Source organism: Kitasatospora purpeofusca, assembly GCF_042691725.1.
Lineage (GTDB): Bacteria > Actinomycetota > Actinomycetes > Streptomycetales > Streptomycetaceae > Kitasatospora > Kitasatospora purpeofusca_B.
Map to the genome: position 1 here is coordinate 5,102,918 of NZ_CP170483.1, position 55,281 is coordinate 5,158,198.

At 74.3% G+C, this 55,281-nt stretch carries 53 protein-coding genes and 1 pseudogene (2 of these 54 only partly in view); 39 read left to right on the plus strand and 15 right to left on the minus strand.

Translation table 11 applies throughout. The features are described 5' to 3' along the window. Positions 1-1,090: the 3' portion of an NADH-quinone oxidoreductase subunit D gene (locus ACFCLZ_RS21765; protein WP_380278432.1), read on the plus strand. Its footprint begins 80 nt before the window's first position; the window shows 1,090 of its 1,170 coding nt (coding positions 81-1,170); its start codon lies beyond the left edge, outside the window; its stop codon occupies positions 1,088-1,090. 112 nt (positions 1,091-1,202) lie between these two features. Here ACFCLZ_RS21765 and ACFCLZ_RS21770 read toward each other — a convergent pair whose 3' ends face one another. Continuing rightward, positions 1,203-2,054, minus strand: coding sequence for a hypothetical protein (locus ACFCLZ_RS21770; RefSeq protein WP_380286234.1), 852 nt, complete (start codon positions 2,052-2,054; stop codon positions 1,203-1,205). 377 nt (positions 2,055-2,431) lie between these two features. Here ACFCLZ_RS21770 and ACFCLZ_RS21775 point away from each other — a divergent pair, with 377 nt between their 5' ends. The 4 genes from ACFCLZ_RS21775 to ACFCLZ_RS21790 all read left to right on the plus strand — a co-directional run bounded on the left by ACFCLZ_RS21775 (position 2,432) and on the right by ACFCLZ_RS21790 (position 7,896). Further along, positions 2,432-2,791: a hypothetical protein gene (locus tag ACFCLZ_RS21775; RefSeq protein WP_380278434.1), complete on the plus strand. Its 360-nt coding sequence runs from the start codon at positions 2,432-2,434 to the stop codon at positions 2,789-2,791. A 136-nt stretch (positions 2,792-2,927) separates the two neighbouring features. Further along, positions 2,928-5,915, plus strand: a complete 2,988-nt coding sequence (locus ACFCLZ_RS21780) for a toxin glutamine deamidase domain-containing protein (RefSeq protein ID WP_380278436.1) — start codon at positions 2,928-2,930, stop codon at positions 5,913-5,915. After that, positions 5,912-6,199: a phosphoribosyltransferase family protein gene (locus ACFCLZ_RS21785; RefSeq protein WP_380278438.1), complete on the plus strand. Its 288-nt coding sequence runs from the start codon at positions 5,912-5,914 to the stop codon at positions 6,197-6,199. The genes ACFCLZ_RS21780 and ACFCLZ_RS21785 overlap by 4 nt, the downstream gene beginning before the upstream one ends. Before the next feature lie 338 nt (positions 6,200-6,537). Beyond that, a complete protein-coding gene (locus tag ACFCLZ_RS21790) occupies positions 6,538-7,896 on the plus strand; it encodes an alanine--tRNA ligase-related protein (protein WP_380278440.1) in 1,359 nt (452 codons plus the stop codon). A 187-nt stretch (positions 7,897-8,083) separates the two neighbouring features. Here the strand turns inward: ACFCLZ_RS21790 and ACFCLZ_RS21795 are convergent, their stop codons facing one another. After that, positions 8,084-8,575 carry a GNAT family N-acetyltransferase gene (locus ACFCLZ_RS21795; protein WP_380278442.1) on the minus strand — a complete coding sequence of 164 codons (492 nt, stop codon included), beginning with the start codon at positions 8,573-8,575 and terminating at the stop codon, positions 8,084-8,086. Between the two features lie 332 nt (positions 8,576-8,907). Here ACFCLZ_RS21795 and ACFCLZ_RS21800 point away from each other — a divergent pair, with 332 nt between their 5' ends. The 6 genes and pseudogenes from ACFCLZ_RS21800 to ACFCLZ_RS21825 all read left to right on the plus strand — a co-directional run bounded on the left by ACFCLZ_RS21800 (position 8,908) and on the right by ACFCLZ_RS21825 (position 16,361). After that, the gene (locus ACFCLZ_RS21800; RefSeq protein ID WP_380278444.1) at positions 8,908-10,215 is read left to right on the plus strand and encodes an SUKH-4 family immunity protein; all 1,308 of its coding nucleotides are present in this window, start codon (positions 8,908-8,910) and stop codon (positions 10,213-10,215) included. A gap of 187 nt (positions 10,216-10,402) precedes the next feature. Continuing rightward, the gene (locus ACFCLZ_RS21805; protein WP_380278446.1) at positions 10,403-11,365 is read left to right on the plus strand and encodes a Ppx/GppA family phosphatase; all 963 of its coding nucleotides are present in this window, start codon (positions 10,403-10,405) and stop codon (positions 11,363-11,365) included. Between the two features lie 679 nt (positions 11,366-12,044). Next, entirely contained in the window at positions 12,045-12,872 is an 828-nt protein-coding gene (locus ACFCLZ_RS21810) for a sugar phosphate isomerase/epimerase family protein (protein ID WP_380286235.1), read from the plus strand. A gap of 32 nt (positions 12,873-12,904) precedes the next feature. Continuing rightward, positions 12,905-13,291: pseudogene (locus ACFCLZ_RS21815) on the plus strand (class I SAM-dependent methyltransferase); the annotation flags it as partial. Positions 13,292-13,859: 568 nt separating this feature from the next. Next, positions 13,860-15,704: a dihydroxy-acid dehydratase gene (gene ilvD, locus ACFCLZ_RS21820; RefSeq protein ID WP_380278448.1), complete on the plus strand. Its 1,845-nt coding sequence runs from the start codon at positions 13,860-13,862 to the stop codon at positions 15,702-15,704. A 126-nt stretch (positions 15,705-15,830) separates the two neighbouring features. Continuing rightward, complete coding sequence (locus ACFCLZ_RS21825) at positions 15,831-16,361, plus strand: hypothetical protein (RefSeq protein ID WP_380278450.1); 531 nt, start codon at positions 15,831-15,833, stop codon at positions 16,359-16,361. A gap of 21 nt (positions 16,362-16,382) precedes the next feature. On the opposite strand, the gene ACFCLZ_RS21830 is transcribed toward ACFCLZ_RS21825, so the two are convergent. Together ACFCLZ_RS21830 and ACFCLZ_RS21835 are read right to left on the minus strand one after the other, a co-directional pair. Continuing rightward, positions 16,383-17,753, minus strand: a complete 1,371-nt coding sequence (locus tag ACFCLZ_RS21830) for a hypothetical protein (RefSeq protein WP_380278452.1) — start codon at positions 17,751-17,753, stop codon at positions 16,383-16,385. Positions 17,754-17,879: 126 nt separating this feature from the next. Beyond that, positions 17,880-18,314: a hypothetical protein gene (locus ACFCLZ_RS21835; protein ID WP_380278454.1), complete on the minus strand. Its 435-nt coding sequence runs from the start codon at positions 18,312-18,314 to the stop codon at positions 17,880-17,882. Positions 18,315-18,524: 210 nt separating this feature from the next. On the opposite strand from ACFCLZ_RS21835, the gene proC reads away from it, so the two are divergent. The 8 genes from proC (at position 18,525) to ACFCLZ_RS21875 (ending at position 25,704) form a co-directional block, all read left to right on the plus strand. Next, a complete protein-coding gene (gene proC / locus ACFCLZ_RS21840; protein ID WP_380278456.1) occupies positions 18,525-19,352 on the plus strand; it encodes a pyrroline-5-carboxylate reductase in 828 nt (275 codons plus the stop codon). Between the two features lie 31 nt (positions 19,353-19,383). After that, a complete protein-coding gene (locus ACFCLZ_RS21845; protein ID WP_380278458.1) occupies positions 19,384-20,040 on the plus strand; it encodes an HAD family hydrolase in 657 nt (218 codons plus the stop codon). Between the two features lie 100 nt (positions 20,041-20,140). Beyond that, positions 20,141-21,412, plus strand: coding sequence for an MFS transporter (locus ACFCLZ_RS21850; RefSeq protein ID WP_380278460.1), 1,272 nt, complete (start codon positions 20,141-20,143; stop codon positions 21,410-21,412). A 71-nt stretch (positions 21,413-21,483) separates the two neighbouring features. Beyond that, positions 21,484-22,680, plus strand: a complete 1,197-nt coding sequence (locus tag ACFCLZ_RS21855) for an acetoin utilization protein AcuC (protein ID WP_380278461.1) — start codon at positions 21,484-21,486, stop codon at positions 22,678-22,680. A gap of 251 nt (positions 22,681-22,931) precedes the next feature. Next, complete coding sequence (locus ACFCLZ_RS21860; RefSeq protein ID WP_045937940.1) at positions 22,932-23,141, plus strand: helix-turn-helix domain-containing protein; 210 nt, start codon at positions 22,932-22,934, stop codon at positions 23,139-23,141. A 189-nt stretch (positions 23,142-23,330) separates the two neighbouring features. After that, positions 23,331-23,429: a 30S ribosomal protein bS22 gene (locus tag ACFCLZ_RS21865; protein ID WP_003948845.1), complete on the plus strand. Its 99-nt coding sequence runs from the start codon at positions 23,331-23,333 to the stop codon at positions 23,427-23,429. Between the two features lie 151 nt (positions 23,430-23,580). After that, positions 23,581-24,684, plus strand: a complete 1,104-nt coding sequence (locus tag ACFCLZ_RS21870; RefSeq protein ID WP_380278463.1) for an NAD-dependent epimerase/dehydratase family protein — start codon at positions 23,581-23,583, stop codon at positions 24,682-24,684. 6 nt (positions 24,685-24,690) lie between these two features. Beyond that, entirely contained in the window at positions 24,691-25,704 is a 1,014-nt protein-coding gene (locus tag ACFCLZ_RS21875; RefSeq protein WP_380278465.1) for a lysophospholipid acyltransferase family protein, read from the plus strand. Positions 25,705-25,795: 91 nt separating this feature from the next. On the opposite strand, the gene ACFCLZ_RS21880 is transcribed toward ACFCLZ_RS21875, so the two are convergent. The 3 genes from ACFCLZ_RS21880 to ACFCLZ_RS21890 form a co-directional block, all read right to left on the minus strand. Beyond that, positions 25,796-27,145: a DUF5667 domain-containing protein gene (locus ACFCLZ_RS21880; RefSeq protein ID WP_380278467.1), complete on the minus strand. Its 1,350-nt coding sequence runs from the start codon at positions 27,143-27,145 to the stop codon at positions 25,796-25,798. A 278-nt stretch (positions 27,146-27,423) separates the two neighbouring features. After that, positions 27,424-28,197, minus strand: coding sequence for an ECF subfamily RNA polymerase sigma factor, BldN family (locus tag ACFCLZ_RS21885; RefSeq protein WP_380286236.1), 774 nt, complete (start codon positions 28,195-28,197; stop codon positions 27,424-27,426). 622 nt (positions 28,198-28,819) lie between these two features. Continuing rightward, on the minus strand, positions 28,820-29,815 hold the full coding sequence (locus ACFCLZ_RS21890; RefSeq protein WP_380278469.1) for an HAD family hydrolase: 996 nt from the start codon (positions 29,813-29,815) through the stop codon (positions 28,820-28,822). Positions 29,816-29,933: 118 nt separating this feature from the next. Here ACFCLZ_RS21890 and ACFCLZ_RS21895 point away from each other — a divergent pair, with 118 nt between their 5' ends. From ACFCLZ_RS21895 to hemB, 7 genes are all read left to right on the plus strand, one after another. Continuing rightward, positions 29,934-30,218, plus strand: a complete 285-nt coding sequence (locus tag ACFCLZ_RS21895) for a glutaredoxin family protein (RefSeq protein ID WP_380278471.1) — start codon at positions 29,934-29,936, stop codon at positions 30,216-30,218. A gap of 184 nt (positions 30,219-30,402) precedes the next feature. Beyond that, on the plus strand, positions 30,403-31,200 hold the full coding sequence (locus ACFCLZ_RS21900; RefSeq protein ID WP_380278473.1) for an exonuclease domain-containing protein: 798 nt from the start codon (positions 30,403-30,405) through the stop codon (positions 31,198-31,200). Positions 31,201-31,301: 101 nt separating this feature from the next. Continuing rightward, a complete protein-coding gene (locus ACFCLZ_RS21905) occupies positions 31,302-32,189 on the plus strand; it encodes a redox-sensing transcriptional repressor Rex (protein ID WP_376086308.1) in 888 nt (295 codons plus the stop codon). Positions 32,190-32,220: 31 nt separating this feature from the next. Further along, positions 32,221-33,558 (plus strand): glutamyl-tRNA reductase, encoded by a 1,338-nt coding sequence (locus ACFCLZ_RS21910; protein ID WP_380278475.1) that lies wholly within the window; start codon positions 32,221-32,223, stop codon positions 33,556-33,558. 41 nt (positions 33,559-33,599) lie between these two features. Next, the gene (gene hemC / locus ACFCLZ_RS21915; RefSeq protein ID WP_380278477.1) at positions 33,600-34,613 is read left to right on the plus strand and encodes a hydroxymethylbilane synthase; all 1,014 of its coding nucleotides are present in this window, start codon (positions 33,600-33,602) and stop codon (positions 34,611-34,613) included. After that, entirely contained in the window at positions 34,610-36,280 is a 1,671-nt protein-coding gene (locus tag ACFCLZ_RS21920) for a uroporphyrinogen-III synthase (RefSeq protein WP_380278479.1), read from the plus strand. The genes hemC and ACFCLZ_RS21920 overlap by 4 nt, the downstream gene beginning before the upstream one ends. A gap of 64 nt (positions 36,281-36,344) precedes the next feature. Beyond that, positions 36,345-37,325, plus strand: coding sequence for a porphobilinogen synthase (gene hemB / locus ACFCLZ_RS21925; RefSeq protein ID WP_380278481.1), 981 nt, complete (start codon positions 36,345-36,347; stop codon positions 37,323-37,325). Positions 37,326-37,399: 74 nt separating this feature from the next. Here hemB and ACFCLZ_RS21930 read toward each other — a convergent pair whose 3' ends face one another. From ACFCLZ_RS21930 to ACFCLZ_RS21940, 3 genes are all read right to left on the minus strand, one after another. Beyond that, entirely contained in the window at positions 37,400-37,666 is a 267-nt protein-coding gene (locus ACFCLZ_RS21930) for a hypothetical protein (RefSeq protein ID WP_380278482.1), read from the minus strand. A 121-nt stretch (positions 37,667-37,787) separates the two neighbouring features. After that, complete coding sequence (locus ACFCLZ_RS21935) at positions 37,788-38,132, minus strand: rodlet layer protein (protein ID WP_380278484.1); 345 nt, start codon at positions 38,130-38,132, stop codon at positions 37,788-37,790. Between the two features lie 83 nt (positions 38,133-38,215). Continuing rightward, positions 38,216-38,560: a rodlet layer protein gene (locus ACFCLZ_RS21940; protein WP_380278486.1), complete on the minus strand. Its 345-nt coding sequence runs from the start codon at positions 38,558-38,560 to the stop codon at positions 38,216-38,218. A 307-nt stretch (positions 38,561-38,867) separates the two neighbouring features. Between ACFCLZ_RS21940 and ACFCLZ_RS21945 the strand changes: the two genes are divergently transcribed. Further along, the gene (locus ACFCLZ_RS21945; RefSeq protein ID WP_380278488.1) at positions 38,868-39,524 is read left to right on the plus strand and encodes a hypothetical protein; all 657 of its coding nucleotides are present in this window, start codon (positions 38,868-38,870) and stop codon (positions 39,522-39,524) included. A gap of 71 nt (positions 39,525-39,595) precedes the next feature. Here ACFCLZ_RS21945 and ACFCLZ_RS21950 read toward each other — a convergent pair whose 3' ends face one another. The 3 genes from ACFCLZ_RS21950 to ACFCLZ_RS21960 form a co-directional block, all read right to left on the minus strand. Beyond that, the gene (locus tag ACFCLZ_RS21950; protein WP_380278489.1) at positions 39,596-39,967 is read right to left on the minus strand and encodes a hypothetical protein; all 372 of its coding nucleotides are present in this window, start codon (positions 39,965-39,967) and stop codon (positions 39,596-39,598) included. 119 nt (positions 39,968-40,086) lie between these two features. Beyond that, positions 40,087-40,398, minus strand: coding sequence for a chaplin (locus ACFCLZ_RS21955; RefSeq protein WP_380278490.1), 312 nt, complete (start codon positions 40,396-40,398; stop codon positions 40,087-40,089). Positions 40,399-40,509: 111 nt separating this feature from the next. After that, positions 40,510-40,752: a chaplin gene (locus ACFCLZ_RS21960; RefSeq protein ID WP_380278492.1), complete on the minus strand. Its 243-nt coding sequence runs from the start codon at positions 40,750-40,752 to the stop codon at positions 40,510-40,512. 477 nt (positions 40,753-41,229) lie between these two features. Here ACFCLZ_RS21960 and ACFCLZ_RS21965 point away from each other — a divergent pair, with 477 nt between their 5' ends. The 4 genes from ACFCLZ_RS21965 (at position 41,230) to ACFCLZ_RS21980 (ending at position 45,461) form a co-directional block, all read left to right on the plus strand. Then, positions 41,230-41,469 carry a chaplin gene (locus ACFCLZ_RS21965; RefSeq protein WP_380278494.1) on the plus strand — a complete coding sequence of 80 codons (240 nt, stop codon included), beginning with the start codon at positions 41,230-41,232 and terminating at the stop codon, positions 41,467-41,469. Positions 41,470-41,698: 229 nt separating this feature from the next. Continuing rightward, the gene (locus ACFCLZ_RS21970; RefSeq protein ID WP_380278495.1) at positions 41,699-43,003 is read left to right on the plus strand and encodes a hypothetical protein; all 1,305 of its coding nucleotides are present in this window, start codon (positions 41,699-41,701) and stop codon (positions 43,001-43,003) included. Positions 43,004-43,039: 36 nt separating this feature from the next. Continuing rightward, positions 43,040-43,552 carry a MarR family winged helix-turn-helix transcriptional regulator gene (locus ACFCLZ_RS21975; protein WP_380278497.1) on the plus strand — a complete coding sequence of 171 codons (513 nt, stop codon included), beginning with the start codon at positions 43,040-43,042 and terminating at the stop codon, positions 43,550-43,552. A 157-nt stretch (positions 43,553-43,709) separates the two neighbouring features. Then, positions 43,710-45,461 (plus strand): LCP family protein, encoded by a 1,752-nt coding sequence (locus tag ACFCLZ_RS21980; RefSeq protein ID WP_380278498.1) that lies wholly within the window; start codon positions 43,710-43,712, stop codon positions 45,459-45,461. 79 nt (positions 45,462-45,540) lie between these two features. Here ACFCLZ_RS21980 and ACFCLZ_RS21985 read toward each other — a convergent pair whose 3' ends face one another. Continuing rightward, the gene (locus ACFCLZ_RS21985) at positions 45,541-46,170 is read right to left on the minus strand and encodes a hypothetical protein (RefSeq protein WP_380278500.1); all 630 of its coding nucleotides are present in this window, start codon (positions 46,168-46,170) and stop codon (positions 45,541-45,543) included. Positions 46,171-46,492: 322 nt separating this feature from the next. Between ACFCLZ_RS21985 and hemL the strand changes: the two genes are divergently transcribed. The 7 genes from hemL to ACFCLZ_RS22020 all read left to right on the plus strand — a co-directional run bounded on the left by hemL (position 46,493) and on the right by ACFCLZ_RS22020 (position 53,629). Further along, a complete protein-coding gene (hemL, locus tag ACFCLZ_RS21990; RefSeq protein WP_380278502.1) occupies positions 46,493-47,821 on the plus strand; it encodes a glutamate-1-semialdehyde 2,1-aminomutase in 1,329 nt (442 codons plus the stop codon). Between the two features lie 69 nt (positions 47,822-47,890). Continuing rightward, positions 47,891-48,538, plus strand: coding sequence for a histidine phosphatase family protein (locus tag ACFCLZ_RS21995; protein WP_380286237.1), 648 nt, complete (start codon positions 47,891-47,893; stop codon positions 48,536-48,538). 230 nt (positions 48,539-48,768) lie between these two features. After that, positions 48,769-49,374: a TlpA family protein disulfide reductase gene (locus ACFCLZ_RS22000; protein ID WP_380278504.1), complete on the plus strand. Its 606-nt coding sequence runs from the start codon at positions 48,769-48,771 to the stop codon at positions 49,372-49,374. Further along, positions 49,371-50,144, plus strand: a complete 774-nt coding sequence (locus ACFCLZ_RS22005) for a cytochrome c biogenesis CcdA family protein (protein ID WP_380278506.1) — start codon at positions 49,371-49,373, stop codon at positions 50,142-50,144. Before ACFCLZ_RS22000 ends, ACFCLZ_RS22005 begins: the two co-directional genes overlap by 4 nt. A gap of 3 nt (positions 50,145-50,147) precedes the next feature. Beyond that, positions 50,148-51,959 carry a cytochrome c biogenesis protein ResB gene (locus tag ACFCLZ_RS22010; RefSeq protein ID WP_380278507.1) on the plus strand — a complete coding sequence of 604 codons (1,812 nt, stop codon included), beginning with the start codon at positions 50,148-50,150 and terminating at the stop codon, positions 51,957-51,959. A gap of 3 nt (positions 51,960-51,962) precedes the next feature. Then, positions 51,963-53,090, plus strand: a complete 1,128-nt coding sequence (gene ccsB, locus ACFCLZ_RS22015) for a c-type cytochrome biogenesis protein CcsB (RefSeq protein ID WP_380278509.1) — start codon at positions 51,963-51,965, stop codon at positions 53,088-53,090. A 143-nt stretch (positions 53,091-53,233) separates the two neighbouring features. Then, positions 53,234-53,629 carry a hypothetical protein gene (locus tag ACFCLZ_RS22020; protein WP_380278511.1) on the plus strand — a complete coding sequence of 132 codons (396 nt, stop codon included), beginning with the start codon at positions 53,234-53,236 and terminating at the stop codon, positions 53,627-53,629. A 25-nt stretch (positions 53,630-53,654) separates the two neighbouring features. Here the strand turns inward: ACFCLZ_RS22020 and ACFCLZ_RS22025 are convergent, their stop codons facing one another. Continuing rightward, positions 53,655-54,713: a ScbA/BarX family gamma-butyrolactone biosynthesis protein gene (locus tag ACFCLZ_RS22025; protein WP_380278513.1), complete on the minus strand. Its 1,059-nt coding sequence runs from the start codon at positions 54,711-54,713 to the stop codon at positions 53,655-53,657. Positions 54,714-55,078: 365 nt separating this feature from the next. Here ACFCLZ_RS22025 and ACFCLZ_RS22030 point away from each other — a divergent pair, with 365 nt between their 5' ends. Beyond that, positions 55,079-55,281, plus strand: partial view of a ScbR family autoregulator-binding transcription factor gene (locus ACFCLZ_RS22030; RefSeq protein WP_380278515.1) — the 5' end (the start) only. The gene runs 448 nt beyond the window's last position; the window shows 203 of its 651 coding nt (coding positions 1-203); it begins with the start codon at positions 55,079-55,081; the stop codon falls past the right edge of the window.

A 55,281-nucleotide genomic window follows, 5' to 3' on the forward strand; every position in this document is an offset into this window, starting at 1 on the left:
CATCGGCCCGCAGCACCCGGCCACCCACGGCGTGCTGCGACTGCGGCTGGTGCTGGACGGCGAGCGCATCGTCAGCGCCGAGCCGGTGATCGGCTACATGCACCGGGGCGCCGAGAAGCTCTTCGAGGCCCGGGACTACCGGCAGATCATCATGCTGGCCAACCGGCACGACTGGCTCTCGGCCTTCTCCAACGAGCTCGGCGTGGTGCTCGGCGTCGAGCGGATGCTGGGCATGGAGGTGCCCGAGCGGGCGGTGTGGATCCGCACCCTGCTCGCCGAGCTGAACCGCGTCCTCAACCACCTGATGTTCCTCGGCTCCTACCCGCTGGAGCTGGGCGGGATCACCCCGATCTTCCATGCCTTCTCCGGCCGCGAGGACCTCCAGCACGTGCTGGAGGAGGCCTCCGGCGGCCGCATGCACTACATGTTCAACCGGGTCGGCGGCCTGAAGGAGGACCTGCCGGCCGGCTGGCTCGGCCGGGTCCGCGCCGCCGTCGGCGTCGTCCGCTCCCAGCTGCCGGTCTTCGAGGACCTGGTGCTGGGCAACGAGATCTTCCGCGCCCGCACCGCCGGGGTCGGCGTCCTCACCAGGGCGCAGGCCGAGGCGTACGGCGTCAGCGGCCCGATCGCGCGGGCCAGCGGCCTGGACTTCGACCTGCGCCGCGACGAGCCCTACCTCGCGTACGGCTCCGAGGAACTGCGGCAGGTGCTGACCGTGGTCACCCGCGAGGAGGGCGACTGCCTGGCCCGCTTCGAGTGCCTGCTGGAGCAGACGGTCAACGCGCTGGACCTCGCCGACGCCTGCCTGGACAAGATCGCCGGGCTCGCCCCCGGGCCGGTCAACCTGCGGCTGCCCAAGGTGCTCAAGGCCCCCGAGGGCAGCACCTACGCCTGGACGGAGAACCCGCTCGGCGTCAACGGCTACTACCTGGTCTCGCGCGGCGACAAGACGCCGTGGCGGCTCAAGCTGCGCTCGGCGTCGTTCAACAACATCCAGGCGCTCACCGAGCTGCTGCCGGGGACTCTGGTCGCCGACATGGTGGCGATCCTCGGCTCGATGTTCTTCGTCGTCGGCGACATCGACAAGTGAGCCGGGCCCGCCGGTGAGGGCGGGCGAGGGGGTGGGGCGGACCCGCCCCCTCGCCGGTAGCTGTCCTTCGCCGCCTGGCTTTCGCTGCCCGGCTTTCGTTGCCGGTCCTTCGTTACCGGTCCTTCGCCTTGTCCTTCTCCGCCTTCGGCTTCTTCGCCGGGTCGGCCGGGTGCGGGGCCACCTTCCGGTCGCCCTTGGTGGCGATCCGCTCCTCGCACAGCCCGGCCAGCACCTGGTACGCGGCCCGGCCCATGAGCTCGGTCAGCTCCGGGCGGTAGCTGACGTAGACCGGGTCGGCGCCCTGGTGGGCGTCCGGGCTGCCGGTGCACCACCAGTGCAGGTCGTGCCCGCCCGGGCCCCAGCCGCGCCGGTCGTACTCGCCGATGGTGACCTGGAGGTAGCGGGTGTCGTCCGGGCGGTCGATCCAGTCGTAGGTGCGGCGCACCGGCAGCTGCCAGCAGACGTCCGGCTTGGTCTCCAGCGGCTCGAGGCCCTCCTTGAGGGCGAGCGCGTGCAGGGCGCAGCCCGCTCCGCCGGCGAAACCGGGGCTGTTCACGAAGATGCAGGCGCCGTTGACCCGGCGGGTCTGGCGGTCGCCGTCCTCGTCGAACATCGTGATGCCGCCGTCGGTCCTGATCCGGCCCTTGGCGTCGGTGCCGTGCGGGTGGTTCTCCCACAGCTCCGGGGTCAGCCGGGCCGCGTGGCCGGTGACGCGCTTCTCGTCGTCCTCGTCCGAGTAGTGCGCGCCCAGCGTGCAGCAGCCGTCGGACTCGCCCCGGCCCTCGCGGATGCCCTGGCAGCCCTGGCCGAAGATGCACGACCAGCGGGAGGTCAGCCAGGTCAGGTCGCAGCGGAAGACCTGCTCCGCGTCGTCCGGGTCGGTGAACTCGACCCAGGCGCGCGGGAAGTCGAGCGGGACCTCGGGGCGGACTTCGGGGCGGAGTTCGGAGCGGAGCACCGGCATCGCGAGGTCGACGGCGGTCGGGCCGCCGGCCTTCGGCTTGGCCTTCCTGCCCTTGGAGGTGTTGCTGTGCTTGGACGTGTCTGCTGCTGCCACTCGGCAAGGGTAGAGCCTTCGCGGGGTGGCGAACCGTCCGTGGCCACGGGGTTTACGGTGAGTTCACCGCGCGGCGGTCGGGCGGCGGGCCGTTCCGGGCTGTTCCGCCCTGTTCCGCCCTGTTCCGGCCCGGGCGGGGGCGGGGGCGCGGTGGGTGCGGGGCGGACGCCCGGTGGGTGCGCGGCCGCCGTGAAGGCCGGGTGAAGGGGCCGTCGGCGGACACCGGGGAGGGGTGGGGCCGGCTCTAGGATGGCGGCCGGTCCAGGACACGGGGAGGTGCCGGGATGGCCGGCGGCGGAAGCGAGTTCGTCATCAAGCCGTGGGAACTGCAGGGCGAGGGGCGGGAGTTCGAGAGGATCTCGGCGGATTTCGGGAAGGCCGCCGGCGCCCTGGAGCAGGGGCTCGCCGCGCTCGGCAGCCCGTGGGGCGCGGACGGGCCGGGCAGCGGGTTCGCCGCCGTCTACCGGGAGGCGCACGGCGGGCTGGTGGGCGGGCTGCGCGGGCTGGCCGGGCGGCTCGGGACGGTCGGCGCGGGCCTGCACGGCATGGCCGAGCGGACCGCCGACACCGACACCTCGGCGGCGAGCGGCTTCGCCGGGGGCGCGGCGGTCGGCCGGGGCACCGCCAAGGACCGGTCGGCCTGACGCCGCCGCGCGCACCGTTCGGGGCCCGGCGGGCGTCCCTCTTGGTGCGGGCCCTTGCGGAGGCCGGGGGAGCGCGGCCCGATCCGAGAACATCCGAGTGACAGGCCCCGCGCCCGTCCGTCGAAGGGGGAAGCGCGTGTCCCGGAAACTGCCCGAGGAACTCGTCCCGGTCCTGGCCCGGACCGGCCACCGGTGGCCGCTGGCCGACGAGGAGGGGCTGCGCAAGGCGGCCGGGCTCTGGCGCGAGTTCGGCAACGAGGCGGACCGGCTGGCCAAGCGCGGCGGTGACGCCGCGCGGCGCGTCACCGGGGACAACTCCGGCCGCGCCGTCGAGGCCTTCGCCGCGTACTGGCAGGGCTTCCGGGGCGGGGGCAAGGGGCACCTGGACGACGCGCACTCCGCGGCCGGGCTGGTCGCCGGCGCCTTCGACGCGGCCGCCCGCGCCGTCGACTCCTGCAAGGCGGACATCGTCGCCGCCCTCAACGAGCTGGCCGCCGAACTGAAGAAGGCGGAGGAGCAGGCCGCCCGGGCCGCCGCCGCGGCCGCTGCGGACGCCTCGGCGCCGGGCGCGAGCGCGGGCGCGGGGACGGGGACGGGGACGGGCGTCGGCGGGGTCTTCGACGCGGTGCGGCAGAGCGTCGACGCCGCCGCCGGGCAGGTCGCCCGGGCGGTGGCGGCCGCCGCCGTCGAGGCCGCCGGGCTGAAGATCGGCGGACTGCTGGAGGAACTCGGCCGGGCGATGAAGGACGGCCTGGGCACCGCGCTGCGGGAGCCGGCCGTGGTCGCGCTGCTGCGCCTGGCGCCGCCCGGTGCCGAGGGCGTGCGGTCGGCCGGGTACCCGGGCGGCGTCGGCGGGGCCTTCGACCCGGTGGCCGCCGGACTGCCCGCCGTCCTCGGCGAGCCGGGGGTGCTCGGCGGCCCCGGCGGAACGGGGCTGGCCGTGGTGCTCGGGCAGGACGGCAAGCCGGTGGTGGGCGTGCCCGGGCTGGCGGTGAAGCTCGACGAGACCGGGCGGCCGGTCCTGGACGAGCACGGTGAGCCGGTCATCGTGCGCGCCGACGGCACCCCGGTGGCGAACGCCGACGGCCTGGTCGTCGTGCCCGGTGCCGACGGTCGGCCGGTGGTCGGGGTGGAGAACCTGGCCGTGAAGCTGGACGAGCACGGGCGGCCGGTCCTGGGCGAGGACGGTCGGCCGGTGCTGACCGGGCAGGACGGCCGGGAGGTCACCGGGGTGCCGCTGGCCGGGGCCGCGGGGGCGGACGGGCGGCACGGGCACGGCGGTGACGGGCCCGGTGTGGATGGTGTGGACGGCGTGGACGGTGACGGCCATGGGCACGGGCACGGGCCCGGTGCGCCCGGCGAGGGCGGGCCGGTGACGGTGGTGGCGGCCGGGGCGGATGTGGTGCTCGGGGCGGGGGCCTCGGGGGTGTTCGGCGTGTCCGGGGGCGGTCCGGGGGCGGAGGGCGACTCGGGGCCCGTGGGCGTGGTGACCGGCCCCGGCCCGGTCGGGCACGGGGCCCGTCCGGGGCCGGAGGGGTATGCGGACGGTCCGGCCGGCGGTGGTGGGGGCGGTGACCGGTCCCCGGCCGGGCCCGGGCCGGTGCCGGTCCACCATGCCGACGGGGGCGGGGGAGGCGGCGGCGGTTCGACCGGCTCGTCCGGGCACGCCCGTGCGGCCGACGACGACTACCTGCTGCCGCCGGCCGCCTCGCCCTCGCCCTCGCCCGCTCCCGCGCTCACGCCGAGCCCGGCGCACGGCGGTGGGGGTGGGGGCGGCGGCGGGTACGTCGCCGCGCCGGTGACCGTGCGCACCGACTCGGTGCTCGCGCCGCCCGTACCCCAGCCCGTCACCGCCTACGACGTCCCGGCTCCGGCTCCGACTCCCGGCCCCGCGCCGGTCCCGGCGGCGGGCGGCTGGGCGGTCGCGCCCCACGCCGCCGCCCACCCCGGTTCCTTTGCCGCGCCGTTCACCGCACCGCCGGGTGCGGGTGGCGGCGGGGCGGTCGGTCCGGGACCGCTGGCCGTGGGGGCGACGCCGGGCGCGTCCGGCGCGCACGGCCCGGCCCCGTTCGGCAGCGGGATCGGCGCGGGCACCCCGGTCGGCCCCGCGCCGACCACCCCCGCTCCCGCGCCCGGCAGCCCGGCCCCTCGCGCGGTCGCCGGGGCCGCCGGTGCCGCGCACCCGGCCGTCGTCCCGATCGGCGGCCCGGTGCCGCTGCCCGTCCCCCCGCCGCCGGCGGCTCCGCCGACGGCCGGTCCCGGTGCGGGCACGGCTCCCGCGCCGGTGCCCGCACCCCTCCCCGGAACCGGACCCGGCCCCGCGCCCGGGCGGTCCGAGGACCATGCCGACGGCCGACACCCGCACCGCCCCCGTCCGGACGGCCCGGCCGCCGATGCCCAGTCCGGCCTCGTCTGGGGCGTGGTGCCGGTGGCCACCGCGCACGCGACCGCCCTGCACCTGGCGATGCGCGCGCTGCGCGGGGAGGGCGCCGCGGGCGCGCCCGTCGTCCGGCTGCGGACCATCGCCGACAGCCGTCCGACCGGCCTGCCCGGCGGGCTCGGCCCGGTCGATCCGGAGCACCAGCGCGAACTCGAACGCCGGGCGCCCCGGGACGCCGACGGCCTGCCCGTGCGCCATCCCGACCCGGCGGCCGGGGGCTGGACCGAGGTGGTCAACGACGGCGGGTACCGCGCACCGGGGCGGGCCAACAACAGCCTGGAGATCGCGCTCTCCGCCGTCGACACCTTCACCGGTCGGCCGACCTGCGCGGCCCCGCGCATCCCCACCGAGGGCGACGCGGGCGAACGCGGCGGCCGCGACCGCGCCGAACGCGAACTCGGCGCGCCGTTCCGCGACCTCGGCGACGGTGAGCAGGCCTTCGCCCGCCTGGCGGGCGAGCTGCGCCGGGCCGGCCACGGCGCCCAGGCGGTGCTGCTCACCCTGGACGGCTTCGGCCGCCCGCACGCCTGGAACGCGGTGAACCACCGGGACACCGTGACCTACCTCGACCACCAGGCGGGCCGCCAGGACCCCGCCCCGCTCCACCCCGCCGACCACGGCCTCTGGGCCATCGCCCTCACCCCCGAAGGCCGCCCCCTCGACCTGCTCACCCCCACCCCATGACCCCCGCGACCACCCCCGCCGCCCCGCCGTCTTCGTGCGCCGAAGGCCCAAGGGCTATCGACGGCCGGCGCACCGTCCTGGTCGACGATGTGGTCCGCTCCGGCGGCCAACTGCTCCACATGGCGCGCATCCTGAGGATCGTGGGCGGACCGGTCGCCCATGCGCTGTGCGTCCTGGAACGCCCGCTCGGCGGCCGGGCGCTGCTGGCCGACCACCGTGTCACCCTGCACTCGTTGCTCACCGAGGCCGACCTACCGGTGTCGCGGTCGGGCGGTGCTGTGTGAAGCGGGCCGTGCTGTTCGACGGTCGTCACCCTGCGAAGCCGCGAACAAGTCAACTGGCTGCTGCCGCAGGACATCCTCGATCAGCTGGAGGACAACTCCGGGCGATCTCGACCCCGGAGCCGCTACTGTTGGTGTCGCAGTCGCAGCGCACCGTTGCGTCGCTGTCGGCTGCGCCACTTCAGAGCGACGGATACCGGAGTCATGGTCCACACCGTGGGGGCGCGAGCTATCTGCGCCGAGCTGGAGAACTGAGAACCACTCAGTCCTCGTTCTCGGCCCGGCTCGGCGTGTGATCACCCCACACCTCTCCGCGACTCTTCCGTGAGGGCCCTACCGCCATGCGCTCGACGCAGATCCGCTCCACCTTCCTGGACTTCTTCACCTCGCGCGGCCACCGCCACGTCCCGTCCAGCCCGCTCATCCCCTCCGACCCGACCCTGCTGCTGGCCAACGCCGGCATGAACCAGTTCAAGCCCTACTTCCTGGGCGAGGTCATCCCGGAGTACCCCCGCGCCACCACGATCCAGAAGTGCGCCCGCACCTCCGACATCGACAACGTCGGCCGCACCAACCGGCACGCCACGTTCTTCGAGATGATGGGCAACTTCTCCTTCGGCGACTACTTCAAGGCCGACGCCATCGCCTACGCCTGGGAACTCCTCACCCAGGGCTACAACCTGGAGAAGGACCGCCTCTGGATCACCGTCCACCAGGACGACGACGAGGCCGAACAGCTCTGGCGCCGGATCGGCGTCCCGGCCGAGCGCATCCAGCGCCTCGGCGCGGACAACTTCTGGGACATGGGCGTCCCCGGCCCCTGCGGCCCCTCCTCCGAGCTCAACTACGACCGGGGCCCGGCCTTCGGGCGCGAGGGCGGCCCGGCCGTCGACGGCGAACGGTACGTCGAGATCTGGAACCTCGTCTTCATGCAGTCCATGCGCGGCGAGGGCGACGACAACGGCACCTTCCCGATCCTCGGCGACCTCGCCCAGCAGAGCATCGACACCGGCCTCGGCCTCGACCGCCTTGCCGCGATCCTCCAGGACGTCGAGAACGTCTGCAGCACCGACCTCCTCCTGCCCACCCTCACCACCGTCCAGGAACTCGCCGGCCGCGACTACCCCGGCAACGGGGAGGAGAAGGTCTCCTTCCAGGTCGTCGCCGAACACGCCCGCTCCATCGCCTACCTCATCGCCGACGGCGTCCTGCCCGCCAAGGACGGCCGCGGCTACGTCCTGCGCCGCCTGATGCGCCGGGCGATCCGCCACGCCCGCGTCCTGGGCATCGACCAGCCCGTCCTCGCCCCGGCCACGGCCGGCGTCATCGCCAACCTCGGCGACGTCTGGCCCGAACTCCACCACCAGGCCAGCCTCATCGAGCAGGTCGTCACCGCCGAGGAGGAGTCCTTCACCCGCACCCTCACCCAGGGCACCCGGCTGCTCAACGCCGCCGTCACCCGCAGCCGCGAGAGCCGCACCGAACACGGCGGCAAGGCCCTCCTCGCCGCCGCCGTCACCCGCAGCCTTCACGAGACCGGAACCCACGCGAGTCGGATCCTCACCTCAGCCGCCCGCATGGTCGGCGGCGGAGCCGGAGGCAAGGGAGCCGTCGCGAGCGCCGGTGGTCGCCGAGTCGAAGTCCTCGATGCGGCCCTCGCAAGCGCCGTCCAGGAGGCCGCCCGGATCCTCGCCCGGTAGCAGCACCGCGACCGACGGCTGCACCCTGTGGGCGCGTCCCCGGTCCGGGACGCGCCCACAGCCCTTCTGCGAGGTTCCGGTCCCCTCGGCGATGGGCCGGCCACAAAGTCCGGGACCGCCCGGTCGGAGGGGCGAGGCGCCGAACCGATGTCGCGTCGGGGGAGGATGTCGTGACGGTGTCGGGGGCTCAGCCTGCGGAAAGGGCTTTCAGAAGCACGACACTCTCGTAGTTGGTCACATCCCACCGCCACCTGCCGATCGGCACGTACCCGCGTCGGCAGTACCAGCCGACGAGGTCGGCGGCCTCGGCCGACGTATCGATGGCGACTTGGGTTGAACCGAGTGCGACGACCCGTTGCTCCGCGAGTACCAACAAGCGTTGCCCAAGGCCCGTGCCCCGATGGCGGGGATGCACCGCCAGTTGCCAGAACGACCCCGCGCCCCGCGGGGCCGGGTACCCGTCCGGAGCCTGGTACGGAGCCGCCACGGTGACGGTTCCCACCAGCTCGTTCCCCTCCAGGGCCACCCAGCACTCACCCCTCCCCACCCGGGTGGCCGTGTCCTGCGCCGACTGGTGTGAAGCAAGGAAGACCCGCCCTGCGGAAGCGTGATCGGAGTAGGCGCGGTGCAGCAGGCGGGTCAGCTCCTCGACGGAGTCACCCTCGGCGAACGGCCGCACGGCAACTGGTTCACGGCCGCCAGGCGATGTGGACATACGGGCTGATGGCCTGCTCACATGATGAAGTGTCGGCCAAGCCGTGGCCTACCGCCTCCTGATCGGCGGGGCTCCCTCCCTCCCCCGTGGTGCGGGACCGGGCGTCGTAAGCCTTGTGGGGAGGAGCGCGAGTTCGGTTCCCCTGTCCTGCGCCCCCGGCCATCAGGGCGGGCGATGGCCCGGACCGCGGCTGCGGCCGGGGCTGGGCAGGCCGCGTGGTGGTGGCGGGTGGCGGGTCGGTGCAGAGTGGGGCAGCGCCGGGCGGGGCCGGGCGCGAGGAATCGGAGGTGGCCGCGGTGGCGGTGACGAGGGCGGCGGCGATCGAGGCGGCGCACCGGTGGATCAACGGGGACCTGCCGACGGCGCGTGCCCGGCGGGTCCGGGCGCACGAGTTCGAGCTGGGCTGGGTGGTCTGGGCCGAGCCGCCGCCGGTCCACGTGGATCCGCTGACCGGGGAACGCCGGGCACCCGAGGAGATCGGGGCGGCCTGCGCCGTGGTGGACCGGACGGACGGCCGGTTCACCGTCTGGCCGTCCGTGCCGGTGCCCGAGGTGGTCCGGCTGTACCGGGACTTCGTCGGCGCCGGCGGGTACGACCCCACCCGGCCGCCCGCGACCGGCCGCGGCACCCGGGCCGAGCTGACCTACCGTGACGCGGCGGGCGGGCGACGGGTCCTGGCCCTGCGGTCGGCGCCCGGCCTGCCGCACCCGGCGCTGCGCGGCTGGTGGTGGCTGCGCGAGCGGGGCGTCCGGCCCGAGGAGGTGCTCGCCGTCCGCACCGACCTGCGGCTGAGCGCCCTGCCGGGCGGCTACTGGGCGTACGCGCTGGCGGCCGAACTCCCCGGTGTGCGCCTCGACTTCGACCTGCCGTACGGCCCGCGCTCCGACCACCGGGCGGCGGCCGTCCGCGCGCTGCCGCAGGAGCAGGGCGCCGGGCCGGTCCGCAACCGGGTGCCGTTCCCGCGCGCCGTCCCGCCCGGGCAGGCCGAGGAGGAGCGCCCGCTCGCGCAGCGGCTGACCGCACGGTTCGGGCCGGACGGCGTCCGGCGGTTCGCCGCCGCGGACGTCGCGCGCGCCGACCTGCCGGCGCAGGACGCCCGGGTGCTGCTGACGGCCGGCGTGCCGACGCGCGTCGACGGCTACTTCGCCCTGCACGACCCGCGCCCGGACCCCGTCCTCGGCGGCACGCCCGACGGCGGCCCCCGTCCGCCCGCGCTGCTCCCGCCGGTGGCCGACCACCTGGCGGCGGCGGGCCGCGGCACCCGGGTGGCCGAGCGGGAGCGCCGGGCGCTCGCCCCGCAGGTGGTGCTCGGCACGGACGGCTGGGCGCTGATCACCCTGGACACCGCCTGCGGCGCCGTCCGCGCCGTCGACCCCGACTACGCCACGGCCCGCCACTGCAACGCCTCGCTCACCGCCTTCGTGAGCTCCCTCGCCCTGTTCGCCGGCTGGCTGCCGGGCCTGCGCGGGCTCGACCCGGAGGCCGCCGGGGCGGCCGTCGCCGAACTGCAGCGCGCCCTCGCGGCGGTCGACCCGGAGGTCTTCGCCGACCCGGAGAACTGGTGGGCGGTGGTCGTCGAGCAGCTCTGGGACGGCCTGCTCTGAAACGGCCCGCCCCATCGACCCCCCACCTCCTGGGTGAACGCCGGAACAACACCGTCCGAATGCCGTTCGAACGACCCCGCCGATCCCGGCCCCAGGCGCCCGCCGGAGCCGCGATCAGCGCCCGGACCAGCACGAACACCGGCACGACCGGTCTCCTTCGGCGCCGGATCGCGTAGCGTGGAGAGTTATGCGACTCGGTGTGCTCGATGTAGGTTCCAACACGGTCCACTTCCTCGTGGTGGACGCCCATCCGGGCGCCGCCCCCCTGCCCGCCTACTCCCACAAGGCCGAGCTGCGGCTCGCCGAACTCCTCGACGAGCAGGGCGCGATCAGTGAGACCGGCGTCGAGCGGCTGATCGGCATGGTCGCCTCCTCGCTGCGGGTCGCCGAGGACAAGGGTGTGGTCGACATACTGCCCTTCGCGACCTCCGCCGTGCGCGAGGCCGCCAACGGCGAGGCGGTGCTGCGCCGGGTCGCCGAGGAGACCGGCGTCGAGCTGCGGGTGCTCTCCGGTCAGGACGAGGCCCGGCTGACCTTCCTGGCGGTCCGTCGCTGGTTCGGCTGGTCCTCCGGCCGGCTGCTCAACCTGGACATCGGCGGCGGCTCGCTGGAGATCGCCTGCGGCCTGGACGAGCAGCCCGACGCGGCCTGCTCGCTGCCGCTCGGCGCCGGCCGGCTGACCGCCCGCTGGCTGCCCGGCGACGTCGCCGACCCCGAGCAGCTGCGCGGCCTCAGGCGGCACATCCGCGCCGAGATCGCCACCGTCGTCGGCGAGATCTCCCGCCTCGGGGCGCCGGACCACGCCGTCGCCACCTCCAAGACCTTCAAGCAGCTCGCCCGGATGACCGGAGCCGCCCCGGCCGACGCCGGCCCGTACGCGGACCGCCGGCTCACCCGCAACAACCTCGCCGCCTGGCTTCCCCGGCTCTCCGCGATGACCGTCGCCGAACGGGCGCAGATCCCCGGTGTCTCCGAGGGCCGCGCCAAGCAGCTGCTGGCGGGCGCGCTGGTCGCCGACGCCGCGATGGACCTGTTCGGCCTCGACGAGCTGGACGTCTGTCCCTGGGCGCTGCGCGAGGGGATCATCCTGCGCCGCCTGGACGCCATGGACAGCGCCGCCGACCGCCGCCGGCCCGCCCTCACCCCCTGACGGACGGCGTCCGGGACGGCCGGGCGGGCACTGATCCGCTCCCCGTTCCGGGCGCGGTCCGCTTACGCTGTCTCCCGTGGCGCAACCAGCGGACGAGGACGGAACGCGGGAGGGCCGCGCTCCCGAGGACGGGCAGCCGCGGCCGGCCGCCCCGCGCCGTACCGGGCACGACGCCCCGCGCCGCACCGACCGGGACCCCGCCGCCGGACCGTCCGCCGACCGGACCCCGGATCCGGCCCCTGGCCCGCCCCCGAAGAAGGCGGCCGAGCAGGCAGGGCAGGCCGAGCAGAGTGGGAAGGCCGGGAAGGCCGAGCAACAACCCGAACAACCCGAACAGCCCGCCTCCGCCCCCCGCCCCGCCCGCCCCCGCAAGCTCACCAAGGCCGCCCGCGAGGCCGCCGGCGGCGTCGCCGAGAAGGCGGCCCGGAAGGCCGCCACCCGAGCGGCGGGCAGGACAGCGGGCAGGACGCCGGCCAGGACCACGGCCGCCGACGCCCCCGACCAGGCCGGGGCCGGGACGCCCGGCAAGGCCGGGGCCCCCGCCGCCCAGCCCGCCCGCGGCCCCGGCACCGCAGCCCGGGCGGCCGGCGCCGCCAAGGCCGCCGTCCAGTCGGTGAAGTCCGTCAAGGCCGCCCGCCAGGCCGCCGCCCGCCCCCCGCTGCTGCGCACCACCGACCGCCTGGTGCTGCCCGCCCACCCGGCCCTGCACATCCCGGACACCAAGGTCGCCCTGTCCACCGCCTCGGTCTACCCGGCCAACACCGCGATCGCCTTCGAGCTGGCCGCCAAGCTCGGCTACGACGGCGTCGAGGTGATGGTCTGGAACGACCCGGTCAGCCAGGACATCGAAGCGCTGCGCCGCCTCTCCGACGCCCACGGCATGCCGATCCTCGCCGTGCACGCGCCGTGCCTGCTGATCACCCAGCGGGTGTGGACCACCGACCCGTGGACCAAGCTGGTCCGCGCCCGGGCGGCGGCCGAGAAGCTCGGCGCGAGCGCGGTCGTCGTCCACCCGCCGTTCCGCTGGCAGCGCCAGTACGCCCGCGAGTTCGTCGAGGGCATCCACCGGATGGCGGGGGAGAGCGACGTGCGCTTCGCCGTCGAGAACATGTACCCGTGGCGCTACAAGGACCGCGAGATGCTGGCGTACGCGCCGGGCTGGGACGTCACCGACGAGGAGTACCGGCACTTCACCATCGACCTGTCGCACGTCGCCACCTCGCGGGTGGACGCCTTCGCGATGGTCGACCGGATGGGGGACCGCCTCGCGCACATCCACCTGGCGGACGGCTCGGGCTCCGGCAAGGACGAGCACCTCATCCCGGGCCGCGGCAAGCAGCCCTGCGCCGAGCTGCTGGAGCACCTCGCCCGGACCGGGTTCGACGGCCACGTGGTGCTGGAGGTCAACACCCGCCGGGCCGCGTCGCCCGCCGAACGCGAGGCCGATCTCGCCGAGGCGCTGGCCTTTACCCGCTTGCACCTGGCCACCCCCGCACGCGTACCCTGACGGCATACGAACTGCCGTACTCAGGGGGAGACATGGCGGAGCTGAACGGAACCGGAACCGGAACCAGGCCCAGCAGCGACTTCCGCGAGCTCGCGGAGTCCTTCGGCGGGGTGGCGGCGGAGTACGACCGGGCGAGGCCGTCGTACCCGGGGGAGCTGTTCGACGAGGTGGAGCGGCTGGCGGGCCGGGGCCTCAAGGGCGCGCGGGTGCTGGACGTCGGCGCGGGCACCGGGATCTCGACCCGGCTGCTGGCCGCCCGGGGCGCGGACGTGGTCGCGGTGGAGCCGAGCGCGGGCATGGCGGCCCAGTTCCTGGCCGGCAGCCCGGGCCTGGCGCTGGTCCGGGGCAGCGGCGACGAGCTGCCGTTCCACGACGACTCGGCCGACTTCGTCACCTACGCCCAGGCCTTCCACTGGACCACCCCCGAGCGCTCGGTCCCCGAGGCGATCCGGGTCCTGCGGCCCGGCGGGGCCCTCGCCGCCTTCTGGAACGTGAAGGACAGCGGCGTCGCCTGGGTGCGGGCGATGGGCGAGCGGCTCGCCGCCGCGCTGCCCGAGACCTACCACGGCTACGGCGCCGTCCACGAGTTCGCCTCCCACCTCGCCCCGTACGGGCTGCGGACCGGGAACGCCGTGCTCCACTGGGAGCGCCGGGTCAGCATCGACCACCTGATCACCGACCTCTCCTCGCGCTCCTACCTCGCCGCGCTCACCCCGCAGCGGCGCGAGCCGCTGCTGGCCGTCGAGCGCGGGGCGCTGCTGGCGGAGTTCCCGGACGGCTGGGTGATCGAGCCGTACGTGCTGCACCTCACCGTGGCCGTCACCCCGGCCTGACCGGGGGCCGGCCGGTCGCGGTCACCCCCGGCTGACCGCATCGCGGACGCGGCGTCCGCCGCCCGGACGGCGGGCGTAGGCTCGACGGACACCGCGGCCCCGCACCCTCCGAACGACCGGGGCCGCCAGCCAGCCTCCGAAGGAGTGGAGCACAGTGCCCGAGCTGAGGTCCCGTACGGTCACCCACGGTCGCAACATGGCAGGCGCCCGGGCGCTTCTCCGGGCGGCCGGCGTAGCCCGCGAGGACTTCGGCAAGCCGATCATCGCGGTCGCCAACTCCTTCACCGAGTTCGTCCCCGGGCACACCCACCTCCAGCCGGTCGGCCGGATCGTCTCCGAGGCGATCAAGGAGGCGGGCGGCATCCCCCGCGAGTTCAACACCATCGCGGTCGACGACGGCATCGCGATGGGCCACGGCGGCATGCTCTACTCGCTGCCCTCGCGCGACCTGATCGCCGACTCGGTCGAGTACATGGTCAACGCGCACTGCGCCGACGCGCTGATCTGCATCTCCAACTGCGACAAGATCACCCCCGGCATGCTGATGGCCGCGCTGCGCCTGAACATCCCGACGGTCTTCGTCTCCGGCGGCCCGATGGAGGCCGGCAAGGCCACCCTGGTCGACGGCACCGTGCGCAAGCTCGACCTGGTCGACGCGATCTCCCAGGCGGTCAACGAGAACGTCTCCGACGAGGACATCGCGATCATCGAGGAGAACGCCTGTCCGACCTGCGGCTCCTGCTCGGGCATGTTCACCGCCAACTCGATGAACTGCCTCACCGAGGCGATCGGCCTCTCGCTGCCCGGCAACGGCTCCGTCCTCGCCACCCACACCGCCCGCCGCGCCCTCTACGAGCGGGCCGGCCGCACCGTCGTCGAGATCACGAACCGCCACTACGGCCAGGACGACCCCTCCGTGCTGCCCCGCGCGATCGCCACCCGCGCGGCCTTCGAGAACGCCATGGCCCTCGACATCGCCATGGGCGGCTCGACCAACACCATCCTCCACCTGCTGGCCGCCGCCCAGGAGGCCGAGCTGGACTTCGACATGCGGGCCATCGACGCGGTCTCCCGCAGGGTGCCCTGCCTCTCCAAGGTCGCGCCCAACGGCTCGTACTACATGGAGGACGTGCACCGGGCCGGCGGCATCCCCGCCATCCTCGGCGAGCTGTACCGCGGCGGACTGCTCAACGAGGACGTGCACACCGTGCACACCGACTCGCTCGCCGAGTGGCTGAAGACCTGGGACGTCCGCGGCGGTTCGCCGTCCGCCGAGGCCGTCGAGCTGTGGCACGCCGCCCCCGGCTGCGTCCGCTCCGCGGAGGCCTTCTCGCAGTCCGAGCGCTGGGAGTCGCTGGACACCGACGGCGCCAAGGGCTGCATCCGCAGCGTCGAGCACGCCTACTCCGTCGAGGGCGGCCTCGCCGTGCTGTACGGCAACCTCGCCGAGGACGGCTGCATCGTGAAGACCGCCGGCGTCGACGAGTCGATCTGGACGTTCAGCGGCCCGGCCGTCGTCGTCGAGTCCCAGGAGGACGCGGTCGAGGCGATCCTCGCCAAGCGGGTCAAGGAGGGCGACGTCGTCGTCATCCGCTACGAGGGCCCCAAGGGCGGCCCCGGCATGCAGGAGATGCTCTACCCGACCTCCTTCCTCAAGGGCCGCGGCCTCGGCAAGGCCTGCGCGCTGGTCACCGACGGCCGCTTCTCCGGCGGCACCTCGGGCCTGTCCATCGGCCACGCCTCCCCGGAGGCCGCGTCCGGCGGCACCATCGCGCTGGTCGAGGACGGCGACACCATCGCCATCGACATCCCGGGCCGGCGGATCTCGCTGGAGGTGCCCGCCGAGGTCCTGGACGAGCGCCGCCGCGCGCTGGAGGCCGCCGGCGGCTATCGGCCGAAGAACCGCGAGCGCCAGGTCAGCCAGGCCCTGCGCGCGTACGCCGCGATGGCCACCTCCGCCGACAAGGGCGCCGTCCGGGACGTCGGCAAGCTCGGCTGACCGGGCCTGCCGCCACCGGGCCTGCCGCCACCGGCGCCACGAGGCCGCCACCGGCGCCACGAGGAGCCGTCCCGTTCACCGGGACGGCTCCTCCGCCGTTCCCGCCCGCCTGGGATACTCGGAGCCGTGACCCAGGAACCCAGCACCCCCGCCCAGCCCGCCGGCGCCCCCGAGCCGGAGCCGATCCGCTGGTTCGGCACCAGCTGGGTCGAGCGCGGCGGCGACTACCGGCTCCGCCGCGTCCTCGTCCCCGTCGGCGCCCTGCTCTGCGCCGCGGCGGCCGCCCTCGTGCTGCGCTTCGCCGTCGACGGCATCCGGGTGGCCGACAACGGCGGGTTCCTCAACGGGCTGCTGGTCGCCGCCGTCGGGATCTCCTCGCTGCTCGCCGCGCTGCGCACCTGGAAGCTGCTCGCCGAGGGCAAGGAGAACCTGACCGGCTGGATGGCCGAGGAGAAGTCGCTCGGCGTGGTCTGGATCATCGGCGGGGTCGGCGCCCTGCTCGCCTACTTCGTCCGCAGCCTGCGCGAGGCCCCGGGCGAGGCCGTCCGGCGCGCCCGCTACCAGCGGGAGCTCGACCGCCACGAGCGCCGGCAGGCGGGCCGCAGCGGGCGGCCCGGCGCCAGGACGCCGGGCCGCCGGGCCGGGCGCAGGCGCTGAGCCGCCGCCCGGGGTGGTGCGTCAGCTGCGGGTGAGCGTCCCGCAGCTGTCGTCCGGCCGCAGCTGCCGGGTGCGGTCGTACGGGTCCTCGGCCGGTCCGGACGGGTTCGGGTCCGGGGCCTGGGCCGCGGCGAACTGGTCGAACTGCGGGTGGAAGTAGCCGTCGGCGGCGCCGCACTCGCTGTTGCCGAACTCGGACCGGCTGTCCTCGAAGTAGAGCTTGCCCTTCTCGACGTCGAACTTCGCCGGGTCGTAGAAGCGGAAGGTGTCCACCCGGCGCACGATGGTGCGCGCCGTCCAGGTGTCCCCGGCCACGTCGGCCGCCGGGGTGAGCAGGCCGACCGGCTTCACCACGCCGTCCCCCGCGCCGGGGCGGGTCGGCGCCGGGCTGCCCGAGGGCTTCGGCGCCTGCGTGGGCTTCGACGCCATGGCGCGCTTGGCGGCGTCCGGGCCGGGCCGCAGCGGGTAGACGTAGGTGAAGTCGGTGTGCACCAGGACGCCGCGCTTGCCGTCGCCCTCGACGCTGATCCACCCCTGGACCCGGTAGGTGTCACCGACCGGGACGGCGTCGCGCGCGTCGAAGCGGCTGAACCAGCTGGTCGCGTCGTCCTCGGCGGAGGGCTTGGCGAGCGCCTGCTCGGCCGCCGCCCGGGTTTCGGAGCCGAGCATGGCCAGGGCCGCCTCCGGGCGGGCGCCGGCCACCGCCTTCGGGTCGAGGTTGGCCGCGGCCAGGTACGCCTTGACCAGCTCGACCTGGCCGGCGACCTGCTGGGCGGAGAACACCCCGATGGCGGGCGGCGCGCCGTCCTTGGGCTCGAACACCGTGAGGTCGGTGGGCCAGCCCTCGGCGGGGGAGCCGGCCCACGGGCGGTCGACGGTCGGCTGCTTCGGGTCGGTGGTCGGCGGCGCGGCGGTCGGCGGGCCCGTCTCCGGGGCGACGGTCGGCACGGGGGAGGAGACGGCGGCCGGGCCGCCGGAGCCGTCGCCGAAGCGCGTCGAGTACCAGGACCGCAGCCCGTCGATGTTCAGCGCGGCGAGCACCAGGGCGACGGCCAGCACCACGAACAGCGGCGTGCGCCACTCCACGGAGCGCCGCGGCCGCGAGGTGCCCCAGGCGTCCACCGGCCGGCCCTTGCGGGCGAACCGCTTCTTCGGCGGCGGTCCGTCGTTCACCGAGCGGCGGCCGCCCGGGTCGACCGGCGGGGTGTGCTTCCACTGGGCGGCGAGCATCCGGGTACGGCCCGCCTGCTCCTTGACGGAGGCACCCTGGACGAACTCCTCGTCGAGGACGAGGTCGGCGAACGGGTCCTTCCCGTCCGGTCCGGACGGGGCGGTCCCGTCCGGTTCCCGGCCCTCGGACGGGCGCGGTTCTGGGTCTTCGGCGATCGGCATCGCGCCAGTATGCCGACGGGGGGTGACAGGTGTTCGATCGGGGCCACACCGTCCGGTGAACTCGCCGACGGTGTGTACTGATCGGCCCGGTTTGTCCTCCTGGCGCGCCCGCGTTCCGCCCTCCGGTCAGCCCTTGTCGCGGGCCTGCTTCACCGAACCGACCACCCCCGCGACGGTCAGCACCATGGCCGCCGGCAGCAGTGAGAGGAGGAGCGCGCCGAACAGCCCCTCGTCCCCGATGAACAGCTGCGCCAGGGTGTTCAGCACCAGCATCCCGCCGGCCGCCGGCAGCGCCGCCTGCCAGGGGTGCCCGTTCGCCCAGCGCTGCAGCCGCCGGTCGCCGGACTCCCGGCGCAGCCGGCCGCCGACCGCGCCGACCAGGAAGAAGAAGAACAGGCCCCAGCCGACCGGACCGGCCAGCATGCTCGACGACCAGTCCCCGTCGATCAGATCGATCGCCAGGTCCGTCGCCCCCACCACCGCACCGACTCCCGCGGCCGTGCGCCACGGCCCCAAGGTCGCCGCGGCGACGGCGACCTGCCGGTTCTCACGTCGGGACATCTCTCCGTGTGCCATGACTCCACGGTGCTCCCGCGTCCACCCCCGGGCCATAGGGGAGAACCCGGAGTTTCGCCCTAAGGGGCGTGTCTGACCATTCGCGCCCGCGGGCCGTCCCGGCCGCCCGCAGAGTGGACGCTGCCGCCGGTGGCGGGCGCGCGGTGCGAGGATGGCCGCGGTACCGGAACGCGGCACCGGAGGCAAGGAGCGGCCATGACCAGCAGCGCGGCGCACGGACAGAAGATCGCCTTCCTCGGCACGGGCAAGATCGGGGAGGCCCTGCTCTCCGGTCTGCTGCGGGCCGGCAAGGACCCGGGGGACGTCCTGGTGACCGCCCGCCGCCCGGAGCGGGCCGCCGAACTGGCCGGCCGGTACGGGGTCGGCGTGGTGGCCAACACCGAGGCCGCCAAGCTCGCCGACACCCTGATCCTCGCGGTGAAGCCACAGGACATGGGCACCCTGCTGGACGAGCTGGCACCGCACGTCGCCCCGGAGCGGCTGGTGATCTCGGCGGCGGCCGGCATCCCCACCGCCTGGTTCGAGGCCCGGCTGGCGGCCGGCACCCCGGTGGTCCGGGTGATGCCGAACACGCCGGTCCTGGTCGACGAGGGCATGAGCGTCATCTCCGGCGGCTCGCACGCCACCGAGGCGCACCTGGAGCGGGCGGAGGAGATCTTCCGCTCGGTCGGCAAGGCGCTGCGGCTGCCCGAGTCCCAGCAGGACGCGGCGACCGCGCTCTCCGGCTCCGGCCCGGCGTACTTCTACTTCCTGGTCGAGGCGATGACCGACGCGGGCATCCTGCTCGGCCTGCCCCGGCAGGTGGCGCACGACCTCATCGTGCAGTCGGCGATCGGCGCCTCGGTGATGCTGCGGGACTCCGGCGAGCACCCGGTGAAGCTGCGCGAGGCGGTCACCTCGCCGGCCGGCACCACCATCGCGGCCATCCGCGAGCTGGAGAACCACGGGGTGCGGGCGGCCCTGCTGGGCGCCCTGGAGGCGGCCCGGGACCGTTCCCGGGAGCTGGCCTCCGGCGGCAAGTGACCGCCGCGGCCGGGCCGATAGGGTCGAACGCATGACCTACGAACTGGTGATCTTCGACAACGACGGTGTCCTGGTGGACAGCGAGCCGCTCTCCAACCGACTGTTGGCCGAGTACCTCACCGAGCTGGGCTACCCCACCACGATCGAGGACTCCTACCGGGACTTCATGGGCACCGCCGCCCACAAGGTGCACGACGTGATCGCCGAGCGGTACGACGGCGCACGGCTCCCGGAGGGCTTCGACGACGACTACCACGGCCGGATCTTCGACGCCTTCGCCACCGACCTCGCGGCCGTCCGGGGCGCGGACGCGCTGCTGAAGGAGCTCCAGCGGCGCTCGGTGCCCTACTGCCTGGCCTCCTCCGCCCACCACAGCTGGATCCGCTCCGCGCTGGACGCCGCAGGCCTGCGCGGCCACATCGCGCAGGAGCGGATCTTCAGCGCCCAGGACGTCGGCGTGGGCAAGCCCGCGCCGGACCTCTTCCTGCACGCGGCCCGCACCCTGGGCGTCGACCCGGCGGCCTGCCTGGTGCTGGAGGACAGCCCCAACGGGGTGCTCGCCGCCCGCGCGGCCGGCATGGACGTCTACGGCTACACCGCGCTGACCGACCCGGCGAAGCTGACCGCGGCCGGCGCCACCGGCCTGATCGCCGACCTGGCCGAGGTCCCCGCGCTGCTGGGTCGCTGAGCCCCGCACGTTCCCGTCGTGCGCACCCCCTCCCGCGATCGCCCGGCTGCCCCTACGCTCTCGCCTCACCACCGCCGTACCGGCCAGTAGCGAGGTGCATGTGCGAACCGAGGGCGCCGACAACGCCGATCGTGCCGGGAGCCCGGCGATCACGCCCGGGCTCCGGGCCGGCCGGGCCGCGCTGGCCGCGAGCTTCCTGCTCCAGGGCGTCACCTTCGCCCTGCTGGTCACCTGCATCCCGGAGATCCAGGACCGGTACGGACTGAGTGACGCGCTGCTGCCGCTCTTCCTGGCCGCCGTGCCGGTCCTGGCCGGGGTGGGGTCGATCGCCTCCGAGCGGATCGTCCGCCGCACCGGCGCGCGGGCCGTGCTGCGGGTGGTCCAGCCGGCCGTCTGCGCCACCCTCGCCGCCGTCGGCCTCGGCGACGCGCTGTGGCAACTGGCGCTCGCCCTGGGCGCCTTCGGTCTGCTGGTCGGCGCGCTGGACGCCAGTATGAACATGCTCGGGGTCGGCCTCCAGCACCGCTACGGCCGCTCCGTGCTGCTCGGCTTCCACGCCGCCTTCAGCCTCGGCGGCATCCTCGGCGCGGCCGCCGCCGGCCTCGGCGCGCACGGCGACCTCGGCCTGCCGGCGCTGTTCGCGGCGGCGGCCGCGGTGATCGCCCCGCTCGCCCTGCTGGCCGGCACCTTCCCCAGGCCTTCGGCCGGGAGGACCCCCGGCGCCGGACCCGCCGAACTCGACGACGCCGTCCGGGAGGCCGCCGAGGCCGCCGCCCGGACGATCCCCTGGCGCCCGCTGCTGCCGCTCTGCCTGGCGATGGCCTTCGCGTACATCGCCGACGCCTCGGTCTCCAACTACAGCGTCAAGTACCTGACCGACGGACTGGACAGCCCCGAGGACGTCGCCAAGCTCTCCTACCTCGGCTACATGGTGGCGATGCTGCTCGGCCGGGCGCTCGGCGACCGCGCCGTGCAGCGCTGGGGCGCCGTCCCGGTGGTGCGCGGCGGCGCCGCGCTGGCCGCGCTCGGCTTCGCGGTGGCCGCCGCCGCGCCGGGCGCCTGGGCCGGGATCGCCGGGTTCACCGTGCTCGGCCTCGGGATCTGCGCGATCATCCCGCAGGTCTTCGCGGCCGGCGGGCGGCTCTTCCCGGCCGACTCGGACGCCGCCGTGGCCCGGCTCAACCTCTTCAACTACGTGGGTTTCCTGATCGGTTCGCCGCTGGTGGGTGCCCTGGCCGACGCGAGCTCGTACCGCTGGGCGCTGCTCGCGCCGATGCTCCTGGTGCTCGCCGTCCTCCCGCTCGCCGACCGCTTCACCCCCGCCCCGGCGGTGTCCGCCCCCGCCCGGACGGCGGTCCGGGGCCAGGTCTGACCCACCCGTACGACCAGCGTTCAAGGACCCGTTGCCGGGGCGGGCCGCCCCCACCCACTACGGTGGACGCCATGCCCGAAGCCGAGCGTGACACCTCCTGCGGCCTGCACCTCTTCTGGGACGAGGCGGTCACCGCCTACGACTTCGGCCCAGGCCACCCGATGGACCCGGCCCGGCTGGCGCTCACCATGCGGCTGGTGGAGGACCTCGGCCTCGCCGCCGGACCGGGTGTCACCGTCCGGTCCGCGCCGCCCGCCGGCGAGTCCACGCTCCGCCTGGTGCACACCGCCGAGTACGTCGAGGCGGTCAAGTACGCGGCCGACCACCCCGAGCGGCAGGACGCGCGGCACGGCCTCGGCACCGACGACAACTGGTCCTTCCCCGCCGTCCACTCCGCCTCCGCGCTGATCGCCGGCCAGTCCGTCGCCGCCGCCGAGGCCGTCTGGCGCGGCGAGACCCCGCACGCGGTCAACTTCGCCGGCGGGCTGCACCACGCCATGCCCGACCGCGCCTCCGGCTTCTGCGTCTACAACGACCCGGCCCTCGCCATCGCCCGGCTGCTCGAACTCGGCGCCGAGCGGATCGCCTACGTCGACGTCGACGTCCACCACGGCGACGGCGTCCAGGAGGCCTTCTGGAACGACCCCCGGGTGCTCACCGTCTCCCTGCACGAACACCCCGCCACCCTCTTCCCGCAGACCGGCTGGGCCACCGAGACCGGCGGCCCCGGCGCCGAGGGCTCGGCCGTCAACCTCCCGCTGCCGGCCGGCACCGGCGACACCGGCTGGCTGCGCGCCTTCCACGCCCTGGTGCCCGAGCTGCTCGCCGCCTTCCGCCCGCAGGTCATGGTCACCCAGCACGGCGCCGACACCCACCTCGAGGACCCGCTCGCCCACCTCGCGGTCACCGTGGACGCCCAGCGGGCCATCGCCCAGGAACTGCACGCGCTGGCCCACGAGCACGCCGACGGCCGCTGGATCGCCCTCGGCGGGGGCGGCTACGCCGTCGTCGACGTCGTCCCGCGGACCTGGACCCACCTGGTCGCCACCGCGGCCGGCCGCCCCGTCGACCCGGCCACCGAGACCCCGGAGTCCTGGCGCGCCGAGGTCTACCGGCGCACCCGCCGCCCGGCCCCGCTGCGGATGACCGACGGTGCCCGTCCGGTCTGGCGCGACTTCGAGGCGGGATACGATCCGGCGGACCGCCTCGACCAGGCGATCCTGGCCACCCGCCGCGCCGTCCTGCCGCACCACGGCCTGATGCCCTGACCCGGGCGGCCGAATCGGTGCCACCGCTTGTGAAGACCTGGTGCCCGGTCGCGTTCCGTGCGCACGCCCCCTAGTGCAGACCGCCGATCGGCTACGTACTGCAACGGACTTATCCCTCACCGTACGAGGACTGCGCTTCTCCCTCTTCCCACTGGTACCACCCATAACTACTCTGGGGATACACGTGTGCCGGTGGAGTCACCGGAGGGGAAGCCGGTGCCTTGCACACGGGTAAGGGTCGGGTGATGGTCATGAGTTCCGGCGAACGCCCCTTGCAGGACGTCGTCTTCCTGACCGTGGCCGAGGTGGCCGCGGTCATGCGGGTCTCCAAGATGACGGTCTACCGGTTGGTGCACAGCGGTGAGCTGCCCGCCATCCGGGTCGGCCGCTCGTTCCGGGTGCCCCAGCAGGCAGTGCACGAGTACCTCAAGGAGTCCTACGTGCGGCTCGAGAGCGCGTAGGCGGGCCGGCCGGGTACGGGGTTCACCACGGTGGGCCCCGTATCCGTTCGCCCCGGATTTGCCTTGAGTTCGCCCGCCTCGGGGAGCGCGATTACGGCCCTGGGCGTGTGGAATGTAGGCTAGGCCCTCCGTCAGTCGTATGGACTCCGTCTCTCACGGGCGAGAGTCTCAGTGAGCGAGGGTTGTTCCGTGGGCTCTGTCATCAAGAAGCGTCGCAAGCGTATGGCCAAGAAGAAGCACCGCAAGCTTCTCAAGCGCACGCGCGTTCAGCGTCGCAACAAGAAGTAAGCGTCCCCGGCCGCGCCTTGCGCGCCCAGCGCTTCGCACCGCCCGCCCAGGCCCTCGTGGCCGGGGCGGGCGGTGTCGTTTCCCGGCCCGCCGCGGCGGCGCGGTACGGTGCACGCAGGTCTCCCGGGCCGAGGAAATGGGGTGCAGCGCTGTGGGAACGGTCGTGCTCGTCACCGGCGTGGCCCGCCACCTCGGCGCGCGCTTCGCCGCCGAGCTGCGCCGCCGGCCGGGGGTGGACCTGGTGGTCGGCGTGGACGTGCAGCCGCCGCGCCCGGCGCCGCGCGCGCTCGCGGAGCCGGACGGGCCCGCCGCGCCGTACCGCTTCCACCGGCTCGACCTGCGCCGTCCCGCCGTGGCGCGGGTGATCGCCGAGCACGGCGTCGACACGGTCGTGCACCTCGCGGTCAGCGCCACCGGGCTGGGCTCCACCCACCGCTCCGCGGTGAAGGAGTCCAATGTGATCGGCACCATGCAGCTGCTCGGCGCCTGCCAGAAGGCGCCGGGGGTGCGGCGGCTGGTGGTGAAGTCGACCACCGGCGTCTACGGCTCGGCGCCGCGCGACCCGGCGGTGTTCACCGAGCGGACCCAGCCGAAGGTGCTGCCGGGCGGCGGCTTCGCCAAGGACGCCGTCGAGGTGGAGGGCTACGTCCGCGGCTTCGCCCGGCGCCGCCCGGACGTCGCGGTCACCGTGCTGCGGTTCGCCAACATCGTCGGCCCGGGCGCCGACACCCCGCTGAGCGACTACTTCGCGCTGCCGGTGCTGCCGACCGTCCTCGGCTACGACCCCCGGCTGCAGTTCGCGCACGAGGACGACGTGGTCGAGGTGCTCTGCCGGTCCGCCTTCCCGGCCGAGCCGGGCACCGTGAACACCGGCACCCTCAACGTCGCGGGGGAGGGCGTGCTGCTGCTCTCCCAGTGCGCCCGCCGACTGGGCCGGCCGACCCTGCCGCTGCTGCTGCCCGCCGTCAGCTGGATGGCCGGGCTGGCCCGGCAGACCCGGCTGGTCGACGTCTCGCCCGAGCAGCTGCGGCTGCTGACCCACGGCCGGGTGGTGGACACCGCGCGGCTGCGCGAGGCGTTCGGCTACCGCCCGGCGTTCACCACCCCGGAGGCCTTCGCGGACTTCGCCGCCGCGCAGTCGCCGGGCCTGCTGCCGCCGCGGCGGCTGACCGCCGTCACCGACGGCCTGGCCGCGCTGCTGGCCGGGCCCGCCGCCGACGCCGCCATCGCCCGACCGCACCGACCCAGGAGCTGAACCCGCATGAGTGCCGCCGCCGAGAACGCGCCGGGCGAGGCGAAGGTCATCCCGATCGAGTCCGCCCCCAGCTGGAGCGAGCCCCCGGCCGGCGGCCCCGGCCTGGCCGACCGGGTCGCCGACGCCGTCGGCGGCGCGTTGGCCGGGCGGCTCGGCGCCGCCGCGACCCGGGCGTTCGGCAAGGGCTGGGAGGACCGGGCCGCCGACGGCCTGTCCTTCCTGCGCCGCCGGATCACCGGCGACTACGAGGTCGACGAGTTCGGCTTCGACCGGGAGCTCACCGAGGAGGTGCTGCTCGGGCTGCTGCGGCCGCTGGCGGAGAAGTACTTCCGGGTGGAGGTGCGCGGGATCGAGAACATCCCGGCGCAGGGCGGCGCGCTGATCGTCGCCAACCACTCCGGGACGATCCCGCTGGACGCGCTGATGACCCAGGTGGTGATCCACGACCACCACCCGGGGCACCGGCACCTGCGGATGCTCGCCGCCGACCTGGTGTTCGTGCTGCCGGGCGTCAACGAGCTGGCCCGCAAGGCCGGGCACACCCTGGCCTGCAACGAGGACGCCAGGGCGCTGCTGGAGCGCGGCGAGCTGGTCGGGGTCTGGCCGGAGGGCTTCAAGGGGATCGGCAAGCCGTTCGCCGAGCGGTACAAGCTGCAGCGGTTCGGCCGGGGCGGCTTCGTCTCCTCGGCGCTGCGGGCGGGGGTGCCGATCGTGCCGTGCTCGATCGTCGGGGCGGAGGAGACCTATCCGATGATCGGGAACCTCAGGACGGTGGCCCGGCTGCTGGGCCTGCCGTACGTGCCGATCACGCCGACCTTCCCGTGGCTGGGGCCGCTCGGGGCGGTGCCCCTGCCGACCAAGTGGATCATCGAGTTCGGCGAGCCGATCCCCACCGACCGGCACCCGGCGGAGGCGGCGGACGACCCGATGCTGGTCTTCGACCTGGCCGACGAGGTGCGGGAGACCATCCAGCACACGCTCTACCAGCTGCTGGTGCAGCGGCGGTCGGTGTTCTTCTGACGGCCGGCCCGGGCGGTGGCCCGGGCGGCGACCGACGCGGGCGGGCCCCGGCGGACACCAGGTCCGCCGGGGCCCGCGCCGTCCCCGACCGTCAGCCGCCGAGGATCCGCAGACCGGGCAGCAGGCCCGGGATCAGCGGGGGCACCTCGACGCCCTGCTGGGCGGCACCGCCGCTCGCGCCGCTCGGCGTCTCGGTCGGCGCCGCCGGGGACTGGTCCGGCACCGGCGCCGGAGCGGCGTCCGCACTGGGCGAGGGCTTGACGCCGGTGAGCCCGCTGGTGAGGTCGTCGACCAGGCCGCCGACCGGGGCCGGGACGAGGTTGGCCGGGCCGCCCGTCAGCGGTGCGGCCGGCGCGGCGGGGGCCGCCGGGGCGGGGATGCCGCCCTGGGCCGGGGTCTGCGGGGCGCCGCCCGGCCTGCCGCCGACCGCGCCGGCCGCCGGGCCGCCGGTGACGCCGCCCTGGGCGGGCGCGTCGCCGACCGCCGGGTTGCCGCCGGGCGCCGCCCCGGCGGACGGCGCGCCGGAGCCGCCGGTGCCCGCACCGTGGGTACCGCCGCCCGCCCCGCCGCCGGCCGGCGCACCGCTCTTGGCGGGCTGCTGGACCAGACGCAGGGGCGCGACGTCCTGGCTTATGTCGTCGAAGAGCTGGTCCACCAGGTGGGCCTGCGGGGTGAGCTGGACCGGGAGCCGGGACTGGAGCTCGGCCCAGGTGCCGTCCTCGTCCTGGGCGAAGCCCGCCAGGGTCCGCATCGGGTCGAGCGAGCCGTTGGTGCGGTAGACGGCGCGCAGCAGGTCGCGCCCCTTGAGGGCGTCGGCGTGCATGGCGTCCAGGGCCTTGCGGACCTGCTCGACGGTGCCCGGGCTGAGCGCGCCGCCGGAGCCGGTCCGGCCGACCAGGGACCTCGCCTCGCCGAGGCGGGTGGCCGCGTTGTCGAGGAACAGTTCGCCGCGTTCGCTGTCGGAACCCGCGAGGTTGAGCCGCAGGCCCTCCAGGCCGCGCTTCATGCCGTACAGCGGGTCGCCGGGAAGGGCGTTGCCGCTGGCGGCCGCGGCGCCGGCGAAACTGCCGACGGCGAGGCCGGCGACCAGTCCGCCGATCGCGAACCGGCGGCTCCAGCGGCCGCGCGGCGCGGTGCGGATGGCCCGGTGGCGGCGCTGCCGTGGCACGGTGGCGCCCGGGCCGCCCGCGAAGGCCTGCTCGAACGCGGCCACCAGCTGGGCGCGTTGGACGGTCCGGACCTCGTGGCCGAGTTCCGGGGCGGGCAGCGCGCGCAGCGCGCCGACCGTGCCGATGAGTTCCGCCATCGCGGCCGAACCGGCGTGTCCGCCGGCGGTGTCGGCCGTTCCGTCACCGTCGGCGGCGCCTTGCTCCGCCTGGCGGGCCTCCAGCGCCTCGGCGAAGGCCTTCGCCCGCCGGTGCTCCAGGACGTTTGCCGTCACGGGTCACCTCCCTTCGTCGTTGTCGACACCCCGGCCTGCCGGACGGTTGCCCCGGCAAGCCATAGCCACTCCATCGGGTGAGAGGTCGCAATTCGGCTTGACCGTACGCCTGGTGGGGGCTTGCACGTTGGCCAACGAGCGGTGCGGGCGGTCGGTTACGCGCGGCTGATCATCGGACCGACCGTTCACCCGGATGTGTCGGGCCGCCCCGGAAGGTGACGGCCCGCTCCCTATCTCTCCCGCCGCTTCCCCGGAGCCCGCCCCGGAACACCGCCGGCTCACCGCGCGTCCGGCGGGAGCAGACGGGCCAGGGTGCGCACGGCGCGGTACTGGAGGGTCTTGATGGCGCCCTCGTTCTTGCCCATGATCCGGGCGGTCTCGGCGACCGAGAGTCCCTGCAGGAAGCGGAGGGTGACGCACTCCTGCTGCTGCGGGTTCAGCCGGCGGACGGCCTCCAGCAGGGCGGCGTTGGAGAGCGACTCCAGCACCGACTCCTCGGGGCTGCGCTCGCACTCGTTGGAGTCGAGCATCTCGCCGGTGGTGACCTCCAGCCGGAAGCGGCTGGACTTGAAGTGGTCGGCGACGAGGTTGCGGGCGATGGTCACCAGCCAGGCGCCGAAGTCCCGGCCCTGCCAGGTGAAGGTGCCGATCCGGCGCAGCGCGCGCAGGAACGTCTCGCTGGTGAGGTCCTCGGCGGTGGCCCGGCTGCCGACCCGGTAGTAGATGTAGCGGTAGACGGTGTCCGCGTAGTGGTCGTAGAGCCGGCCGAAGGCCTCGCTCTCGCCGGCCTGGGCCCGCTCGACCAGCTCCATGATCGGGTTGTGCTCGGTCTCGTAGCCGGGGCCGGTGGTGGTGCGGGACCGGCTGCGGCCGCCGGTGGTGCCGGTGCGCCCGCGCGCGCCGGTGCCCGCCGATCCGGCGGCGGTGGTGCGCAGCAGCGGGCCGCCGGCGGCGGGTCCGTGGCCGGACGGGGCTCCGGCGGGCACCAGTTGGGGGGTGACGGCGAGCTGGCTGCGGAGCAGGGTGCGCAGCAGTTCCAGGCCGGTGGAGATCTGCCGGGGCGGGACGGGGCGGCCGCGGAGGCTGGTGCGGGAGCGCAGGGGCGCGGACGACGGGCGGGAGGGTGCAGGCGCGTCGTTCCGGACGGGTGGGTACACGGGACTCCCAGAGGCAGAACTGTGGACGGATCACCTCCGCCTGCGCGGAGAGCACGTCCGTCCCGCCCGGTCGTACCTGGGGCGGGTGGGTGACGTGCATCCAGGAGAGAATAACGCTTTGTGCAATGACAGCTACACCGTGTGGTCGAAGTGGTCGTTTGGGATCCGCATGGGGCGCATATCCGGCTGACACTGACCGAACGTGTCGGCGATCGTCTGGCTCAATGTGACAGAACGAGTGCGCCGGGTGACCGATTCGGGTGCGCGCCGGGCGGTTTCCCGGCTCGGCGGCCGGATAATCCCCGACTTTCGCGAGCTGGCGAACGATCAGATCCGGTCACGGGGTGGCGGGTTCGGTCGACGGGCCCGGACGGCCCCGCGACGCGCGGGAGTTCGCCCGTACGGGCGGCCTGGTCAGCGTGCGGATTGACCGCGCTCACCCCGGCGAGGGGCGCCCGGACGAGGGGCGCGGAGCGGGTCCGCGGCGCGCTCCGGCCGGGCCGTCGGGCGTGGCGGCTCAGCCGCGGCGGCGGCGGTGCAGCGCGACCCCGGCCGCGGTGGCGCCGGCCGCCACACCGAGCGCGGCGGCCGCCGGCAGGCCCACCCGGGCCGCCTTCCGCCCGGTCCGGAAGTCCCGGACCCGCCACCCCTGCGCCCGGGCGTGCCGCCGCAGCGCGCCGTCCGGGTTCACCACGTACGGGTGGCCGACCAGCGAGAGCATCGGGATGTCGTTGGCCGAGTCGCTGTAGGCGGCGCACCGGTCGAGGTCCAGCCGCTCGCGCCGGGCCAGCGCGCGCACGGCGGCCGCCTTGGCCGGCCCGTGCAGCAGCTCGCCGACCAGCCGGCCGGTGTACGCGCCGTCGCGGGCCTCGGCGACGGTGCCGAGCGCGCCGGTCATGCCGAGCCGGGCCGCGATGATCCGGGCCACCTCCACCGGGGCGGCGGTGACCAGCCAGACCCGCTGCCCGGCGTCCAGGTGCATCTGCACCAGCGCGCGGGTGCCCGGCCACACCTTGTCGGCGATGACGTCCTCGAAGACCTCCTCGCAGAGCGCCTCCAGGTCGGCGGTCCGCTTGCCGGCCACCACGCCGAGCGCGGTGTGCTTGGCGTCCGCCATGTGCTCCGGGTCCTCGGCGCCGTGCAGCCGGAACCAGGCCTGCTGCCAGGCGAACCGGGCGATGTCCCGGCGGCTGAGGAAGCCGCGCCGGTAGAGGCCGACGCCGAGGTAGAAGATCGCGGCGCCGCGCAGGATGGTGTTGTCGCAGTCGAAGAACGCGGCGGCGCGGGGGTCGTCCGGCTCGGGTGTGTGGTTGCCCTCGGGGGCCCTGGGCGTCTTGCCGCGCTTGGCCGACCGGTCCTCCGCGGGCTCCTTCGCCCCCTCGGGCGCCACGGCGGGCGGCTCCGGCGCGGCCCGAAGGGCGGCCTCCGCCGCCTCGGCCGCGGCCTCGCCCGCCAGGGCGGTCCGCGAGCCGGTGGAGCGCCTTGTCTGGATGAGCCTTCGGAGCACGGCCATGTCATCGAGCATAGCCAGCGACCTGGGCGGCGGCCGTGACGGCGGCGTGCCCGGCGGGTGAACGGGAGGACGGCCGGTCGCGTCCGGCCCGCTTGTAGGGGCGTCGCACAATGGCGGGGTGAGCCCACTGCTGCGACGTGACAAGAACCCGGGGCCGAAGCCGGCCGACCGGACGGTGACCCTGGTGGCCAAGCCCGGCTGCCACCTGTGCGACGACGCCCGGGAGGTGATCGTCCGGGTGACCTCCGAGCTGGGCGCGGCCTTCGAGGAGAAGGACATCACGCAGGACGAGGAGCTCTACCGGCGCTACTGGGAGCAGATCCCGGTCACCTTGATCGACGGCCGCCAGCACGACTTCTGGCGCGTGGACGAGAAGCGCCTGCGCACCGCCCTCGGCGCCTGACCCCACCCGTCCCCGGCGCGGCCTCCCCGCCGGTGGCGCCCCGCCGACCCCGCCGTCCGGCGGGGGCGGTTCGCCGAATCGTTGTGAAGATTCCGCGTGCGCGGATTGGGGCACCCCCCGGCGCCCGGCTTACGATCGAACTCGTTTGCGCCCATGGGGGGCTGAGCACGCGAGGAGTGCCGCCATGCTTCCCGGCCCGCCCCCGGCAGCGCCCGCCGACCCGTCGGCCGCGCGCGGGGGCTTCGCCGTGGTGGACGTGGAGGCGACCGGCCGCAGCCCCTGGCGGCACCGGGTGGTCGAGGTGGCCGTGGTGCTGCTGGACGAGCGGCTCCGCGCGGAGGGCGAGTTCTGCACGCTGCTGGACCCGCTGGGTCCGGTCGGCCCGACCCATGTGCACCGGATCGCGCAGGAGGACGTCGAGGGCGCCCCGCGGTTCCGCGAGATCGCGCCGAGGCTGCTGGAGCTGCTGGCCGGCCGGGTGCTGGTCGGCCACCACGTCACCTGCGACCAGGCCTTCCTGGATCGCGAGTTCGCCCGGATCGGGGTGCCGCTGCCGCCGGTGCCGCTGCTCTGCACCATGCGGCTGGCCCGCGCCCACCTGCCGGAGGCCGGCGGTTTCGGCCTGGCGGCCTGCGTGGCGGCGGCCGGCCTCGGCGCCTTCGCCGCGCACACCGCGCTGGGCGACGCCCGCGCCACCGCCGCTCTGCTGCGGCACTGCCTGGACGCGCCGTCCTGCCCGCCGGGGGACTGGGCGGAGCCGCTGCGGGAGGCGGCCCGGGTGCCGTGGCCGCGGCTGGGGCGGGCGCGCTCCCGCCCGTCGGGCGAGCCGGTCCCGCTGCTCCCGCGCGACCCCGCGCGCCCGGCCCCGGTGCCCTCTGCGCGCGAGCTGCCGGACCGCCTCCCGTACGGTCCGCGGCCACCCGTTGCACCGCCCCCGGCGACGGCCCGGAAATCGGCCGGTGCTATGCGTTCGACGGCGTGATGCGCATCACTGTGCAGGGACAAATCGGACACCATCTTTGTGCACACGTTCACAAACGCATAGCCTGGCTGCCAAAGCCCAGCTTCACCCACAGGAGCACCGTGGCAATCGGCCGATCACCACAGAGCAGTTCGCAGACGCCCGACCCGGGCGCCGCGCGCCGACCCTCGCGTGCCCGGGGAATCCCGGAGGCGACGGTCGCGCGGCTGCCCCTCTATCTGCGCGCGCTCACCGCGCTCTCCGAGCGCTCGGTGCCGACCGTCTCCTCCGAGGAACTGGCCGCCGCGGCCGGAGTGAACTCCGCCAAGCTCCGCAAGGACTTCTCCTACCTGGGCTCCTACGGCACCCGCGGCGTCGGCTACGACGTCGAGTACCTCGTCTACCAGATCTCCCGCGAGCTGGGCCTGACCCAGGACTGGCCGGTCGTCATCGTCGGCATCGGCAACCTCGGCCACGCGCTCGCCAACTACGGCGGCTTCGCCTCCCGCGGCTTCCGGGTCGCCGCCCTGCTCGACGCCGACCCGGCCGTGGTCGGCAGCAGCGCGGCCGGCCTGCCCGTGCGCCACATGGACGAACTGGAGTCCATCGTGGAGAGCCAGCACGTCTCGATCGGCGTCATCACCACCCCGCCCGGCGCGGCCCAGCAGGTCTGCGACCGGCTGGTCGAGGCCGGCGTCACCAGCATCCTGAACTTCGCCCCGACCGTGCTGACGGTCCCGGACGGCGTGGACGTGCGCAAGGTGGACCTCTCCATCGAGCTGCAGATCCTCGCCTTCCACGAGCAGCGCAAGGCCGGCGACGAGCCGGACCGCACCGAGTCCGTGCTCGACCGGGCCCCCGGCCCGGTCCGCGCCGCCGCCGCCAAGCTCCGCCGGGCGGCGGGGGGCAGCGGCAAGACGCGGGCGGCCGCCGAGGACGCGGACCCGGCGGCGAAGGGCAAGCCCGGCAAGGCCGGCGAGGGCGAGCTGTCCGCGGTGATGCCGGCATGAGCACCGAGATTCGTGGGACCAGGGAGCGGGCGTGAGTCTTCTCGTCGTAGGGCTGAGCCATCGCACGGCCCCGGTCGGCGTGCTGGAGCGCGCCGCGCTGACCGGTGGCGTGCCGACCCGGCTGCTGCACGACGCGGCCGCCTCCGCGACCGTCGCCGAGGCCGCGCTGCTGAACACCTGCAACCGGATCGAGCTGTACGCCGACGTGGACAAGTTCCACGCCGGCGTCGCCGAGCTGTCGCTGCTGCTCGCCCACCACAGCGGGGTGGACCTGGAGGAGCTGACCTCGCACCTCTACGTCCACTACGAGGACCGCGCCGTCCACCACCTCTTCTCGGTGGCCTGCGGCCTGGACTCGATGGTGGTCGGCGAGGGCCAGATCCTCGGCCAGCTGCGCGACGCCCTGGCCAAGGCCCAGGAGGAGCACACCGCCGGGCGCGGCCTGAACGAGCTGTTCCAGCAGGCGCTGCGGGTCGGCAAGCGCGCGCACAGCGAGACCGGCATCGACAAGGCCGGCCAGTCGCTGGTGACCTTCGGCCTGGAGCAGGTCGCGGCCGGCGCGGGCGAGATCGCGGGCAAGCGGGCGCTGGTCGTCGGCGCGGGCTCGATGAGCTCGCTGGCCGCCGCCACCCTGGTCCGCTCGGGCGTGACCGACCTGCTGATCGCCAACCGGACGCCGGCCCGCGCCGAGCGGCTGGTCGAGATCCTCGGCGTGGACATCGCCCGCACCCTGGAGCTGTCCAAGGTGCCCGAGGCCCTGGCCGACGTCGACCTGGTGATCTCCTGCACCGGCGCGGCCGGCGTGGTGGTCAAGGCGGACGACGTCGCCGCCGCGGTCGCCTCCCGCGCCTCCTCCACCCCGCTCGCCTTCCTCGACCTCGCCATGCCGCGCGACGTCGACCACGCCGTGCACGAGCTGCCCGGCGCGCTGCTGGTCGACCTGGAGAGCCTCTCGCACGCCCACGCCGCCACCCCCGGCGCGGGCGACGTCGACGCCGTCGCCGGCATCGTCTCCGACGAGGTCACCGCCTTCGGCGCCGCCCAGCGGGCCGCGCGGATCGCCCCCACCGTGGTGGCGCTGCGCGCGATGGCCTCCGAGGTGGTCGCCGCCGAGCTGGGCCGTCTGGACTCCCGGCTGCCCGGAATGGACGAGCGCTCGCGCGCCGAGATCGGCCAGACCGTCCGCCGGGTGGTCGACAAGCTGCTGCACGCGCCCACCGTGCGGGTGAAGCAGCTGGCCGCCGAGCCGGGCGGCGCCTCCTACGCGGAGGCCCTGCGCGAACTCTTCGACCTCGACCCGGCCGCGGTGCACGCGGTTTCGGGCACCCCTATCGGCACCCAGCAGCCTGCGGGCGGGGGCGCCGGATGAACCGTCAGCCATCCCACGAGTACCACCGGGACGATCACCTCATGAATGGTCAACCGCTCACCGGCCGGACGCCGGACGCCACCGCCGCACCCCTGCGGCTCGGCACCCGGCGCAGCGCGCTCGCCATGGCCCAGTCGGGCATGGTCGCCCGTGAGGTGACCCGCCTCACCGGGCGCGCCGTCGAGCTGGTGGAGATCACCACCTACGGCGACACCTCCCGCGAGGCGCTGGCCCAGATCGGCGGCACCGGGGTGTTCGTCTCCGCGCTGCGCGACGCACTGCTGGAGGGCCGGATCGACTTCGCCGTGCACTCCCTCAAGGACCTGCCGACCGCGGGCGCCGAGGGCCTGGTGCTGGCGGCCGTCCCGCAGCGCGAGGACAGCCGCGACGCCCTGGTGGCGCGCGAGGGCCTGGCGCTGGGCGAACTGGTCGAGAAGCTGGCCGGCGCCGGCCGCCCGGCCCGGATCGGCACCGGGTCGCCGCGCCGGATGGCGCAGCTGAACGCCTGGGCCCGGGCCAACGGCGCCCAGCTGGAGACGGTCGCGATCCGCGGCAACGTGGACACCCGGATCGGCTTCGTCACCTCCGGCGAGCTGGACGCGGTGGTGCTGGCCACGGCCGGCCTGAACCGGCTCGGCCGGGCCGCCGAGATCACCGGGCACCTCGACCCCGAGCTGATGATCCCGGCCCCGGGCCAGGGCGCCCTCGCCGTCGAGTGCACCACCGCGAACACCGGACTGGCCGCCGCGCTGTCGGCCCTCGACCACGCCCCCACCCGGGTCGCGGTGGCCGCCGAGCGCGCCCTGCTGGGCGCCCTGGAGGCCGGCTGCTCCGCGCCGGTCGCCGCGCTGGCCGGCTGGGAGCACCAGACCGAACTGCGGCTGGAGGGCGTGGTCGGCACCGTCGACGGCGCCACCCTGCTGAAGATGTCCGCCCACGGTCCGATCGTCCTCGACGAGACCGCCGAGCAGCAGGCGGCGGCCCTCGGCCGCGCGCTGGCCGCCCGGCTGCTCGACGCGGGCGCGGCCGCCCTGATGGGGGAGCGAGCCCGATGAGCCCCACCACCGCCACCGACAGCCCGTTCCCGGCGGACAGCCCGTTCGGGGGCACCGTCCCCGCCAACGGCCGCTGCACCTTCCTGGGCGCGGGCCCCGGCGACCCGGGCCTGCTGACCCTGCGCGCGGTCGAGGTGCTGGCCTCCGCCGACGTGCTGGTCGCCGACCCGCTGACCGCCGCCACGGTGCGCAGCCACTGTCCGTCCGGTGTGCAGGTGCACACCCCGGGCGCGGAGGGGCCGGACTTCGACCTGGCCCACCTGGTGGCCGAGGCCGTGCGGTCCGGCAAGCACGTGGTGCGGACCGTCGACGGCGACCCGGGCCTGGACGGCTGCGCGGCCGAGGAGATGCTCGGCTGCGCCGGTGCCGGGATCGCCTTCGAGGTGATCCCGGGCGTCGCCCAGTCGGTCGGCGTACCGGCCTACGCGGGCGTGCCGCTGCGCGGCGCGGCCGGTACCGACGTGCGCTTCGTGGAGGCCGCCGCGCTGCTGGCCGGCTCCCCGGTGGACCTGGGCGCGCCGGAGACCACCCTGGTGGTGCGCACCACCCTGGGCCAGCTGCCGGCCACCGCCAACGCGCTGGTCTCCAACGGCCGCAAGCCGGACTCCGCGCTGAGCGCGACGCTCTCCGGCACCACCACCCGCCAGCGCACCTTCACCGCGACGCTGGCCTCCATCGCGGCGGACCTCAAGGCCGCCCGGGTGCTGCCCTCCCCGGTCTCCGCCCCGGTGGACCCGGCCACCCCGGTCATAGCCGTGGTCGGTGAGCAGGTCGCCCACCGCGCCTCGCACTCCTGGTTCGAGACCAAGCCGCTGTTCGGCTGGAACGTGCTGGTGCCGCGCACCAAGGAGCAGGCGTACGGCCTCTCCGAGCAGCTGCGCTCGTACGGCGCGGTGCCGCAGGAGGTGCCGACCATCGCGGTCGAGCCGCCGCGCACCCCGCAGCAGATGGAGCGGGCGATCAAGGGCCTGGTCACCGGCCGCTACGAGTGGATCGCCTTCACCTCGGTGAACGCGGTGCGCGCGGTGCGCGAGAAGTTCGAGGAGTACGGCCTGGACGCCCGGGCGTTCGCCGGGATCAAGGTCGCGGCGGTCGGCGAGTCCACCGCGCAGGCGCTGGTGGACTTCGGCGTGAAGCCGGACCTGGTGCCGTCCGGCGAGCAGTCCGCGGCCGGGCTGCTGGAGGACTGGCCGCCGTACGACCCGGTGTTCGACCCGATCGACCGGGTGCTGCTGCCGCGTGCCGACATCGCCACCGAGACCCTGGTGGCCGGCCTGGTCGAGCTGGGCTGGGAGGTCGACGACGTGACGGCGTACCGGACGGTGCGCGCCTCGCCGCCGCCGGCCGAGACCCGTGAGGCGATCAAGGGCGGCGGTTTCGACGCGGTGCTGTTCACCTCGTCCTCGACCGTGCGGAACCTGGTCGGCATCGCGGGCAAGCCGCACAACGTGACGGTCATCGCCTGCATCGGCCCGGCCACCGCCAAGACCGCCGAGGAGCACGGCCTGCGGGTCGACGTGATGGCCCCGGCCCCGTCGGCGGCCGCGCTGGCCCAGGCGCTGGCAGACTTCGGGGCCAAGCGGCGGGACACCGCGACCGCCGCGGGCGAGCCGGTCTACCGGCCCAGTGAGCGTCGTCCGGGCTCGCGCCGCAAGGCCGCCCGCTGACGTAGAGGCCGGGGGCGGCCGACCGCCGTCCCCGGCACCGCACCATCGTTCGGAGAGAGAAGCCGTGTCCGCCGAATTCCCGTACGTCCGCCCGCGCCGCCTGCGCTCGACCCCGGCGGTGCGCCGCCTGGTCGCCGAGACCCGGCTGCACCCGGCGGAGCTGATCCTGCCCGCGTTCGTCCGCGAGGGCATCACCGAGCCGAAGCCGATCTCCTCGATGCCCGGCGTGTTCCAGCACACCCGGGACACCCTGCGCAGGGCCGCGGTGGAGGCCGCCGAGGCGGGGGTCGGCGGCATCATGCTGTTCGGCCTGCCCGAGGTGAAGGACGCGGTCGGCTCCGAGGGGACCAACCCGGACGGCATCCTCCAGCAGGCGATCCGCGACGTGGTGGCGGAGGTCGGCGACCGGCTCGTGGTCATGTCGGACCTCTGCCTGGACGAGTTCACCGACCACGGCCACTGCGGCGTGCTGGCCGAGGACGGCGCCGTGGACAACGACGCCACCCTCGCGCGCTACGCCGAGATGGCGGTGGTGCAGGCCGAGGCCGGCGTCCACATGGTCGGCCCGTCGGGCATGATGGACGGCCAGATCGGCGTGATCCGCCGGGCGCTGGACGAGGCGGGGCACCAGGGCGTGGCCGTGCTCGCCTACACCGCCAAGTACGCCTCCGCCCTGTACGGGCCGTTCCGCGAGGCCGTCAACTCCTCGCTCAAGGGCGACCGCAAGAGCTACCAGCAGGACCCGGCCAACGCCCGGGAGGCGCTGCGCGAGCTGGAGCTGGACCTCGCCGAGGGCGCCGACCTGGTGATGGTCAAGCCCGCCATGCTCTACCTGGACGTCCTGCGGCAGGTCGCCGACGCCTCCCCGGTGCCGGTCTCCGCGTACCAGATCTCCGGCGAGTACGCGATGGTGGAGGCCGCCGCCGCCAACGGCTGGATCGAGCGGGAGCGCACCATCCTGGAGACCCTCACCTCGATCCGCCGGGCCGGCGCCGAGCAGATCCTCACCTACTGGGCCGTCGAGGCCGCCCGGATGCTCAAGTAGCACCCGCGCAGCCACCAGGCGAGCGCACGAAGGCCGGGCCCCCGACGTGAGGGCCCGGCCTTCGTGCGCTCGTCCTACCAGCCGCCGAGGTGGGCGAAGCCCTCCACGCCGCCGACGGCGTCGGTGGAGGTGGCGGCACCCCAGCCGTGGGCGCCGGCCTTGATGTGCGAGGTGTGGGCGATGCCCCACAGCTCGCCGGCCGCGAACACCGGGTCGGCGGAGGCGGCGAACTCGCCGCCGCCGGCGACGCCGACGTGCGCGGACGCCGCCGGGACGGCGAGGCCGGCCAGCGCCAGCGCGCCGATGGCGGTCAGGGTGATCTTGCCCAGCGTTTTCTTCATGGATCTGCCCTTTCTTCCGGAGCGCCCGGTGCGGACGCTCTGCCTGTGGGGGTGCGCCCGGACGCCCGGAGGGCCCGGGGACCAGACGTCCCCGGGCCCTCCGTCGCGCCGTGCGGCTGGATCAGCCGATCAGGTGCGAGACACCCGCGTCGCCCGAGGACTGGGTGTTCTGGCCGACGTTGCAGATCTGCTTCGGGGTGCTGTTGAGGATCGGAACCTCGACCGGGACGGCGATGCCGAGGACGCCGACCGCCACGTTGTGGATCTCCGGCAGGCAGATGTTGGCGTTGTCCAGGGTGTGGAAGTTCGGGCTGTGGTCGCCGTGGGTGCCGGTCTGGTTGGTGCCGCCGTTGCCCTGGGCCGAGACGGCGGCGCCGTCCGAGTCGGCGATGGCGCCCGCCGAGCCGGCGGACATCGCGATGGCGGCGGCCGCGAGGCCGGCGGCGGCGAGAGACTTCTTGATCATTTCGGTGTTCCTCTCGGGGGTGAATCGGGGAGCGATTCGAAGGTGGTCGGTTCGGAAGGGGTGACGCTGCCGGGGCGAGCGGGTCAGCCGATGAGGTGGGAGACCCCGGCGTCGCCCTTGCTCTGGGTGCCCTGGCCCTGGGTGCAGTACTGCTTGCCACCGCTGTTGGCGATCGGGACCTCGACCGGGACGGCCACACCGAGTACGCCGACGGCGATGTTGTGGATCTCCGGCAGGCAGACGTTCGCGTTGTCCAGGAAGTGGAAGTTCGGGCTGTGGTCGCCGACGGTGCCGGTGAAGTTGGTGCCGCCGTTGCCCTGGAACGACCCGGCGGCGCCGTCCGCGTCGCCGATGGCCGAGGCCGGCGCGGCGGCGGCGGCCAGCGCGGCGGCGGCCAGGCCGGCGGCGGCGAAGGACTTCTGGATCATGAGGAGATCCCTCTCTGAAAAACTCGGTTTCCGTGCGGTTTCCGTGCGTACGACGCGTACAACGCCCAGACCCGGTCTGCGGTCACTGACGTCCAGATCAAAGAATCACGGCACGGAAGGTTACGGGGATTTTGGAAAAGAGTCCGGGAGGCGCGGCGGCCGACGGTTTCCGGTCGGATTATTAACCCGAACCGGTTAACCAGCGCATTCGGGATGCCGGTCGCTCGTTGAGCCATTGCTTTCGGCTGCGCCCGCGCAGCCGTCTCCCCATGGATCTCCAGTACGGACAGGCAGAACGGTGAAAAGCATGAGGTTCTCCAAGCGGGCCGGCGCGATGCTGCTGGCGGTCGGTGCGGGCGTGCTCGCCTCCCAGGGAGCGGCGTCCGCCGCCCCGGTCGGCCCCGAACAGGTGGGGGCGCTGGAGGACCAGCTGGCCACCCAGCAGGTGCCGGTGGACATCCCGCTGGCGCCGCTGGACAGCCGGATCTCGGCCGGCATCCCGACCTCGCTGGTGATGCCGCCGGCGCCCGGCCACACCACCGGGGACGCGCTGCTCCCGGAGCGCATCGTGCCCGCGCTCGGCATCGGCAGGGTCGGCCCGACCGCCAAGGCCGAGCTGCCGCTGCCGCTGCTCGACCAGGGCGCCGACCTCGGCGAGCTGCTGCTCGACGCCCCGGCCGCGCCACTGCACGCCGACACCCCCGGGATCGGCCTCGGCAAGCCGCTCTCGCTCGCCGAGGACGGCACCGGCCAGCTCGCCGGCGGCCGGATCAAGCTGGACGAGATCGACCCGCGGCTGGTGACCGGCGCCGTCCAGGCCGTGCCGGGCGCCAAGGCCACCCTGGGCACCGAGGACGAGCGGATCTCGGTGACCGACTCGGTGGGGAACCTGGCCACCACCGCGACCGCCACCACCACCGGCGTCGTCCAGGAGACCGGCCTGGCCGGCCTCGCCCAGCTCTAGCGCCGTCCCGCACGCACGAGAGCCCGGCACCCCCTCACGGCGGGGTGCCGGGCTCTCGCACGTGCGACGGCTCAGCCGGGCAGCACCCCGAGCAGTCCGCCGACCAGCGGCAGGTCGCGCGGACCGCCGCCGGCGCTGAGCGGGCCGGTCAGCGTCCCGGTGCCGACCGGCGCCAGGCCGGCGTCCGGCTGGACGGTCGCACCGTTGTTCAGCACGTCGGCCGAGGAGTTGGCCCACGGGTCCAGCCGCAGGTCCTTGAGCGGCGCGATGCCGTAGCCGAGGCCGGTGGTGGTGCCGCCGAGCGCCTGGGCGAGGTCGGTCTTGGCCAGGGCGGTGCCGCCACCGGCCGGGGCCGCGTGCGCCGCGCCCGCACCCGCGCCGCCGAGCAGCACCGCGGCGCCCAGGGCGGCGACGAGGCCGGCCCCGCTCTTCTTCGAAACCATGAGTTCTCACCTTCGGGGGGAGGGGAGCCCCGGGCGAGCGGACCGCGCCCGGGTACGCCGAACCGCCCCCCGGCCGGCGGGCCGGGGGGCAGTGCGGACGGAACGCGTGCCGATCGGAATCAGCAGTCCTCGTCGTGGTGCTCGTGCTCGTGCTCCTGCTCGTGCTCGTGCTCCTTCTCCTGCTTGGGGGCATCCGCGTTGATGCAGGTGTTGCCGAAGGCGGGGTTCAGCAGGCCGATCACGTTGATGGAGTTGCCGCACAGGTTGATCGGTACGTGCACCGGGACCTGGAGCTGGTTGCCGGAGACGACACCGGGGGAGCCGGCGGCGACACCCTCGGCACCGGAGCTGGCGGCGGCACCGCCCGCCGCGCCCAGGACCAGGCCGGCAGCGGCGGCGGAGAGGACGGCGGCCTTCTTCACGTTCTGCATAGGGGTTGATCTCCTCGATCACACACGGGTTGAGCGGGCCGCACCCCGCAAGGTGGCGGGGTGCGGCACGGGTGCGGGAAACCGCGGGCCGCCGGCTCGGCGGCCGCCGGTTCAGCCGGCGTTGACGCAGGTGTTGCCGAACGCCGGGTTCAGCAGGGCGATGATGTCGATCGTGTTGCCGCACAGGTTGATCGGCACGTGCACCGGGATCTGGATCTGGTTGCCGGAGAGCACGCCCGGGGAGCCGGCGGCGACGCCCTCGGCACCGGAGCTGGCGAACGCGCCGCCGGCCGCGCCGGCCACCAGACCGGCGGTGGCGAGAGACAGGACGGCGGCCTTCTTGAGGTTACGCATGTGTTCTTCCTCCGTATTCTGCCCGACCGTCTGTGGACATAGTCGGGAGCCGGGCGCGGGGAAATCCTGGCCCGTCGGCTTCTGGGAATGCCGTGATTGTCACTCGGGTGGCCCAGATGGCGCGTGTCGCCCATGGCTCGGGCGATGAGCGGCCGCCGCGGCACCGTGCGCCGCGAACAATTCCCGCACGGCACGGGAAGAATTCGAATCGACGCGCGACCGGGAGAATTCCGGACGGGCTTGGACCGGCGGCGGATCTCCTCGTCGTAGCGGGGCGGGTGGAGCGTGTTCCGACTGGAGAACGAGGCGGTGCGCGGGGGGAAACGGCCGGATGCGGTTGTCACCCGATTGCCCGGGGCGGGAGCCCCGTTGCGCCGGATGGGTGACAACCGGGGTGCCCTCGCAACCGGCCCGAGCGGGTCTCGTTGGAGATGTCGCACTCCCCGTGCATCTCTGTCGAACAGTCAGGAGGCTCCTATGAGCATCAAGAAGACGGCCGCCGTCGGCGCCGCTGTGGTCGGCATCGTCGCCGCCGGTGCCGGCACCGCGCTGGCCAGCTCCGGCGCCGAGGGCGTCGCCGCCGGCTCCCCCGGTGTCATCTCCGGCAACCAGATCCAGGTTCCGCTGCACATCCCGGTCAACCTGTGCGGCAACACGATCGACATCGTCGGCATCCTGAACCCGGCCTTCGGCAACACCTGCGTCAACAACGGCTGATCAGCCGCAGGTCCGGCCGGTGCGAGCCGCCGCTCCCGTGCTTCCCTCCTGGGGTGCGGGGCGGCGGCTCTCGGCGTTCCCGGGGGCGGCCCGCGGGTCGACCCGGCCCGCCGTCCGTCCGCCGGCCGGGCTCCCCCTCCGCCCGGCGGCGGCGGTGTCGTAGGCTCGCCCGGCGTCGCGCTGTCGGTCGGCGCACCGGTCACGAGTGGGGCGGGGAGTACGAGAGCTGATGAGCGCGGCATCGAGCACCGAGTCGTCGGGCGGTGGCGCGGGCGTGCCCCCGTCGCCCGTCACACCGCTGCCGGACACCCCGGAAGCCCAGGACGCGCAGGCGGCGGCCGGACGGGCCCCGGGCCGGTTCGGTGCCGCGGTGGACCGCTTCGCGCCCGCGCTCGGCGCGTACGCGGTGGTCAAGGCGACCGGCCTGACCGTCTTCCTGCTCCTGCTCTCGCACACCGAGGACTTTCTGAAGAAGGACCCGGGGCGCGGCGGCGGAGCCCGGCCCTGGGACGTGCTCGGCACCTGGGACGGCATCTGGTACCAGCGGATCGCCGAGAACGGCTACGACCCGCAGCTGATCCCGCTGCACGGCTACCCGCTGGCCACCTACTACGAGAACTCGGCCGCGTTCTTCCCGCTCTACCCGTGGCTGATGCGGCTGGTCGGGGCGGTCACCGGGCTCGGCCCGTACGGCTCGGGCATCGTCGTCTCGGTGCTCGCCTCCTTCGTCGCCGCGGCCGGGATCTTCGCGGTCGCCGAGCGGCTCGGCGGCTTCCGGGCCGGTGTGATCGCGGCGGTGCTCTGGGGCCTGTTCCCGGGTTCGGGCGTGGAGTGGGCGGTCTACTCGGACTCGCTGTTCGTCGCCCTCTCGGCCTGGGCCTGCTACTGCGTGATGACCCGCCACTGGCTCACCGCCGGGGCGCTGGCCCTGGTGGCCGGCCTCAACCGGCCGACCGCGGCCGCGCTGATCGCCGCCGTCTCGCTCTCCGCGCTGGTGGCGCTGGTGCGGCGCACCGACGGGGTGGCCCGCCCGCTGACCGCGATGCTGATCACCCCGTGGGGCCTGCTCGGGTACGTCGCCTGGGTCGGCTACCGGATGGGCGACTGGAGCGGGTACTTCAAGCTCCAGCGCGGCGCCTGGAACCGCTACTTCGACTGGGGCGCGTCCACCGCCCGCAGCACCCTGGACACGGTCACCGGGCACTGGACGTTCTGGCAGTCCAACCCGGCGCCGGACCTCATCGCGGTGGCCCTGCTGATCGCCCTGCCCGGGCTGCTGGTGCTGCTGCTGAGGCTGCGTCCGCCGCTGGTGCTGGTGCTCTACACGCTGCTGACCGTCGTCATGGCGCTGAGCAGCAACCAGATCTACGGCAACATCTCGCGCTATCTGCTGCCGGCCTTCCCGCTGGTCATCGGCCTGGCGGTGGCGCTGCGCCGACTGCGGCCGTCGACCCTGGGCGGCCTGGTCGCGATGCCGGCGGTGGCGGCCGGATGGTACGCGGGCTACGCCCTGTTCGAGCTCGGCATCCCCTAGTCGGTCGCCCCCGTACGGCCGCGTAATCTCGACGGCATGACGACCAGCCGCACGCCGTCCGTGCGCCAGATCCGCGACCTCTCCGGTCTGCTGGACCACGCCAGCCATGTCCTGGCGACCCGGATGGCGGCGGCGTTCACCGAGCTCGGCGTCACCCCGCGCGCCTACGGCGTGCTCTTCCACGCGCTGGCCGCCGAGCGCACCCAGATCCAGCTGGCCGAGCTGGCCGACCTCGACAAGACCACCATGGTGGTGACCGTCGACGAGCTGGAGAAGGCCGGGCTGGCCGAACGCCGCCCGGCCGCGGCCGACCGCCGGGCCCGGATCGTACGGGTCACCGAGGCGGGCGAACGGGCCGTCGAGCGGGGCACCGCGATCGCCGACCGGGTGCACCGGGAGGTGCTGGACTCGCTGCCGCGGGAGGAGCGGACGGTGTTCGTCGCCGCGCTCAGCCGCCTGGTCGGCGGGGGCGGGGCGCTGGCCGATCCGGTCGGGTGCGAGCGGACGGTGCGCCGCGCCCGCCGCCCCCGCGGCCAGGGCGCGGCCTAGCCCCGGAGCCGAGGTCCGGGCGCGGCGGTAGTCGGTTTCCGGTCGGCTTGTATGCTCCACCTGGTGCCAGGGGGGAGGTCCTGGCCGCTGATCGTTCGATGGCACAGCCGTGAGAGGTGCGGGGATGTCGGGTCGCCGAGACAGGAGTCAGCCCAGCGTGGCCCGGCCGCGCCCGGAGGGCTCCACCGGCTCGGCGGGTTCCACCGGCGCCCGGAGCGGGTCTTCGAGCGGCGGATCCACCGCCCCCGTCCCGGCGCCGAGGCCGGGCGGCCGGGCCGAGGCCCGGCGGGCGGCGCAGTCGAAGGGCCGCGGTGGACCGGGCGGTGACGGCGGGTCGACCGGCCAGGGCCACCGCCGGGCGGGCGGGCGCGGCAAGAAGCCCGCGCGCAACGTCAAGAAGGTCGTCGGCTGGACGGCCGTCGGCGCCCTGGTGCTCATAGCCGGTACCGGCGGCGCGATCTACTTCAAGCTCAGCGGCAACATCAAGACCATCGACTCGGACGCGCTGAGCAAGGAACGGCCGCCGGAGGCCGCCGCCGACGCCAACGGCAACAAGCCGGTGAACATCCTGCTGATCGGCTCGGACAGCCGCGGGGGCGACAACTCGGACCTGGGCGGCGGCGACGCCGAGGGCGCCCGCTCGGACACCACGATCCTGTTGCACGTCTACGCCGACCACAAGAACGCCATCGGCGTCTCGATCCCGCGCAACACCCTGGTCACCATCCCGCCGTGCAAGCTCCCGAACGGGAAGTGGACCAAGGAGCAGAAGGGCAAGGACGTCCTGTTCAACGCCGCCTTCACGGTGGGCGGCTCGGCGGACGGCAACCCGGCCTGCACGCAGAACACCGTGGAGAAGCTCACCGGCGTCCGCGTCGACCACACCATCGTGGTCGACTTCCAGGGCTTCGCGGCGATGACCAAGGCCGTCGGCGGCGTCGAGGTCTGCCTGCCCAAGGACATCTACGAGAAGGACCTCAACGAGAAGCTGCCCACGAAGGGCTCCCTCGTCCTGAAGAAGGGCCCGCAGAAGGTGGAGGGCCAGCCGGCGCTCGACTACGTCCGGCTGCGGCACGGCATCGGCGACGGCTCCGACATCGGCCGGATGAAGCGTCAGCAGGCCTTCATGAGCTCGATGATCAGCACGGTGAAGAAGAAGGGCCTGGAGCCCACCACCCTGCTGCCGCTGGCCGACGCCGCCACCAAGTCGCTGCGCGTCGACGAGGGTCTCGGCTCGGTCGACAAGCTGATGTCCTTCGCCCTGTCGCTGAAGAACATCGACCTGCACGACCTCAAGTTCGTGACCCCGCCCTGGCGTTACAACGAGGCCAACCTCGACCTGGTGAAGCCGGACGCGGACAGGCTGTGGGAGGCGATCCGCGCCGACCGCACCCTGGACGGCAAGGACGCCACCGGCCAGCAGCCCGACGCGCCCGCCACCCCGGAGCCCCCGGCCACCCCGGTGGCCCCGCCGACCACCACCGCGCCCGCGCACACCGCCCCGGCGGTCCCGGTCAAGGTCTACAACGGAACGACCGTCAACGGCCTGGGCGCCAAGGCGGGCGAGGCCCTGAAGGCGGCGCAGTTCACCGTCGGCCTGGTGACCCAGGCGAAGAGCACCAACAAGGTCACCACCACGATCGAGTACGGCACCGGGCAGAAGGCCAACGCCGAGAAGGTCGCCGAGCTGTTCCCCGGGGCCATCCTCACCCCGATCTCGGCGGCCGGCCTCAACGTCGTCCTCGGCAAGGACTACGCCGACGCCAACCCCGGCGGTGCCGGCACGACCGCCCCGGGCACCTCGGCGGCCCCGGCCGCGCCCGCCCCGCTGCCGACCTCGGTCACCGAGGACGCCCGCTCGGCGGACGACGACATCTGCGCCAACACCACCTACGGCTCCGGCGGCTGATCCCACGACAGCCCGCGGGGCGGGAAACGACGAGCGGGGCCCCGGCTGCACGCCGGGGCCCCGCTCGCGTCCGGCCCGGTCAGGGCCAGACCAGGCAGTACAGCTGGTGGCCGGCGTCGTGCAGGCGGTTGGCGAAGTCCTGCCACTCGTGCAGCATGCTGTAGATCACGAAGGCGTCGCGCGGGCCCCGGCGGTCGGGGACGGTGGACCAGATGAAGGCGGCGGCGCCGAGTTCGGTCTCGTCCGCCTTGCGCAGCGGTTCGACGACGTTCTGCGGCAGCTGGACGACGGCGTAGTCCGGATGCAGCACGACCAGTTCCAGCGGCGGCACCTGGTGCAGCGGCACGCCCTGGATGCCGGTGAGGACCATGGCGCTCATGGTCTCCGGCTTGATCTTGGTGGAGAGGTGGCCGTTGGGGGAGCCACTGGTCTCCATCAGGTCGCCGAGCCGGCCGAGCGAGCCCAGCTCGCCCGCGTCCAGCCCGAGCCCGCCCGGCCCGAGGGCGGTCGGGACCCGGGCCGCGGTCGCCCGGTCGGGTGCGCCGAAGTACTTGTATGTCACCCCCACGCGTCCCTCACCCCGCCTCTCGCGGCCACGACCGCTACGCCCCGTTCCCGCTCCCTTACCCCCGCGTGCGGCCCCGGCGGGCCGGCGGGGGCCACCCGCGGCCTCGTCGTGGCCGTCCTGCGCCTCGGACACTCGGACCATCCTCACCGGAATTCGCCGGAATCGACAGACCCCCGCACGTCCGGTGTCCCGACCGGACGTGCTCCTTACCCGTCATGCGCCGCCGTACCCAGTCGCGGTACGCGGCAGTCCTCTCCACACCCCTGCATCGACCCGGAGCGTCCGCCCGTTCTCGCGGCCGGAGGAGCTCCGGAGACACTCTGGGTACATAGTCTGACTGGTCCGGGCAGCCGGCGCAGCCAGGGGCCCCGTTGTACGGATAACCGTACAGACTCGGGCGCCCGGATCATCGTTCCAGATGATGAGGTCCGACATGCAGAGGTGAAGGACACGATTTGAGACCATGTCTCCCGTGAGCTACCCCTACGAAGCACCCCAGTCCCAGTCGCTCTTCGACCGCGCGTCGGTCGTGACGCCCGGCGGCGTCAACTCCCCGGTGCGCGCCTTCCGCGCCGTCGGTGGTACGCCGCGCTTCATGGTGTCCGGCAGCGGCCCCTATCTGACCGACGCCGACGGCCGCGAGTACGTCGACCTGGTCTGCTCGTGGGGCCCGATGATCCTCGGCCACGCGCACCCGGCCGTCCTCGACGCCGTGCAGCGCGCGGTGGTCCGCGGCACCTCCTTCGGCACTCCCGGTGAGGGCGAGGTCGAGCTGGCCGAGGAGATCGTCGCCCGGGTCGCCCCGGTCGAGCAGGTCCGCCTGGTCTCCTCGGGCACCGAGGCCACCATGTCGGCGATCCGGCTGGCCCGCGGCTTCACCGGCCGCGCGAAGGTCGTGAAGTTCGCCGGCTGCTACCACGGACATGTGGACGCGCTGCTGGCCGCCGCCGGTTCCGGCGTCGCCACCTTCGGCCTGCCGGACACCCCGGGCGTCACCGGCGCCCAGGCCGGCGACACCATCGTGCTGCCCTACAACGACCTCGCCGCCGTCGAGGAGGCCTTCCGGGCCCACCCCGGCGAGATCGCCTGCGTGATCACCGAGGCCTCGCCCGGCAACATGGGCGTCGTCCCGCCGCTGCCCGGCTTCAACGGCGGCCTGGCCCGGCTCTGCCGGGAGAACGGCGCGCTGTTCATCTCGGACGAGGTGATGACCGGCTTCCGCGTCTCCAGGGCCGGCTGGTACGGCCTGGAGGCGGCGAACGAGGGCTGGGCGCCCGACCTGCTGACCTTCGGCAAGGTCATGGGCGGCGGCTTCCCGGCCGCGGCCTTCGGCGGCCGCGCCGACGTGATGGCCCACCTTGCCCCGGCCGGCCCGGTCTACCAGGCCGGCACCCTCTCCGGGAACCCGATCGCCACCGCGGCCGGCCTGGCCCAGCTGCGGGGCTGCACCGACGAGGTCTACGCGGCCGTCGACCGGGTCGCCGCCGAGGTCTCCGGCCTGGTCGCCACGGCGCTCGCCAAGGAGGGCGTGGCGCACCGGCTGCAGACCGCCGGAAACATGTTCTCGGTGTTCTTCACCGACGACGCCGTGACGAACTACGCCGAGGCGAAGACCCAGGAGGCGTTCCGCTTCACCGCGTTCTTCCACGCGATGCTGGCCGAGGGCGTCTACCTGCCGCCGTCCGCCTTCGAGTCCTGGTTCGTCTCCGCCGCGCACGACGAGCGGGCGCTGGAGCGGATCGCCGCCGCGCTGCCCGCCGCCGCCCGGGCCGCCGCCGAAGCCACCGCCTAGAGGCACCGCCCTCACGAGCCCCAGGAGTACTGAGAAGTGAGCACCAAGGACATCACCGTCGTCCACCTGATGCGGCACGGTGAGGTGCACAACCCGGAGGGCGTCCTGTACGGGCGCCTGCCGGGCTACCGGCTGTCCGAGCTGGGCCGCGAGATGGCCGAGCGGGTCGCCGAGGACCTCGCCGGGCGGGACATCACCCATGTGGTGGCGTCCCCGCTGGAGCGCGCCCGGGAGACCGCCGCGCCGATCGCCAAGTCGCACGGCCTGGACCTCGCGGTGGACGAGCGGCTGATCGAGGCGGAGAACATCTTCGAGGGCAAGACCTTCGGCGTGGGCGACGGCTCGCTGCGCAACCCGTCCTACTGGAGGTACCTGACCAACCCGTTCAAGCCCTCCTGGGGCGAGCCGTACCTGGAGCAGGCGGTGCGGATGATGGGCGCGCTGGCCGCCGCCCGGGACGCCGCGCGCGGGCACGAGGCGGTCTGCGTCAGCCACCAGCTGCCGATCTGGATCGTCCGCTCCTTCGTGGAGCGCCGCCGGCTCTGGCACGACCCGCGCAACCGGCAGTGCTCGCTGGCCTCGCTGACCAGCTTCACCTACGAGGGGGACCGGATCGTCTCGGTCGGCTACCGCGAGCCGGCCCGCGACCTGCTGCCGGCCCACCTGGTCGGCAAGGGCGGCAAGAGCAAGCCGGTGGGCAAGAGCTTCGGCGCCTGAGACCCGGCCGCGGGAACGGGTGATCCCGGGTACGCCGAGGAAGCCCGGACGAGCGGAACGGTGTTCATGGTTCCCGATTCGGTGTAAGAGCCGTGTGAGTAAGGCCCGGGTCACACTCCCGCGACACCAGGGTCGATGGTCCCATCGCAGGTCAGAGGGGGTTCGGCAGACAATGTCGGACCCCCCGGGGCCCGCCCGCGACTCCATGCGAAACTTTTCACATGTCTGGCATGACGCGCCCCCGTCCCCGTGTCGCCGCCGCCGCGGTCACCGCCGCCGCTGCAGCGCTGGTCCTCACCGCGTGCAGTTCCTCCGGCTCCTCGACCAGTGGTGACGGACAGATCGGTTTCGTCACCGCCAAGGGCAGCAACATCTCGACCGCCGCCGTCGGCCACCGCCAGGACGCGCCGGACATCGGCGGGGACACCCTGGAGGGCACCCCGGTCAAGCTCTCCGACTACCGGGGCAAGGTCGTCGTGGTGAACGTCTGGGGCTCCTGGTGCGGCCCGTGCCGCTCGGAGGCCGACGACCTCCAGCGGATCTGGGAGAAGTACCGGGACCAGGGCGTGCAGTTCCTCGGGATCAACACCCGGGACACCGAGATCAAGAACGCCGTCCGCTTCGAGCAGGAGAAGGGCGTCACCTTCCCCAGCATCTACGACCCGGCCGGCGCCCAGCTGCTCAAGTTCCCCAAGGGCAGCCTCAACCCGCAGTCCATCCCGACCACCCTGGTGATCGACCGCGAGGGCAGGCTCGCCGCCCGCGCCGTCGGCGGCCAGACCGACGACGTCCTGGAATCGATGCTCCAGCCGATCGTGGCGGAGCAGAAGCAGTGAGTGCGACGCTGCAGCTCGCCGACAACATCGGGACCATCCAGAGCGGGGCGCTGCTGGTCGCGGCGCCGATCGCCGTGGCGGCCGGCCTGGTGTCGTTCTTCTCGCCCTGCGTGCTGCCGCTCGTCCCCGGCTACCTCTCCTACGTGACCGGCTTCTCCGCCGCCGACCTCGCCGACGCGCGCGGGGCCCGGCGCGGCCGGATGCTGGCCGGTGCGGCGCTGTTCATCCTCGGCTTCACCGCCGTGTTCGTCTCCAGCGGCGCGCTGTTCGGCCAGTTCGGCGACACGCTCAAGGAGCACCAGGCGGTCATCAGCAAGGTGCTCGGGGCGCTCACGATCGTGATGGGCCTGGCCTTCATGGGGCTCGTTCCCGGCCTGAGCATGCGCGAGGTGCGCACCCACCGCCGCCCGGTGGTCGGCCTGCTCGGCGCGCCGCTGCTCGGCGTCGTCTTCGGCGTGGGCTGGACACCGTGCATGGGGCCGACCCTGGCCACCGTCACCAACCTCGCGCTCAACCAGGCCGACGCCCAGCGCGGTGCGCTGCTGATGTTCTTCTACTGCATGGGCCTCGGCGTACCGTTCGTCGTGGCCGCGGTGGCCTTCCGGCGGGCGCTGGGCGCCTTCGGCTGGGTCAAGCGGCACTATCCGCTCGTCATGCGGATCGGCGGCGGCATGCTCGTCGTGGTCGGTCTGCTGCTGGTCACCGGGGTCTGGGACTCGATGATGAGTGACCTGCAGAACCAGTTCGCCGAATTCCAGATCGGAATCTGACCCGTGACCAAGACCACGACCGAGCGCGAGCAGCGCGAGGCCGCCGCCGCACAGGGCGCGGCCGAGGACGCGGCCGAGCGGCTGACCACCGCCCCGGCCGAGTCCGACGGCCCCACCGGCATCGGCGTGCTCGGCTGGCTGCGCTGGATGTGGCGCCAGCTGACGTCGATGCGGGTCGCGCTGATCCTGCTGTTCCTGCTCTCGCTGGCGGCCATCCCCGGCTCGCTGATCCCGCAGAACGGCCAGAACCAGTTCAAGGTCGAGGCCTGGAAGGCGCAGCACACCACCGTCGCGCCGATCTACGAGAAGCTCCAGCTGTTCGACGTCTACAGCTCGGTCTGGTTCTCGGCGATCTACATCCTGCTGTTCGTCTCGCTGGCCGGCTGCATCGTCCCGCGCACCTGGCAGTTCGTCGGCGTGCTGCGCGCCGCGCCCCCGGCGGCGCCGCGCAACCTGACCCGGATGCCGGTGTACGCGGCCTGGCGGACGGACGCGGACGCCGAGGTGGTCAACGCCGCCGCCCACCGGCTGCTGCGCGGGCGGCGCTTCCGGGCGCACCTGGACGGCGGCGCGGTGGCGGCCGAGAAGGGCTATCTGCGCGAGGTCGGCAACCTGGTCTTCCACCTGTCGCTGTTCGCGCTGCTCGGCGGCTTCGCCTGGGCGAGCCTGGCCAGCGGCACCGGCGGCAAGCTGCTGGTCGAGGGCGAGGGCTACTCCAACACCATCACGCAGCTGGACGACTTCACCGGGACCCGGTTCTACGGCTCGGACGACCTCGACCCCTTCTACGTGAAGCTGAACAGCTTCACCTCGAAGTTCCAGAACAACGGCTCGCAGATCGGCAGCGCGCGGCAGTTCACCGCGGGCGTCGAGTACTACGAGGGCAGTGACCCGGCGAAGCTCAAGCAGGGCAAGGTCGAGGTCAACCACCCGCTGGAGATCGGCGGCAGCAAGTTCTACCTGATCGGCCACGGCTACGCCCCGGTGATCACGGTCCGCAACGCCGCGAACGAGGTCGTCTACACCGGCGCCACCCCGTTCCTGCCGCAGGACGGCAACCTGACCTCCACCGGCGTCATCAAGGTCTCCGACTACGGGGACAAGGACGGGAAGAAGACCCAGCTGGGCCTCTCCGGCTTCTTCCTGCCGACCGCCCCGGTGGCCTTCGACCAGAACACCGGCCCGCGCTCGCTGTTCCCCGGTGACGCGGACCCGGCGCTGGTGCTCAACGTCTACGCGGGCGACCTGGGCACCGACTCCGGTCTGCCGCAGAACATCTACCAGCTCAACACCAAGAACCTGACCCAGCTCCAGCGGGACGGCCAGCCGGCCAAGGCCCGGATGAAGCCCGGGCAGATCTGGGAGCTTCCCGACGGCTACGGCTCGGTCACCTTCGAGGGCTACAAGCAGTGGGCGAGCTTCAACGTCTCGCACCGTCCGGGCAACGGCATCGCCCTGGCCGGCGGGGTGGCGGCGATCGCCGGCCTGATCGGCTCGCTGTTCATCCAGCGGCGCCGGATCTGGGTGCGGGCGGTGGCCCTGCCGGACGGCGGCACCCTGGTCGAGCTGGCCGGGCTGGGCCGCAGCGAGTCGGCGAAGATCGCCGAAGAGCTGGCCGCGCTCGCGGTGGACCTCCAGGACGACGCACCCGCGCTCGACGACGAGCCCGACGAGCCCGACGACGAGCCCGACGACGAGCCCGACAAGCACGACGAGCACGACGACGAGCCCGATGAGGGCGGCACCACCGAGGCCGACGAGGCCTCGGCACCCGCAGTATCCGCAGTTCCCGCCGACCCGAACTCCAAGGAGTAGACGGTGCACCTCGCCTCGTCGGTCGACCCGCAGCTGGCCGACCTGTCCAACAAGCTGATCTATTCGGCGATGGCCGTCTACCTGATCGCCATGTTCGCCTACATGTTCGAGTGGACCTTCGGCGCCAAGGGCACCGTCGCCGTCCGCTCCACCGAGCAGGCGGGCCTGGCCGAGACCGTCGCCGAGGCCAAGGCCAAGGGCGCCAAGAAGGTCACCGTCACCGTCGCCTCGGCGGGCGGCGGCACCACCACGCTCACCCGCACCGCGCTGGCCGGCGAGGGCGCCACGGTGGTGACCAGCGGGCGCGGCGACGAGGACGTCGACGGCCCCGGCGCGGCCGGCACCAGCGAGAAGGCCGACCTGTCCGGGCGGATCGCGGTCTCGCTCACCGTCCTCGGCCTCCTGCTGCACGTGGGCGGCGTGCTCACCCGCGGCCTCTCGGTCTCCCGCTGGCCGTGGGGCAACATGTACGAGTTCTCCTGCGCCTTCGCGCTCGCCATGGCGCTCGCCTTCGTCGGGCTGCTGCTCGCGAAGAAGCCGGTCCGCTGGCTCGGCCTGCCGGTCACCCTGGCCGTCGTGCTCACCCTCGGCGTCGCGACCGAGGTGCTGTACACCGAGTCCGAGCAGCTCGTCCCGGCGCTGCACTCGTACTGGCTGGCGATCCACGTCTCCACCGCGATCGTCTGCGGCGGCGCCTTCTACGCGGCGTTCATCGCGACCCTGCTGTACCTGGGCAAGGACTCCTTCGACAAGCGGATGGCGGCGGGCCTGGCCAAGGGCCCGCTCGGCACCTCGCCGTCGATCTGGCGCCGGCTGCCCGCCGCCTCGACCCTGGACAAGCTGTCCTACCGGATCAACGCCCTGGTCTTCCCGCTGTGGACCTTCACCATCATCGCGGGCGCGATCTGGGCCGAGGCCGCCTGGGGCAAGTACTGGGAGTGGGACCCGAAGGAGACCTGGTCGTTCATCACCTGGGTCGCCTACGCGTGCTACCTGCACGCCCGCGCCACGGCCGGCTGGAAGGGCCGCAAGGCCGCGTACCTGGCGCTCGCCGCCTTCGCGTGCTGGCTGTTCAACTACTACGGCGTGAACATCTTCGTCACCGGCAAGCACTCCTACGCGGGGATTTGACCGGGACCGGAAACCACCCACCGGCCCGGCACTCCCCAGGAGGAAGCCGGGCCGAGGTGCGACAGGGGTAGTTCGTGCCGGCCGCCCGGTCCGGCACGGGGAGGAACTGAGGAGGAAATCGCGCAATGGAGTGCGACGAGGTCATGCTGACCGTCCGAATCACCGCCGCCGAGCACCTGCTGCTCCGCCGGCTCGCCCAGGGACATCGCAGCGACGTGTCCGAGGTGGTGGCCGACGGGCTGTTGGACATCATCCCCACGGTCAGCTCGCCGGCCGACGCCTACCGGCTGCTGGGCGCCCTCGCGGCCCTCGCGGCCCCCGCGCCCTGCGCGCTGACCGTCTGGCTGCCGGCGCCGCTGGCCGATCTGCTGGTGCCGGGCGCGGCCCGGGTCGCCCAGGTGACGCAGGTGCGGATCGGCTCGGCCAGCGCGATGCTGGGCGCCGCGCTGCGGCTGTGGCTGGCCCAGGACCCGGGGCGGCTGGCGGAGAACCTGTCCGTGATGCACGCCGGGCGGCCGTCCGCGCTGGTGGCGGCCTGACGCGCCCGGAGCCGCGGGGGCAGGCTCAGCTGGCGAGCGGCAGACCGCGGCGGGCCGGGGCCGGCGCGGCCTGGGCCGGGCCGCCGTCGGCCGGTCCGGTGAGCAGCCGGGCCTCGGCCACCGTACGGCCGTCCTGCACCAGCAGGACCCGCAGCGGCGGTCGCGGCCCGCTGCCGCCGCCGGTCTCCTGCCCGGCCTCCCGGACCGCCCGCACCACGCAGGGGCGGTCCGGCGCGATCGGGTCGTGGAATGACGTGACCAGCTCCAGCGGCACCACCCGGTCCGGGTGGTGCAGGCGCTGGGCGGCCTGCCGGGCGGCCTCCAGGACGAGCATCCCGGGCAGGTGGCCGGGCGCCGGGTCCATCGGGTCGAACAGCACCGGGTGACCGGCGTCCGCGCGCAGCAGCCAACTGCCGGGCAGCAGCGCGGGGCCGAGCACGACGTCGGCGGCCTGCTGGCGGCCCACCAGCTCCGGGGCGGTGGCCTGGTCCGGGAGCCGGAGCGGGGCGGCGGCCGGGCCGGGGCCGCGCAGCCGGTCGTACGCGGCGGGGGAGAGGATCCGCAGCCCGCCGAAGCCGCGGCCGACCGGGTGGCCGTCGCGTTCGACCTCGGCGTGCACCCGCAGCGCGGCCAGCCGGCCGTGCCGCATCCGGACGTCGTGGCAGGTGATCCGGAGCATCAGCTCGGTGGGGGCGGCGGTGACCGCGAGACCGTCCAGGCCGGCCGGGCCGAGGGTGTAGCCGAGTTCGTCGAGCACCGCGTGGTGGTCGTGCGGGACGCCGAAGCCGGCGTGACCCACCAGCAGGGCGGCCTGGCGGATCGTCTCGGCCATCAGCACCGGGTCGTGGTGCCGGTCGCCGGGCAGCCGGTAGAAGCCGTGCAGCCGCGGCCACTGGGCGCCGAGCAGGAAGTCGTACGGGCCGGTGGCCTGCCAGCCGGTGATGAGCACCTCGGCGACCGAGGAGCGGCGCACCAGGTGGCGCGAGACGGTCCGCTCGTGGAAGGCGTAGTGGCGGGGGCCCGGTTGGACGGGGCCGGGGTGGGGATACGGGGTGTCGCCGTCCATCGCGGTGAACACTGGCATGACGGGCCCCACTCCCGGGTGTCGGTCGGCCGGCCGTGCGGGCGGCCCTGGAAAAACATACAGGCCACCCGGTTTCTGCTCCCCCTGCGGGGTCGCCACCTGGGTGGACCCGCTGTGCCCACCGTACCCGGGCGCCGGCCTGCGGCAACGCCCGGCCGGCCCGCTCCGGCCCTCGGGCGGGGGCCATGTGCCCCCTGGACGGCGGGGGTCGGACAGGGGCTAGATTAGATACCAACCATGCGGTTTCGGGCGGGCGCGGGCGCGCCGCCGACGGTCCGCAGACGGGGCGCCGCACCATCGACGGCGGCGCCGTGACAGCAACCGGGCGGGCCGCAGCCCGCCGCGGCCGGGGCCGGAGGGGCCGAGTGGCTAAGCAGGAACGGGCGGGGCGAACCAGGCAGGCCGTGCTGCTCGCCGCGGCGGACACCTTCGCCGACGCGGGTTTCGAGTCGGCCAGCCTGGTGGACATCAGCCGCCGGGCGGGCGTCAGCAAGGGCGCGCTCTACTTCCACTTCGTCTCCAAGCAGGCGCTGGCCGACGGGGTCCGCACCGAGGCCGCCGACACCGT

Bases quoted from the DNA above. Each gene is read 5' to 3' on its own strand.
- ACFCLZ_RS21830 (WP_380278452.1), bottom strand. From the start codon at position 17,753: ATGCCGATCGCCGAAGACCCAGAACCGCGCCCGTCCGAGGGCCGGGAA.
- ACFCLZ_RS21890 (WP_380278469.1), bottom strand. From the start codon at position 29,815: ATGGCCGTGCTCCGAAGGCTCATCCAGACAAGGCGCTCCACCGGCTCG.
- hemC (WP_380278477.1), top strand. From the start codon at position 33,600: ATGAATGGTCAACCGCTCACCGGCCGGACGCCGGACGCCACCGCCGCA.
- ACFCLZ_RS21860 (WP_045937940.1), top strand. From the start codon at position 22,932: ATGAGTTCCGGCGAACGCCCCTTGCAGGACGTCGTCTTCCTGACCGTG.
- ACFCLZ_RS21995 (WP_380286237.1), top strand. From the start codon at position 47,891: ATGCGGCACGGTGAGGTGCACAACCCGGAGGGCGTCCTGTACGGGCGC.
- ACFCLZ_RS21930 (WP_380278482.1), bottom strand. From the start codon at position 37,666: ATGAAGAAAACGCTGGGCAAGATCACCCTGACCGCCATCGGCGCGCTG.
- ACFCLZ_RS21845 (WP_380278458.1), top strand. From the start codon at position 19,384: ATGACCTACGAACTGGTGATCTTCGACAACGACGGTGTCCTGGTGGAC.
- ACFCLZ_RS21970 (WP_380278495.1), top strand. From the start codon at position 41,699: ATGAGCGCGGCATCGAGCACCGAGTCGTCGGGCGGTGGCGCGGGCGTG.
- ACFCLZ_RS21775 (WP_380278434.1), top strand. From the start codon at position 2,432: ATGGCCGGCGGCGGAAGCGAGTTCGTCATCAAGCCGTGGGAACTGCAG.
- ACFCLZ_RS21940 (WP_380278486.1), bottom strand. From the start codon at position 38,560: ATGATCCAGAAGTCCTTCGCCGCCGCCGGCCTGGCCGCCGCCGCGCTG.
- hemL (WP_380278502.1), top strand. From the start codon at position 46,493: ATGTCTCCCGTGAGCTACCCCTACGAAGCACCCCAGTCCCAGTCGCTC.
- ACFCLZ_RS21935 (WP_380278484.1), bottom strand. From the start codon at position 38,132: ATGATCAAGAAGTCTCTCGCCGCCGCCGGCCTCGCGGCCGCCGCCATC.
- ACFCLZ_RS21945 (WP_380278488.1), top strand. From the start codon at position 38,868: ATGAGGTTCTCCAAGCGGGCCGGCGCGATGCTGCTGGCGGTCGGTGCG.
- ACFCLZ_RS21960 (WP_380278492.1), bottom strand. From the start codon at position 40,752: ATGCGTAACCTCAAGAAGGCCGCCGTCCTGTCTCTCGCCACCGCCGGT.
- ACFCLZ_RS21855 (WP_380278461.1), top strand. From the start codon at position 21,484: ATGCCCGAAGCCGAGCGTGACACCTCCTGCGGCCTGCACCTCTTCTGG.
- ACFCLZ_RS21950 (WP_380278489.1), bottom strand. From the start codon at position 39,967: ATGGTTTCGAAGAAGAGCGGGGCCGGCCTCGTCGCCGCCCTGGGCGCC.
- ACFCLZ_RS22025 (WP_380278513.1), bottom strand. From the start codon at position 54,713: ATGCCAGTGTTCACCGCGATGGACGGCGACACCCCGTATCCCCACCCC.
- proC (WP_380278456.1), top strand. From the start codon at position 18,525: ATGACCAGCAGCGCGGCGCACGGACAGAAGATCGCCTTCCTCGGCACG.
- ACFCLZ_RS22000 (WP_380278504.1), top strand. From the start codon at position 48,769: ATGACGCGCCCCCGTCCCCGTGTCGCCGCCGCCGCGGTCACCGCCGCC.
- ACFCLZ_RS21770 (WP_380286234.1), bottom strand. From the start codon at position 2,054: ATGCCGGTGCTCCGCTCCGAACTCCGCCCCGAAGTCCGCCCCGAGGTC.
- ACFCLZ_RS21955 (WP_380278490.1), bottom strand. From the start codon at position 40,398: ATGCAGAACGTGAAGAAGGCCGCCGTCCTCTCCGCCGCCGCTGCCGGC.
- ACFCLZ_RS21875 (WP_380278465.1), top strand. From the start codon at position 24,691: ATGAGTGCCGCCGCCGAGAACGCGCCGGGCGAGGCGAAGGTCATCCCG.
- ACFCLZ_RS21975 (WP_380278497.1), top strand. From the start codon at position 43,040: ATGACGACCAGCCGCACGCCGTCCGTGCGCCAGATCCGCGACCTCTCC.
- ACFCLZ_RS21965 (WP_380278494.1), top strand. From the start codon at position 41,230: ATGAGCATCAAGAAGACGGCCGCCGTCGGCGCCGCTGTGGTCGGCATC.
- ACFCLZ_RS21805 (WP_380278446.1), top strand. From the start codon at position 10,403: ATGCGACTCGGTGTGCTCGATGTAGGTTCCAACACGGTCCACTTCCTC.
- ACFCLZ_RS21790 (WP_380278440.1), top strand. From the start codon at position 6,538: ATGCGCTCGACGCAGATCCGCTCCACCTTCCTGGACTTCTTCACCTCG.
- ACFCLZ_RS21785 (WP_380278438.1), top strand. From the start codon at position 5,912: ATGACCCCCGCGACCACCCCCGCCGCCCCGCCGTCTTCGTGCGCCGAA.
- ACFCLZ_RS21920 (WP_380278479.1), top strand. From the start codon at position 34,610: ATGAGCCCCACCACCGCCACCGACAGCCCGTTCCCGGCGGACAGCCCG.
- ACFCLZ_RS21985 (WP_380278500.1), bottom strand. From the start codon at position 46,170: ATGGTCCGAGTGTCCGAGGCGCAGGACGGCCACGACGAGGCCGCGGGT.
- ACFCLZ_RS21900 (WP_380278473.1), top strand. From the start codon at position 30,403: ATGCTTCCCGGCCCGCCCCCGGCAGCGCCCGCCGACCCGTCGGCCGCG.
- ACFCLZ_RS21835 (WP_380278454.1), bottom strand. From the start codon at position 18,314: ATGTCCCGACGTGAGAACCGGCAGGTCGCCGTCGCCGCGGCGACCTTG.
- ACFCLZ_RS22020 (WP_380278511.1), top strand. From the start codon at position 53,234: ATGCTGACCGTCCGAATCACCGCCGCCGAGCACCTGCTGCTCCGCCGG.